The sequence below is a fragment of the Streptomyces sp. NPDC127117 genome, assembly GCF_042677325.1.
Classification (GTDB): domain Bacteria; phylum Actinomycetota; class Actinomycetes; order Streptomycetales; family Streptomycetaceae; genus Streptomyces.
In genome coordinates this window covers 1-55097 of the sequence record NZ_JBHXTM010000026.1, presented here as the reverse complement: position 1 = coordinate 55097, position 55097 = coordinate 1, and the positions used below count along the sequence as shown (strand labels likewise).

The 55097-nt window shown below is 71.7% G+C and carries 52 protein-coding genes and 2 pseudogenes; 24 read left to right on the top strand and 30 right to left on the bottom strand.

Annotated features, from left to right (window positions below; genetic code table 11):
• Nucleotides 1–55: 55 nt before the first annotated feature.
• Together ACFVH0_RS22980 and cobC are read left to right on the top strand one after the other, a co-directional pair.
• A pseudogene (locus ACFVH0_RS22980) lies at nt 56–457 on the top strand (cobalamin biosynthesis protein); the annotation flags it as partial.
• A gap of 190 nt (nt 458–647) precedes the next feature.
• Nucleotides 648–1742 carry an Rv2231c family pyridoxal phosphate-dependent protein CobC gene (gene cobC, locus ACFVH0_RS22975; RefSeq protein WP_385822808.1) on the top strand — a complete coding sequence of 365 codons (1095 nt, stop codon included), beginning with the start codon at nt 648–650 and terminating at the stop codon, nt 1740–1742.
• 277 nt (nt 1743–2019) lie between these two features.
• On the opposite strand, the gene ACFVH0_RS22970 is transcribed toward cobC, so the two are convergent.
• Together ACFVH0_RS22970 and ACFVH0_RS22965 are read right to left on the bottom strand one after the other, a co-directional pair.
• Entirely contained in the window at nt 2020–3123 is a 1104-nt protein-coding gene (locus tag ACFVH0_RS22970; protein ID WP_385822806.1) for an SCO1860 family LAETG-anchored protein, read from the bottom strand.
• A 324-nt stretch (nt 3124–3447) separates the two neighbouring features.
• Complete coding sequence (locus ACFVH0_RS22965) at nt 3448–4548, bottom strand: amidohydrolase family protein (RefSeq protein WP_385822804.1); 1101 nt, start codon at nt 4546–4548, stop codon at nt 3448–3450.
• A gap of 110 nt (nt 4549–4658) precedes the next feature.
• Between ACFVH0_RS22965 and ACFVH0_RS22960 the strand changes: the two genes are divergently transcribed.
• The 6 genes from ACFVH0_RS22960 (at nt 4659) to ACFVH0_RS22935 (ending at nt 10585) form a co-directional block, all read left to right on the top strand.
• Nucleotides 4659–5765, top strand: coding sequence for a pyridoxal-phosphate-dependent aminotransferase family protein (locus ACFVH0_RS22960; RefSeq protein WP_385822802.1), 1107 nt, complete (start codon nt 4659–4661; stop codon nt 5763–5765).
• A gap of 337 nt (nt 5766–6102) precedes the next feature.
• Complete coding sequence (gene ectA / locus ACFVH0_RS22955; protein ID WP_385822800.1) at nt 6103–6633, top strand: diaminobutyrate acetyltransferase; 531 nt, start codon at nt 6103–6105, stop codon at nt 6631–6633.
• Nucleotides 6634–6785: 152 nt separating this feature from the next.
• Complete coding sequence (ectB, locus tag ACFVH0_RS22950; protein WP_385822798.1) at nt 6786–8054, top strand: diaminobutyrate--2-oxoglutarate transaminase; 1269 nt, start codon at nt 6786–6788, stop codon at nt 8052–8054.
• Between the two features lie 111 nt (nt 8055–8165).
• Complete coding sequence (locus tag ACFVH0_RS22945) at nt 8166–8564, top strand: ectoine synthase (protein WP_360540424.1); 399 nt, start codon at nt 8166–8168, stop codon at nt 8562–8564.
• A gap of 3 nt (nt 8565–8567) precedes the next feature.
• The gene (gene thpD / locus ACFVH0_RS22940; protein ID WP_385822796.1) at nt 8568–9461 is read left to right on the top strand and encodes an ectoine hydroxylase; all 894 of its coding nucleotides are present in this window, start codon (nt 8568–8570) and stop codon (nt 9459–9461) included.
• 98 nt (nt 9462–9559) lie between these two features.
• Nucleotides 9560–10585 carry a VOC family protein gene (locus ACFVH0_RS22935; protein WP_385822794.1) on the top strand — a complete coding sequence of 342 codons (1026 nt, stop codon included), beginning with the start codon at nt 9560–9562 and terminating at the stop codon, nt 10583–10585.
• 340 nt (nt 10586–10925) lie between these two features.
• Here ACFVH0_RS22935 and ACFVH0_RS22930 read toward each other — a convergent pair whose 3' ends face one another.
• Nucleotides 10926–12002: an alkene reductase gene (locus tag ACFVH0_RS22930; RefSeq protein WP_385822792.1), complete on the bottom strand. Its 1077-nt coding sequence runs from the start codon at nt 12000–12002 to the stop codon at nt 10926–10928.
• Nucleotides 12003–12153: 151 nt separating this feature from the next.
• Here ACFVH0_RS22930 and ACFVH0_RS22925 point away from each other — a divergent pair, with 151 nt between their 5' ends.
• Nucleotides 12154–12657 carry a MarR family winged helix-turn-helix transcriptional regulator gene (locus tag ACFVH0_RS22925; protein WP_385822790.1) on the top strand — a complete coding sequence of 168 codons (504 nt, stop codon included), beginning with the start codon at nt 12154–12156 and terminating at the stop codon, nt 12655–12657.
• A gap of 19 nt (nt 12658–12676) precedes the next feature.
• Here ACFVH0_RS22925 and ACFVH0_RS22920 read toward each other — a convergent pair whose 3' ends face one another.
• The 6 genes from ACFVH0_RS22920 to ACFVH0_RS22895 form a co-directional block, all read right to left on the bottom strand.
• Nucleotides 12677–13738, bottom strand: coding sequence for an aminotransferase class V-fold PLP-dependent enzyme (locus ACFVH0_RS22920; protein ID WP_385822788.1), 1062 nt, complete (start codon nt 13736–13738; stop codon nt 12677–12679).
• 120 nt (nt 13739–13858) lie between these two features.
• Entirely contained in the window at nt 13859–14578 is a 720-nt protein-coding gene (locus ACFVH0_RS22915; protein ID WP_385822786.1) for a DsbA family oxidoreductase, read from the bottom strand.
• 102 nt (nt 14579–14680) lie between these two features.
• Nucleotides 14681–15199: a hypothetical protein gene (locus ACFVH0_RS22910; protein ID WP_385822784.1), complete on the bottom strand. Its 519-nt coding sequence runs from the start codon at nt 15197–15199 to the stop codon at nt 14681–14683.
• The gene (locus tag ACFVH0_RS22905; RefSeq protein ID WP_385822782.1) at nt 15196–15333 is read right to left on the bottom strand and encodes a hypothetical protein; all 138 of its coding nucleotides are present in this window, start codon (nt 15331–15333) and stop codon (nt 15196–15198) included. The genes ACFVH0_RS22910 and ACFVH0_RS22905 overlap by 4 nt, the downstream gene beginning before the upstream one ends.
• A gap of 77 nt (nt 15334–15410) precedes the next feature.
• A complete protein-coding gene (locus ACFVH0_RS22900; protein ID WP_385822780.1) occupies nt 15411–16022 on the bottom strand; it encodes a DUF1349 domain-containing protein in 612 nt (203 codons plus the stop codon).
• Entirely contained in the window at nt 16019–17539 is a 1521-nt protein-coding gene (locus tag ACFVH0_RS22895) for an aldehyde dehydrogenase (NADP(+)) (RefSeq protein WP_385822779.1), read from the bottom strand. The genes ACFVH0_RS22900 and ACFVH0_RS22895 overlap by 4 nt, the downstream gene beginning before the upstream one ends.
• Nucleotides 17540–17754: 215 nt before the next feature.
• On the opposite strand from ACFVH0_RS22895, the gene ACFVH0_RS22890 reads away from it, so the two are divergent.
• The 3 genes from ACFVH0_RS22890 (at nt 17755) to ACFVH0_RS22880 (ending at nt 21527) form a co-directional block, all read left to right on the top strand.
• Nucleotides 17755–18525 (top strand): IclR family transcriptional regulator, encoded by a 771-nt coding sequence (locus ACFVH0_RS22890; RefSeq protein ID WP_385822777.1) that lies wholly within the window; start codon nt 17755–17757, stop codon nt 18523–18525.
• 141 nt (nt 18526–18666) lie between these two features.
• A complete protein-coding gene (locus tag ACFVH0_RS22885) occupies nt 18667–20118 on the top strand; it encodes a peptidoglycan D,D-transpeptidase FtsI family protein (RefSeq protein WP_385822775.1) in 1452 nt (483 codons plus the stop codon).
• Between the two features lie 152 nt (nt 20119–20270).
• A complete protein-coding gene (locus ACFVH0_RS22880; protein ID WP_385822773.1) occupies nt 20271–21527 on the top strand; it encodes an MFS transporter in 1257 nt (418 codons plus the stop codon).
• On the opposite strand, the gene ACFVH0_RS22875 is transcribed toward ACFVH0_RS22880, so the two are convergent.
• Nucleotides 21510–22688 carry a hypothetical protein gene (locus tag ACFVH0_RS22875; protein ID WP_385822771.1) on the bottom strand — a complete coding sequence of 393 codons (1179 nt, stop codon included), beginning with the start codon at nt 22686–22688 and terminating at the stop codon, nt 21510–21512. The two genes, ACFVH0_RS22880 and ACFVH0_RS22875, sit on opposite strands and share 18 nt — an antisense overlap.
• Nucleotides 22685–23644, bottom strand: coding sequence for a 5-dehydro-4-deoxyglucarate dehydratase (locus tag ACFVH0_RS22870; protein WP_385822769.1), 960 nt, complete (start codon nt 23642–23644; stop codon nt 22685–22687). The genes ACFVH0_RS22875 and ACFVH0_RS22870 overlap by 4 nt, the downstream gene beginning before the upstream one ends.
• Before the next feature lie 247 nt (nt 23645–23891).
• Between ACFVH0_RS22870 and ACFVH0_RS22865 the strand changes: the two genes are divergently transcribed.
• The 3 genes from ACFVH0_RS22865 (at nt 23892) to ACFVH0_RS22855 (ending at nt 26278) form a co-directional block, all read left to right on the top strand.
• A complete protein-coding gene (locus ACFVH0_RS22865; protein ID WP_385822767.1) occupies nt 23892–24701 on the top strand; it encodes an NAD-dependent epimerase/dehydratase family protein in 810 nt (269 codons plus the stop codon).
• A gap of 64 nt (nt 24702–24765) precedes the next feature.
• The gene (locus ACFVH0_RS22860) at nt 24766–24984 is read left to right on the top strand and encodes a hypothetical protein (protein ID WP_358941920.1); all 219 of its coding nucleotides are present in this window, start codon (nt 24766–24768) and stop codon (nt 24982–24984) included.
• Between the two features lie 76 nt (nt 24985–25060).
• Nucleotides 25061–26278 carry a TerD family protein gene (locus tag ACFVH0_RS22855; protein ID WP_385822766.1) on the top strand — a complete coding sequence of 406 codons (1218 nt, stop codon included), beginning with the start codon at nt 25061–25063 and terminating at the stop codon, nt 26276–26278.
• A 112-nt stretch (nt 26279–26390) separates the two neighbouring features.
• Here ACFVH0_RS22855 and ACFVH0_RS22850 read toward each other — a convergent pair whose 3' ends face one another.
• The 4 genes from ACFVH0_RS22850 to ACFVH0_RS22835 form a co-directional block, all read right to left on the bottom strand.
• Nucleotides 26391–26621, bottom strand: coding sequence for a hypothetical protein (locus ACFVH0_RS22850; protein WP_037711258.1), 231 nt, complete (start codon nt 26619–26621; stop codon nt 26391–26393).
• 78 nt (nt 26622–26699) lie between these two features.
• Complete coding sequence (locus tag ACFVH0_RS22845; protein WP_385822764.1) at nt 26700–28280, bottom strand: TROVE domain-containing protein; 1581 nt, start codon at nt 28278–28280, stop codon at nt 26700–26702.
• A gap of 495 nt (nt 28281–28775) precedes the next feature.
• Nucleotides 28776–30254: an alkaline phosphatase PhoX gene (locus ACFVH0_RS22840; protein WP_385822762.1), complete on the bottom strand. Its 1479-nt coding sequence runs from the start codon at nt 30252–30254 to the stop codon at nt 28776–28778.
• 191 nt (nt 30255–30445) lie between these two features.
• Nucleotides 30446–31909: a hypothetical protein gene (locus tag ACFVH0_RS22835; protein WP_385822760.1), complete on the bottom strand. Its 1464-nt coding sequence runs from the start codon at nt 31907–31909 to the stop codon at nt 30446–30448.
• A gap of 262 nt (nt 31910–32171) precedes the next feature.
• Here ACFVH0_RS22835 and ACFVH0_RS22830 point away from each other — a divergent pair, with 262 nt between their 5' ends.
• Nucleotides 32172–34028 (top strand): endonuclease/exonuclease/phosphatase family protein, encoded by a 1857-nt coding sequence (locus ACFVH0_RS22830; RefSeq protein ID WP_385822758.1) that lies wholly within the window; start codon nt 32172–32174, stop codon nt 34026–34028.
• 15 nt (nt 34029–34043) lie between these two features.
• On the opposite strand, the gene ACFVH0_RS22825 is transcribed toward ACFVH0_RS22830, so the two are convergent.
• Nucleotides 34044–34766 carry an antibiotic biosynthesis monooxygenase gene (locus ACFVH0_RS22825; protein ID WP_385822756.1) on the bottom strand — a complete coding sequence of 241 codons (723 nt, stop codon included), beginning with the start codon at nt 34764–34766 and terminating at the stop codon, nt 34044–34046.
• A gap of 137 nt (nt 34767–34903) precedes the next feature.
• Here ACFVH0_RS22825 and ACFVH0_RS22820 point away from each other — a divergent pair, with 137 nt between their 5' ends.
• Nucleotides 34904–36037 carry a lipid II:glycine glycyltransferase FemX gene (locus ACFVH0_RS22820; RefSeq protein WP_385822754.1) on the top strand — a complete coding sequence of 378 codons (1134 nt, stop codon included), beginning with the start codon at nt 34904–34906 and terminating at the stop codon, nt 36035–36037.
• A 68-nt stretch (nt 36038–36105) separates the two neighbouring features.
• Nucleotides 36106–36549, top strand: a complete 444-nt coding sequence (locus tag ACFVH0_RS22815) for a GNAT family N-acetyltransferase (protein ID WP_385822752.1) — start codon at nt 36106–36108, stop codon at nt 36547–36549.
• A 10-nt stretch (nt 36550–36559) separates the two neighbouring features.
• Here the strand turns inward: ACFVH0_RS22815 and ACFVH0_RS22810 are convergent, their stop codons facing one another.
• Entirely contained in the window at nt 36560–37240 is a 681-nt protein-coding gene (locus tag ACFVH0_RS22810; RefSeq protein ID WP_385822750.1) for a DUF4232 domain-containing protein, read from the bottom strand.
• Nucleotides 37241–37388: 148 nt separating this feature from the next.
• Between ACFVH0_RS22810 and dapA the strand changes: the two are divergent.
• Nucleotides 37389–38264 (top strand): annotated as a pseudogene (gene dapA / locus ACFVH0_RS22805) (4-hydroxy-tetrahydrodipicolinate synthase); the annotation flags it as partial.
• Nucleotides 38265–38345: 81 nt separating this feature from the next.
• Here dapA and dapD read toward each other — a convergent pair.
• Together dapD and ACFVH0_RS22795 are read right to left on the bottom strand one after the other, a co-directional pair.
• A complete protein-coding gene (dapD, locus tag ACFVH0_RS22800; protein WP_385822748.1) occupies nt 38346–39335 on the bottom strand; it encodes a 2,3,4,5-tetrahydropyridine-2,6-dicarboxylate N-succinyltransferase in 990 nt (329 codons plus the stop codon).
• A gap of 89 nt (nt 39336–39424) precedes the next feature.
• Nucleotides 39425–40672, bottom strand: a complete 1248-nt coding sequence (locus ACFVH0_RS22795; protein ID WP_385822746.1) for an MFS transporter — start codon at nt 40670–40672, stop codon at nt 39425–39427.
• A 108-nt stretch (nt 40673–40780) separates the two neighbouring features.
• Here ACFVH0_RS22795 and ACFVH0_RS22790 point away from each other — a divergent pair, with 108 nt between their 5' ends.
• Entirely contained in the window at nt 40781–41668 is an 888-nt protein-coding gene (locus ACFVH0_RS22790; protein ID WP_385822743.1) for a winged helix-turn-helix transcriptional regulator, read from the top strand.
• Between the two features lie 99 nt (nt 41669–41767).
• On the opposite strand, the gene ACFVH0_RS22785 is transcribed toward ACFVH0_RS22790, so the two are convergent.
• Together ACFVH0_RS22785 and ACFVH0_RS22780 are read right to left on the bottom strand one after the other, a co-directional pair.
• Nucleotides 41768–42304, bottom strand: a complete 537-nt coding sequence (locus tag ACFVH0_RS22785; RefSeq protein ID WP_385822741.1) for a TetR/AcrR family transcriptional regulator — start codon at nt 42302–42304, stop codon at nt 41768–41770.
• Entirely contained in the window at nt 42304–42624 is a 321-nt protein-coding gene (locus ACFVH0_RS22780; RefSeq protein ID WP_124718537.1) for a multidrug efflux SMR transporter, read from the bottom strand. Before ACFVH0_RS22780 ends, ACFVH0_RS22785 begins: the two co-directional genes overlap by 1 nt.
• Before the next feature lie 187 nt (nt 42625–42811).
• Here ACFVH0_RS22780 and ACFVH0_RS22775 point away from each other — a divergent pair, with 187 nt between their 5' ends.
• The gene (locus tag ACFVH0_RS22775) at nt 42812–43858 is read left to right on the top strand and encodes a hypothetical protein (protein ID WP_385822739.1); all 1047 of its coding nucleotides are present in this window, start codon (nt 42812–42814) and stop codon (nt 43856–43858) included.
• Nucleotides 43859–43982: 124 nt separating this feature from the next.
• Here the strand turns inward: ACFVH0_RS22775 and ACFVH0_RS22770 are convergent, their stop codons facing one another.
• The 9 genes from ACFVH0_RS22770 to ACFVH0_RS22730 form a co-directional block, all read right to left on the bottom strand.
• Entirely contained in the window at nt 43983–45377 is a 1395-nt protein-coding gene (locus ACFVH0_RS22770) for a DUF3616 domain-containing protein (protein WP_385822737.1), read from the bottom strand.
• A gap of 156 nt (nt 45378–45533) precedes the next feature.
• Nucleotides 45534–45872, bottom strand: coding sequence for a metal-sulfur cluster assembly factor (locus tag ACFVH0_RS22765; protein WP_093539690.1), 339 nt, complete (start codon nt 45870–45872; stop codon nt 45534–45536).
• Entirely contained in the window at nt 45869–46324 is a 456-nt protein-coding gene (gene sufU / locus ACFVH0_RS22760) for a Fe-S cluster assembly sulfur transfer protein SufU (protein WP_072483050.1), read from the bottom strand. The genes ACFVH0_RS22765 and sufU overlap by 4 nt, the downstream gene beginning before the upstream one ends.
• Nucleotides 46325–46349: 25 nt before the next feature.
• Nucleotides 46350–47606 (bottom strand): cysteine desulfurase, encoded by a 1257-nt coding sequence (locus ACFVH0_RS22755; RefSeq protein ID WP_259929408.1) that lies wholly within the window; start codon nt 47604–47606, stop codon nt 46350–46352.
• Nucleotides 47603–48367: a Fe-S cluster assembly ATPase SufC gene (gene sufC, locus ACFVH0_RS22750; RefSeq protein WP_124718331.1), complete on the bottom strand. Its 765-nt coding sequence runs from the start codon at nt 48365–48367 to the stop codon at nt 47603–47605. Before sufC ends, ACFVH0_RS22755 begins: the two co-directional genes overlap by 4 nt.
• 7 nt (nt 48368–48374) lie before the next feature.
• Nucleotides 48375–48692: a bifunctional 3-phenylpropionate/cinnamic acid dioxygenase ferredoxin subunit gene (locus tag ACFVH0_RS22745; protein WP_148834126.1), complete on the bottom strand. Its 318-nt coding sequence runs from the start codon at nt 48690–48692 to the stop codon at nt 48375–48377.
• Entirely contained in the window at nt 48692–49873 is a 1182-nt protein-coding gene (sufD, locus tag ACFVH0_RS22740; protein ID WP_385822735.1) for a Fe-S cluster assembly protein SufD, read from the bottom strand. The genes ACFVH0_RS22745 and sufD overlap by 1 nt, the downstream gene beginning before the upstream one ends.
• A gap of 59 nt (nt 49874–49932) precedes the next feature.
• Nucleotides 49933–51354, bottom strand: a complete 1422-nt coding sequence (gene sufB, locus ACFVH0_RS22735; protein WP_385822733.1) for a Fe-S cluster assembly protein SufB — start codon at nt 51352–51354, stop codon at nt 49933–49935.
• The gene (locus ACFVH0_RS22730; protein WP_385822731.1) at nt 51351–52091 is read right to left on the bottom strand and encodes a helix-turn-helix transcriptional regulator; all 741 of its coding nucleotides are present in this window, start codon (nt 52089–52091) and stop codon (nt 51351–51353) included. The genes sufB and ACFVH0_RS22730 overlap by 4 nt, the downstream gene beginning before the upstream one ends.
• Nucleotides 52092–52227: 136 nt before the next feature.
• Here ACFVH0_RS22730 and ACFVH0_RS22725 point away from each other — a divergent pair, with 136 nt between their 5' ends.
• From ACFVH0_RS22725 to ACFVH0_RS22715, 3 genes are all read left to right on the top strand, one after another.
• Entirely contained in the window at nt 52228–53154 is a 927-nt protein-coding gene (locus ACFVH0_RS22725) for an ABC transporter ATP-binding protein (protein WP_385822729.1), read from the top strand.
• Nucleotides 53151–53918, top strand: coding sequence for an ABC transporter permease (locus ACFVH0_RS22720; protein WP_385822727.1), 768 nt, complete (start codon nt 53151–53153; stop codon nt 53916–53918). The genes ACFVH0_RS22725 and ACFVH0_RS22720 overlap by 4 nt, the downstream gene beginning before the upstream one ends.
• A gap of 99 nt (nt 53919–54017) precedes the next feature.
• Nucleotides 54018–55031 (top strand): heme A synthase, encoded by a 1014-nt coding sequence (locus ACFVH0_RS22715; RefSeq protein WP_385822725.1) that lies wholly within the window; start codon nt 54018–54020, stop codon nt 55029–55031.
• Nucleotides 55032–55097: the final 66 nt, after the last annotated feature.

The window sequence follows — 55097 nt, the reverse complement described above, 5'->3', positions numbered from 1 at the left end:
GGTGCGCGCATCTCAGCGCGCTCCCGTCCCCGCGCTCCTCGTGAAAGGCCGCTCCATGTCCGAAGCCGACACGCCCGCCGCGTCGCTCGCCGTCGGGGTCGGCGCGTCCAGGGGCGCACCGGTCGACGAGATCCTCGGGCTGGTCCGGGACACCCTGCGCGAGGCTGGACTCCCGCCGCTGAGCGTCGCGGAGCTGGTGACCGTGGACGCCAAGGCGGACGAGCCGGGCATCGTCGCCGCCGCCGAGGCGCTCGGCGTACCGCTGCGGACGTACCCGGCCGGGGAGTTGGCCCGGATCGAGGTGCCCAATCCGTCCGGCGCGCCGCTCGCCGCGGTCGGAGCGGCGTCGGTCGCGGAGGCCGCCGCGCTCGCGACGGGCGGTGAGCTGCTGGTGCCCAAGCGGAAGTCGGCCCCGACGGGGCGGGCGCCGATGGTGACCTGCGCGGTGGCGCGCCGCGGTCCGCCCTGACGGCAGTCCGAGACGGCCGCGGCAGCGGTCGTACCTCCCCGTCCCGACCGTTGCGTGAAGCCCGGTGCCGGGCGCATAGTCGTTCTGCCGTACTCAGAGGATCGACCGGGACGGCCGCGGCAGCCGGCCTTCCGTCCCCACGACGACGGCCATCACCACCATCACCCCCACGGCGGTCATGCACACTCCCACGGAAAGTCCCGACGCGACAGGCGCGGGCGCGCACGATCTGCGGCACCACGGTGACGCGGAAGTACGGGGACGGGACCGGGATCTGACCGATCTCGCCGTCAACGTACGGGCCGGTACTCCCCCGGCCTGGCTGAGGGAGCGGATAGCCGGGTCGCTGGGCTCGCTGGCCGCTTATCCGGACGGCCGGCCGGCCCGGGCGGCGGTCGCGGACCGGCACGGGCTGCCGGTGGAGAGGGTGCTGCTGACGGCGGGTGCGGCGGAGGCGTTCGTACTGATCGCGCGGGCGCTGCCGGTCCGCCGCCCGGTCGTGATCCATCCGCAGTTCACCGAGCCGGAGGCGGCGCTGCGCGCGGCCGGACACAAGGTGGACCGGGTGCTGCTGCGGGCCGGTGACGGATTCCGGCTGGACCCGTCGGCGGTACCCGATGACGCGGATCTGGTGGTGGTCGGCAATCCGACCAACCCCACGTCGGTGCTGCATCCGGCGGCGCTGGTGGAGCGACTGGCCCGGCCCGGCCGGACGCTGGTGGTCGACGAGGCGTTCATGGACGCGGTGCCCGGCGAGCGCGAGACCCTGTGCGGACGTACGGACGTCCCGGGGCTCGTCGTACTGCGGAGCCTCACCAAGACCTGGGGGCTCGCGGGGCTGCGGATCGGCTATGTGCTGGCCGACCCGGGGACCGTCCGCGCGCTGGAGGAGACGCAGCCGCTGTGGCCGGTGTCGGCCCCGGCGCTGACCGCCGCCGAGGCCTGCATGGAGCCGCGGGCGCTGGCCGAGGCGGCCGCCGCCGCGGAGCGGATCGCGGTGGACCGGGCCCATCTGGTGGCGGGGCTCAGGGAGTTCACCGAGGTGCGGGTGGCGGGGCCGGCCGAGGCGCCGTTCGTCCTGGTGCGGCTGGAGCGGGCGGCCGAGGTGCGGGAGCGGTTGCGGCTGCTGGGGTTCGCGGCGCGGCGAGGAGATACGTTTCCCGGGCTCGGTCCCGAGTGGCTGCGGCTGGCCGTGCGCGACCGCGCCACGACCAACCGCTTCCTCCAGGCGTTCGACCAGGCACTGCAGACACTGGGCACGGCCGTTCGCTGACGGCCCGCCGCTGGGACGGGGGTCGTTCGCCTGCGGCCCGCCGCTGGGCGGGCACCGTGCGCCGGCGGTCCACCACTGGGCGGGGGTCGTGCGCCGACGGTCCACCGCTGGGACGGGGGTCGTGCGCCGACGGCCCACCACTGGGCGGGCACCGTGCGCCGGCGGTCTGCCGTTGCCCGCGCTCCGTCGCACGTGGCCGCGGGGAGCGGCGTGCCATCACACGTACGCCGCTCCCCGCTCCCCGCTCCCTGCTGCCCGCATCGGGGCTCCGGAGGGGTCAGCCCTGGGCGCGCCGCCTGGCCACGACCACCGCCCCGGCGCCCGCCGCCAGCAGTACGGCCGCACCGCCCGCGATGTACGGGGTGGCGGAGCTGCCGCCCGTCTCCGCGAGGTTCGAATCGACGGCCGGTTCGTTGCCGGTGCCGGTCTGGGGCTTCACACCGCCGTCGCTGTTGCCGCCGCTTGCGCTGTTGCCGCCGTCACCGGACCCACCGCTGGTCGAACCGCCGCCGGTGGAACCACCGTTGCCGGAACCGCCGTCGCTCGAACCACCATTGCTCGAACCACCGTTGCTGGACCCGCCGTCGGTGGAACCACCATTGCCGGAACCGCCATTGCTGGATCCTCCGTTGCTTGTGCCGCCGTTGTCGCCGCCGCCCGGCCCGGTCGACTTCGGCGTCTCGCAGGTCGCCTCGGCGAGCGTGATCTCGCCGCGCACATCGGCGACGTTCAGCTTGAGCGGGTTGACGGAGACCTTCAGCTGCAACGCGGTCGCCGCGGCGGTGCGCGAGGTGGTGTGCGTCTTCGAGAGGTCCAGGGTCACCTCGCCGACGGCCGGCACCTTGACCTGCGTGGTGCCGCCCGCGGTGAGGTCGATGCGCTTGCCGAGGACCGATACGTGCCCCAGTACGTTCGACTCGGCGACCGGCTTCCGGCCCACCTCGCAGACCGCCCTGGACGTGACCTTCTCCACCTCGATCAGCGAGAGCACCGGCAGTCCGGGCACATGGACCCGGGCCTTGGCCACATTGCTGTAGCCCTCGGCCCGGTGCTTGTCGGCGGTCGCGTTCGCGGTGGCCACATCGGCGGCGAGCACGCTGACCGGCCGGCCGCCGTCCACGCCGTCGAGCCGCACGCTGAGCGCGGTCTCCTTGGCGTCGGCGGGTGCCTTCACCTCGTTGAGCGTGGCCCTGAGCGGCACGTCGACCGTCTTGTTCAGGAGCGAGACGTCGAGTGCGGTACGGAGCACGACCGCGCTCGCCTTGCCGCCACCCGTGGTCGTGGTGGTCGCGGCGGCGGCCTGCGCCGGGGCGGCGACCAGCAGCGCGACGGGAGCGGCGGCGACCGCCAGGGCGGCCAGGCGGAAGGTGTTGCTGTTCAAAGTGGTGGAACCCCCACAAGAGACATGGAGCCACCGGTGCCCTCCAATGGGGGACATCGAGAGCTCCGGTGGCCTCGACCCCGAAAGCTTTACGCACGGAGGGTGAACTGGCGGACACCTGACGTGAGTTCACCCCAAAGGGGGGTTTCCGTGTCTGTATTCGAATATCTCGGTACGTTCGTTCCTCCGGGTCACCCGATCCGCTGAGCGCGCACCGTGGCGGAGCCGACCGCGCCGGGGTGCGCGCGGAAGTGTTTCAACGACGGGGCAGGCATTCGGTGACTGCCCGTCAACACGGCGCACCCCGGTCACGGGCCGCCGGACTCAGCCGATCACCCGTCCGTTCAGGACCACCCGCCGCGGCGCCGCGAGCACCCGTACGTCCGCCCGCGGGTCCTCGTCGTACACCACCAGGTCCGCCGGGGCGCCCTCCTCCAGCACCGGCCGCCCCAGCCACTGCCGCGCGCCCCACGTCGTCGCGGACAGCGCGTCCAGGGCCGGGATGCCCGCCTTCACCAGCTCGGCGACCTCGTCCGCCACCAGCCCGTGGGCGAGCACCCCGCCCGCGTCGGTGCCGACGAAGACCGGCACCCCGGCGTCGTAGGCCGAGCGCACCGTGTCGTAGCGCCGCTCGTGCAGCCGCCGCATATGGGCCGACCAGCGGGGGAACTTGGCGTCGCCGCCCGCCGCGAGCGAGGGGAACGTGGCGATGTTGACCAGGGTGGGGACGATCGCGACCCCGCGCTCGGCGAACAGCGGAATCGTGTCCTCGGTGAGCCCGGTGGCGTGCTCGACGCAGTCGATGCCGGCCTCGACGAGATCGCGCAGCGAATCCTCGGCGAAGCAGTGCGCGGTGACCCGGGCGCCGAGCCGGTGCGCCTCGGCGATGGCCGCTTCGACCGCCTCGCGCGGCCAGCAGGCGGTCAGATCGCCCACCTCCCGGTCGATCCAGTCGCCGACCAGCTTCACCCAGCCGTCGCCGCGTCGCGCCTCCTGCGCGACGTACGCGACCAGCTCGTCCGGCTCGATCTCATGGGCGTAGTTGCGGGTGTACCTGCGGGGCCTGGCAATGTGCCGGCCGGCCCGGATGATCTTCGGCAGGTCCTCGCGGTCGTCGATCCACCGGGTGTCGGCCGGCGACCCCGCGTCCCGCAGCAGCAGCGCACCCGCCTCCCGGTCGGCAAGGGCCTGCTTCTCGCTGGTCGCCGCGTCCACGGCGCCGTGGTGGTCGAGCCCGACGTGGCAGTGGGCGTCCACCAGACCCGGCAGCACCCAGCCGGTGACGGTCACCGCCCCGTCCGCATCGGACGGCCTTCCGTACGAGATCCGCCCGCCGACCACCCAGAGCTCGTCCCGGACGTCGTCGGGGCCGACGAGCACCCGTCCCTTCACGTGCAGCACCTGCGATGCCTTGTGATCACTCATGGGCAGCACTGTACGAGGCGGCGTGCGGGCCCCTGGGTACGCTTCGACGGAAGCACCGCCCGTACGCGACACCGCGCACCGACCCGATCCGACCCGAAGAGAGCACCACCGTGACGCACCCCTTCCTCGACCTCGCCCCGCTCACCGCCGCGCACTTCGCGGCCATCGAGAAGCGGGTGGCCGGCCTCCTCGCCACCGAGCAGGACGTCGTCATCATGCAGGGCGAGGCGCTGCTCCCCCTCGAAGGCTGCATCCGGGGCGGCGCCCGGCCCGGCTCGACCGCGCTGAACGTCGTCACCGGCCCGTACGGGCAGACCTTCGGCAACTGGCTGCGGGACTGCGGTGCCAACGTCGTCGACCTGGCGGTTCCCTTCCACACGGCGGTCACCGCCGACCAGGTCGCGCGGGCGCTGGCCGAGCACCCGGAGATCGACTTCGTCTCCCTGGTCCACGCGGAGGCGGCGACCGGCAACACCAATCCGGTCGCCGAGATCGGCGAGGTGGCCCGTTCGCACGGGGCGCTGTTCATGCTGGACGCCGTCGCATCGGTGGGTGCCGAGCCGCTGCTGCCGGACGTGTGGGGCGTCGACCTCTGTGTGATCGGCGCGCAGAAGGCGATGGGCGGCCCGGCCGGGGTGTCCGCGGTGTCGGTGAGCGAACGCGCCTGGCAGCGGATCGCCGCCAACCCCGAGGCTCCGCGCCGCTCCTACCTCTCGCTGCTGGACTGGAAGGAGCGCTGGATCGACGGCGGCCGCAAGGCCCTGCTGCACGCGCCGGCCCAGCTGGAGATGCTGGCGCTGGAGGCCTGTGTGGAGCGGATCGAGACCGAGGGTCTGGACGCGCTGATGGCCCGTCACGCCGCGGCCGCCGCGGCGACGCGGGCCGGCGCGGTGGCGCTCGGCGGCGGCCTCTCGCCGTACGTCCACGAGGCCGGGGAGGCGGCGCCGGTCGCGACGACGCTGCGCGCCCCGGAGGGGGTCGACGCCGCCGAGCTGGTCGCGCGGGCGCTCGCGGCCGACCCCTCGCTGCCGCTGATCGCGGGCGGGGGCGCGCTGTCCAAGGAGATGATCCGGGTCAATCACTACGGTGTGGATGCGACACGGGGCGCGGTGCTGTCCTCGCTCGCGGCTCTGGGGGCGGCGCTGGCCGATACCGGCCGGCAGGTCGACTTCGAAGCTGCCCGCAAGGCCGTTTCGGAAACCTGGCCGAGCGAATAAATCCCGGCCGGGCGCCAATATTTCCCGAATGCGGGGAGCTGCTTTATTCAGAGCAGCTCCCCGCATTCTTCTGCCCGCTTTCCAGAAGCCTAAACACCCGAGTTTCCAGAGTGCCGAGCGGGCCCGAGCCACACAATTCCGTTACGTCGCCCGAGAGTTACAACCATGTGACCGACTCCACACTGCGACCGTTATGCCGGATAAATAGCCAACAAAACAGCAGAAATCGCAGCCCGGTCGCGCCGGGGCACGCGCCCGCGTGATAACACAGCGGACCTTCCCGCCCAACCCCTCACCTCGATGCAATTTGGAAATTTGCTGGGTAAATTCAATTTGCATGACCGCCGCACCAGCAGATTTTGCAAGTGCCCAAAACGAATTCATCACCATCGACACCCCACGAGTGGAGGACGGGGCCGCGATCTGGCGCATCGCCCGCGACTCCGAGGTCCTGGACCTCAACTCCTCGTACAGCTACCTGCTGTGGTGCCGTGACTTCACGGCGACCTCCGTGGTCGCCCGGGGCGAGAGTGGCGAACCCGTCGCCTTCGTGACGGGGTACCTCCGGCCGGACCGTCCCGGGACGCTCGTCGTCTGGCAGGTGGCCGTCGACCACGCCCACCGCGGGGCGGGGCTCGCCGGAAAGCTGCTGGACGCGCTGACCTCCCGGGTCGCCGCCGAACAGGGCCTGGCCTCGGTCGAGACGACCATCACCCCGGACAACACCGCGTCGGACCGGCTGTTCACCTCCTACGCGCAGCGCCACGACGTGGCCCTGGAGCGCGAGGTGCTCTTCGACGGCGGGCTGTTCCCCGAGGGCGACCACCTGCCCGAAGTCCTGTACCGCATCGGCCCGTTCCACGCCTGAGCCCGCCCGGCCACGCCACACCCGTACGTGCCGGCCCGGACCGACGGCCACCGCCACACCCGTACGTCCCGGCCCGGACCGACGGGCCACCGCCACGCCCGAGCCCTCCCGCACCGCCGACCCTCACCCCCCTCTCGAGCAGGAGACCCCCTGTGACCATCACCCCGCCCGCGCTGAGTGTCTTCGAGACCCTGGAGTCGGAGGTACGGAGCTACTGCCGCGGCTGGCCCGCCGTGTTCGACCGTGCGCAGGGCGCCCGGCTGACCGACGAGGACGGACACAGCTACCTCGACTTCTTCGCCGGCGCGGGATCGCTCAACTACGGCCACAACAACCCGGTGCTGAAACGCGCGCTGATCGACTACATCGAGCGCGACGGCATCACCCACGGCCTGGACATGGCCACCACGGCCAAGCGCACCTTCCTGGAGTCCTTCCAGAACAACGTGCTGCGCCCGCGCGACCTCCCGTACAAGGTGATGTTCCCGGGCCCGACCGGCACCAACGCGGTCGAGGCGGCGCTGAAGCTGGCCCGCAAGGTGAAGGGGCGCGAGTCCATCGTGTCGTTCACCAACGCCTTCCACGGCATGTCGCTCGGCTCGCTCGCCGTCACCGGCAACGCCTTCAAGCGGGCCGGCGCCGGCATCCCGCTCGTGCACGGCACCCCGATGCCGTTCGACAACTACCTCGACGGCCAGGTGCCCGACTTCCTCTGGTTCGAACGGCTCCTGGAGGACCAGGGCTCCGGGCTCAACAAGCCCGCCGCCGTGATCGTCGAGACCGTCCAGGGCGAGGGCGGCATCAACGTGGCGCGCCCCGAGTGGCTGCGGGCGCTGGCCGATCTGTGCCACCGTCGCGACATGCTCCTGATCGTCGACGACATCCAGATGGGCTGCGGACGCACGGGCTCGTTCTTCTCGTTCGAGGAGGCCGGCATCGTCCCCGACATCGTGACCCTGTCGAAGTCCATCAGCGGCTACGGACTGCCCATGTCCCTCTGCCTGTTCAACCCGGAGCTGGACATCTGGGGGCCGGGCGAGCACAACGGCACCTTCCGCGGCAACAACCCGGCGTTCGTCACGGCCGCCGCCGCGCTGGACGCGTACTGGGCGGACGGCCAGATGGAGAAGCAGACCCTGGTCCGGGGCGAGCAGGTCGAGCAGGCGCTGCTCTCGATCTGCGACGAGCACACCGCGCTCGGCGCGCGGTACCGGGGCCGGGGCCTGGTCTGGGGCCTGGAGTTCACGGACGAGGCACGCGCCGCCGCGATCTGCGCCCGCGCCTTCGAACTGGGGCTGCTGGTGGAGACCTCCGGCCCGCGCAGCGAGGTCGTGAAGCTGCTGCCGCCGCTGATCGCCACCCCCGACGAGCTGGACGAGGGCCTGCGCACGCTGGCCCGCGCGGTCCGCGACACCGTCTGACCACCCGGCCCGCTCCCGAGGCGGGCCCGACGAGAAACCGCACAGCGGAAGTCACCGCGGTGGAGGACACCACGGCGGAGGACACCGCAGAGAGAAAGGCACCGACCCACCGTGATCGTCCGATCGTTCAGTGACATCGAGAACACCGACCGGCATGTGAAGGCCGCTTCCGGCACCTGGGAGAGCAAGCGCATCGTGCTCGCCCGGGAGAAGGTGGGCTTCTCGCTCCACGAGACCACGATGTACGCGGGCACCGAGACGTCGATGTGGTACGCGAACCACATCGAGGCCGTCCTGTGCGTCGAGGGCGAGGCCGAGCTCACGGACGACGAGACCGGCGAGAAGCACTGGATCACCCCGGGCACGATGTACCTGCTGGACGGCCACGAGCGCCACACCATGCGCCCGAAGACCGACTTCCGCTGCGTCTGCGTCTTCAACCCGCCGGTCACCGGGCGGGAGGAACACGACGAGAGCGGCGTCTACCCGCTGCTGACCGAGGAGGGCTGAACCATGACCACCGATGTACGCACCGACCTGTACCCCACGCGCGGCACGGCCGAGATGACCACCCCCCGCCAGGACCCGGTGATCTGGTCGCCGCCCGGAGCCCCCGGCCCGGTGGCCGTGCAGGACCTCCAGGGCTTCGAGCGCGATGGCTTCCTCACCGTCGACCAGCTCATCACCCCCGACGAGGTCTCCGTCTACCACGCCGAACTGGACCGGCTGATCGCCGATCCGGCGGTGCGGGCCGACGAGCGCTCGATCATAGAGCCGAAGTCGCAGAAGGTGCGGTCGGTCTTCGAGGTCCACCGGATCAGCGAGGTCTTCGCCCGGCTGGTCGCCGACGAACGGGTGGTGGGCCGGGCCCGGCAGATCCTCGGTTCGGACGTGTACGTCCACCAGTCCCGGATCAACGTCAAGCCGGGCTTCGGCGCCTCGGGGTTCTACTGGCACTCGGACTTCGAGACCTGGCACGCCGAGGACGGGCTGCCGAACATGCGGGCGGTGTCCGTGTCGATCGCGCTGACCGAGAACCACGACACCAACGGCGGGCTGATGATCATGCCCGGTTCGCACAAGTCGTTCCTCGGCTGCGCGGGCGAGACGCCCAGGGACAACTACAAGAAGTCGCTGAAGATGCAGGACGCCGGAACCCCGTCCGACGAGGCCCTGACGAAGATGGCCGACCGGCACGGCATCAAGCTCTTCACGGGCAAGGCGGGTTCGGCGACCTGGTTCGACTGCAACTGCATGCACGGCTCGGGCGACAACATCACCCCGTACCCGCGCAGCAATGTCTTCATCGTCTTCAACAGCGTGGCGAACGCCGCCGAGGAGCCGTTCGCGGCACCGGCGCGGCGACCGGAGTTCATCGGGGCGAGGGACTTCACCCCGGTGCGCTGAGGTGACCCGCCGGCGGGGCCGGCGGAGCGGCGTCCTCCCGCCCCGCCGGCCCCGAAATCGTTGGACCGGCACGGCGGCCGACGGCGAAGGTATGGCCCATGACCTCACTCGTACGCCACATCACCGTCGACTGCTCCGACCCCTACGGGCTCGCCCGCTTCTGGTCCGGGGTGCTCGACGCCCCGGTCTCCGGCCAGGACGCCCCCGGTGACCCCGAGGTGCTCCTCGAATCCCCCGGTGCCGCGCTGCTCTTCATCCGGGTGCCGGAGTCCAAGGGCGGCAAGAACCGCATCCACCTGGACATCCAGCCGCAGGACCGGACCCGGGACGAGGAGGTCGAGCGGCTGCTCGGCCTGGGCGCCACCCTCGTCGCCGACCACCGCAGGCCGGACGGGCGGGGCTGGGCGACGCTCGCCGACCCCGAGGGAAACGAGTTCTGCGTCGAGTGCGGTGCGGCGGAGCGGGCGGCCCTGACCGGGGCCCGGCTGCCGGTCACGGCGGACGATGTGACCACCGCGGTACGTCTCGCGATCGCCGCGCTCCGGGAGTGCCCGGAGGACGACTGGCAGGCCCCGGCGGGGACGCTGGAGTGGACCTGCTGGGAGACCGCCGAGCATCTGAGCGACGACCTGTTCTCCTACGCGGCCCAACTGGGCCCGCGGCAACCGCCGCTGGACGCGTACGTCCCGTACCGCTGGAGCGCCGACCGCGAGGGCGGTCCGATGAACGCGGTCTTCGCGGACCGGTCGTCCGGAACCGCCGGCCTCTTCCGGACGTTGGAGGCGTGCGGCGCGCTGCTCGCCTCGATGGTGCGGACGGCCCCGCCCGGACTCCGCGCGTACCACTCCTACGGGGCGTCCGACCCGGAGGGCTTCGCCGCGATGGGGGTCGTGGAGACCCTGCTGCACGCCCACGACATCGCCGCGGGCCTGGGGGGCGGCTGGACCCCGCCCGCCGGCCTCTGCGACCGGGCGCTGGCCCGGCTGTTCCCGGACGCCCCGAAGGACGCCGACCGGTGGGCCGTACTGCTGTGGGCGACCGGCCGCGCCGAGCTGCCCGGCCACCCGCGCGTCACCTCGTGGAAGTGGCGCAGCGCCCCGCTGGACGAGTCCGGCCGGGAGTAGGCCCGGGGCCGGGCCCGGCGGCGGGCGGGGGCCGGGGTGTTGCGAGAACCGGTGCCGTGAGCCATCAGCAGATCCCGGACAAGCCGGCCGCCCGGGCCTCGTCCGGGCTCCGGCTGCCCGGCCCGGACCACCAGGTGCCGGCCGTCGAGGCGCGGGATCCGCACCCCCGCACGGTGCGGATCCCCGGCCGGGCGAGGGCTCTGGCAGATGTCCGGCCTCATGAGCCTGCAGGAGGACGTGCGGAGGCTCTTCGACGGCGGGGCCCAGGATCTTTTCCGCTTGGATCGGGCCGGATCAGGCACCGGGGCACGCGAGCCCGGCATGAGCCGAACGAGAGGCCCTAGATCTGGGCATCGTCCAGTGCCGGGTAGTCGACGTACCCTTTCGCGCCCCCGCCGAAGAACGTCGACGGGTCCGGGGTGTTGAACGGGCCGCCGGCCTTCAGCCGGGCCGGCAGGTCCGGGTTGGCGATGAACAGGGCGCCGTACGCGATGATGTCGGCGAGCCCGTCGTCGACCACCGAGTGGTCGTCCGGCCCGGTCGGTCCGTCCGTCAGCGCGCTGAGGACGAAGGTGCCGGAGAACTGCTTGCGCAGCGCGAGGGTCAGCTCGCGGATCTGCACCGCCTCCAGGACGTGCAGGTAGGCGAGGCCGAGCGGCTCCAACTCCCGTACCAGCGCGGTGTAGACGGCCTCCGGTGCGGGCTCGTCGATGTCGTTGTACGGGTTCCCCGGCGAGATCCGCAGTCCGGTCCGCTCCGCGCCGATCTCGGCGGCGACGGCCTTGACCACCTCGACGGCGAACCGGATGCGGGCCTCGTCCGAGCCGCCCCACTCGTCGTCACGCAGGTTGGTGTTGGGGGCGAGGAACTGGTGGATGAGGTAGCCGTTGGCGCCGTGCAGCTCGACCCCGTCGAAGCCGGCGTCGATCGCGTTGCGGGCGGCCGCCGCGAAGTCGGCGACGGTCTGCCGGACCTCGTCGCCGGTCAGTTCGCGCGGGGTGGTGAAGTCCTCCATGCCAGTGCCGGTGAAGAGTCCGCCGGCGGGCCGGACCGGGGAGGCACTGACCGGGATCAGCCCGTCCGGCAGCAGGTCCGGGTGGCCGATCCGGCCGGCGTGCATCAGCTGGGCGAAGATCCGGCCGCCCGCCGCGTGCACCGCGTCGGTGACCTTGCGCCAGGAAGCGACCTGCTCCGCGCTGTGCAGCCCGGGGGTGGACGGGTAGCCCTGGCCGACCACCGACGGCTGGACGCCCTCCGTGATGATGAGGCCCGCCGAGGCGCGCTGGGTGTAGTACTCGGTGACGAGATCCGTGGCGGTGCCGCCCTCACCGGCCCGGCTGCGGGTCATCGGAGCCATCGCGATGCGGTTGGCGAGCCGGGTGCCGGAAAGGTCGATCGGGTCGAATGCGGTGGTCATGAGGACTCCCGGATTATTTATGTGGTCGGCCAATTATCTGCTCCGGCGTCACTGTAACCCATTACTTGGCCGACCAATGTAAAGTGGGCGGAAAGTCGCCGGAGCCCGGTATCGGAGCCGGGGCCGAAGCGTCGCCCCGAGGAGTCACCCCATGAAGGCCGAACCCGCCCAGCCCGCAGACCCCGCCTGTCCCGGACTGCCGAGCGCGGCCCTCGGCGGCCCCGTCAGCCACGCCCTGGCCCGGGTCGCCCGGCTGCACCGGATCGCCGCGGGCAAGCTGCTCAAGGGGCTCGGGCTCTACCCGGGCCAGGAGTTCCTGATGATGTGCCTGTGGGATGCCGGTGCGGTGCGTCAGGCCGAGCTGATCAAGGCCGTCGACCTCGACCCCTCCACCGTCACCAAGATGCTCCAGCGCCTCGAACAGACCGGACATGTGCGCCGCCGCCCCGACCCGGACGACCGCCGGGCCGTCCTGGTCGAGGCCACCGACGACAGCTGTGCGCTGCACTCCGACGTCCAGCGGGCCTGGACGGACCTGGAGGACCACACCCTCGCCGGTCTCGAACCCGCCGAACGCGAGGAGCTGACCCGGCTGCTCGCCAAGGTCGAGGCGAACCTCTGCCGGGAGGCCGGGGACTGCCCCGGCCCCCGCTGATCCCCTCCGGCGGGCACGGTCAGCGGGAGAGCACGTCCAGGGCCCGGTCCACATCGGCCTGCGTGTTGTACAGGTGGAAGGCGGCGCGCAGACTTCCCGCCCGGTTCGAGACCACCACTCCGGCCCGCGCGAGCGCCGGCTCCCGCTCGCCCAGTCCGGGCACGGCGACGATCGCCGACTCCCCCGGCACCGCCTCGTGCCCGAGCCCGGCCAGCCCGGCCCGCATCCGGGCGGCGAGCCCGGTGGCATGGGTGTGGACGGCGTCCACACCCACCTCGTTCAGCAGCGCGAGGGACTGCTCGGCGCCGTGGTACGAGAGGAAGGCCGGCGGTTCGTCGTAGCGGCGCGCGGTCCCGGAGAGCTGACCGACCGGGCCGTACGTGCTGTTCCAGGGGTCGGCGGCGGCGTACATGCCGGCGAAGAGCGGCGGCAGCGCCTGCTGCGCCTCGTCGGTGACGGTGAGGAACGAGGCACCGCGCGGGCAGAGCAGGAACTTGAAGCCGCCGGTGACGGTGTAGTCGTACTCCCCGGCGTCCAGCGGCAGCCAGCCGGCCGACTGGGTGGCGTCGAGCAGCGTCCGGGCACCGTGGGCGCCGGCCGCCGCCCGCACCGCCTTCAGGTCGGCGATCCGGCCGTTGGACGACTGCACGGAGGAGAGGGCGACGAGCGCGGTGTCCGGCCCCACCGCGTCGGCCAGCCGGTCCAGCGGGGCGTACCGCATCCTGAGGTCGCCGCGGACCGCGAAGGGGCTGACGACGGAGCTGAACTCGCCTTCGGGCGCCAGGACTTCGGCCCCCGGCGGCAGTGCGGCGGCGATCAGCCCGACGTGCACGGAGACGGAACTGCCGACGGCGACCCGGTCGGCGTCGACCCCGGAGAGCCGGGCGAAGCCGGACCGGGCCGCCTCCACCGCCTCGAAGTCGCCGGAATCGGCCCGGCTGCCCGAGCCGATCGCCTCCGCGAGCGCCCGTACGGCCGCCACGGTCCGCCGGGGCAGCAGCCCGCAGGTGGAGGTGTTGAGGTAGGTCGTTTCCGGTGCGAACTCGGCATCCACCGCACTGCTGAGCGAAGTAGTCTCCATGCGCCCAGCCTGGGGCCCCCTCACCTCCCGGTCAATCACGAAAAGTTGAGGGGAACACCCGAGCACCGCTTGTGCGTGGCGCCGGGACAGCACCGGTTGTACGTGGCCCGGGGGCGGACCTCAGACGTTGCCGCCGGCCTGCGGGACCTCGCAGGCGCCGTCGGCGTCGCACGCGGCGGCGTCGCCGCCGATCGCGGTGAGCGGGCGGTCCTTCCACGCCTGCTCCAGCGCCTGGGCGAAGACCTCGGCGGGCTGGCCGCCGGAGATGCCGTAGCGCCGGTCGAGCACGAAGAACGGCACCGCGTTGGCGCCCAGCTCGGACGCCTCCCGCTCGTCGGCCCGCACCTCGGCCGCGTACGCCTCCGGGTCGGCGAGTACGGCGCGCGCCTCGTCGGCGTCGAGCCCGGCCTCGACGGCCAGCTCGACCAGTACGCCGGTGTCGTAGACGGACCGCTCCTCGGCGAAGTTCGCCCGGTAGGCGAGGCTCAGCAGCTCGTCCTGCCGGCCGCGGGCCTTGGCCAGGTGGAGCAGCCGGTGGATGTCGAAGGTGTTGCCGTGGTCACGGCCCTCGGTGAGGTAGCCGAGCCCCTCGGCCTGTGCGTTGGCCGCGACATTCGCCTCCATGGCCTGCGCCTCTTCGCGGGTGCGCCCGTACTTCTGCGCCAGCATGTCGATGACCTGCGCGGTGTCCCCCTTGGCGCGGCCGGGGTCGAGCTCGAAGGACCGGTGCACGACCTCGACCTGGTCGCGGTGGGCGAATCCCGCCAGGCCCTTCTCGAAGCGGGCCTTCCCGATGTAGCACCAGGGGCAGGCGATGTCGCTCCAGATCTCGACGCGCATGTCTCTTCTTCTCTCCGTGTCCTCGTACGTACCGCTCGGGTGCGGAGCCACCCTCCGCTCCCGTGCACAACGCGGGAGCGGACATCCTCATTCCCCGCCCGCTCAGCCGTCCTGGTCGTCGAGCTCGACGACCGGCCGGTCGGTGACCACGGCGACCAGGATCATCGGCGCGTCTCCGTCGCACTGGTTGAGGGAGACCCCGATCCAGCGGCCGTCCACCGGCCCCCACACCCGCAGGTCCCCGAGGCAGTCCGTGTCGCACAGCGCCCGGTACAGCGGCGGCATGGGCTCACCCGCGAGCTTGCGGAAGATCGGCACCCGCATGCCCACCGGCCGGTGGGCGCCCCAACGCCGGTCCAGCTCGCCCACGAGAACGGCGAGATGACCCGCGGCGGCCTCCTCGGCCGCGTCCCACTCGGGTCCGTACACGCCCACGAGGTCGTCGCTCTCCCAGAGCGGCACGATCCGGAAGCCCTCGCCCGAGGTCGCGCTCCACTCCCCGGTGTCCGGCTCCCCCTCGCCGACCGTGGGCCCCGCGGCCGGCACGGGCCCGGCGAGCAGCGCCTCGATGTCGGACACGGCGCGGCCGGTCCCGAACGTCTCCCCCATCCGGGCGGTCACAGCGCCGCCGCCCCGGCCGGTGCGGTCGGTCCGCCGAAGGAGGCACGGCGGGCGCCGGGGGTGAGCGGCCGGCCGAGGTTCCGTACCCCGGCCGGGGCGACCGCCCGACGGTCGAACCATGACGTCCCGGGCATCACTCGCCCCTCCTCCTGTCGTACGCCACCGCGGAACCCCCGCCGCGGGCCGGAGCGGTAAATAGGTCCGGGCAGGATCAGCTGCCGTCCCGCAGGTCCGCGAGGCCCGTCGTGCGGAACTCGATCCGGTCGAAGGACGCCTCGCAGCCCTCGCCGGTCGGCGACTGGACCAGGAAGCCGACCGACGCCCCGGCCGCTTGCTCCGGGTCGCCGAGGGCGAAGACGCGGACGAAGGTCCACTTCTCGCCGTCGGCGGAGGCGTGGAAGGCGAACGCGTCGCCCGTGCGGCTGAGGCGCAGCCAGCAGGTGTCGGCGTCCACGGTGAAGGAGTTGACGTCGTCGGAGCGGCCCCGGGTGACGACCGTGCAGACGGTGGGGTGGTCCGGGGAGAGCTCCAGGCAGAGCTTGGCCCACTCCCGTTCCCCGACGTGCAGGTAGAGCACCCCGGCGTCGAAGGCGGCCGCGAAGCCGACCCGCACCCGGGCGATCAGCTGGAAGTCGCCCGGGGGTGCGGGACCGAGCAGGCGGGGGGCGTCGCTCTCGGGGTCGAGACGGGCGCCGCCCGGCGGTACGAACCGGTCCTGGCGGGCGCCCGCCCTGCCGGTCAGTACGCCGCCCTCGTACGTCCAGTCGCCCCCGGGGCCGAACGGGACGATGCCGAAGGGGAGTTCGGGAAGGTCCGGGGTCATGCGCGGCGTCCGTCCACCCGTCGGGGAAGGCCCAGGGGGTTCTCCTCCCTGAGCTCCGGCGGGAGCAGGGCCTCGGGGGTGGTCTGGTAGGTGACCGGGCGCAGCCAGCGTTCGACCGCGGTGGCGCCGACCGAGGTGGAGGTGGAGGTGGTGGCCGGGTAGGGGCCGCCGTGGTGCTGGGCGGGGGCGACGGCGACGCCGGTGGGCCAGCCGTTGACGAGGACCCGGCCGGCCAGCGGGGTGAGGGCCGCGAGGAGTCCGGGGGCGTCGGCGTCGGTGCCGTCCGTGGCGGTCTGGAGGGTGGCGGTGAGGTTGCCGGGGAGCCGGGAGAGCACGGCGGTGATCTCGTCGTCGGAGGCGTAGCGGGCGACTACGGTGACGGGGCCGAAGCACTCCTCCAGCAGCTCGTCGTGCGGGCCCTCGGCGGTGAGCAGCTGCGCCGGTACGGTGAGGAATCCGGCCGAGACGGTGTGGTCGCCGCCCGCGCCGGGGGTGACCGGGGCCTGGACGCCGGGGAGTCCGGCCCGGGTCCGTACGCCCGTGACGAAGGCGTCGCGCATCCGGTGGTCGAGCAGGACCGCGGCCTCGCTGTCGCTGACCGCGGCGGTCAGGGACTCCAGCAGCCGGTCGCCGGCCTCACCGGCCGGGGCCAGGACGAAGCCGGGCTTGGTGCAGAACTGGCCCGCGCCCATGGTCATCGAGCCCGCGAGCCCGGCGCCGATCTCCTCGGCACGCTCGGCGGCGGCCGCCCCGGTGACGACGACGGGGTTGAGGGAGCCCAGCTCGCCGTGGAACGGGATGGGGCGGGGGCGGGCCGCCGCCGCGTCGAACAGGGCGCGGCCGCCGCGTACCGAGCCGGTGAACCCGGCGGCGGCGACCAGCGGGTGCCGGATCAGCTCGACGCCGGCGTCGAAGCCGTGCACCAGGATCAGTACGTCCTCGGGCAGGCCGGCCTTGGCCGCCGCCCTGCGCAGCACGGAGGCGCAGAGTTCGGAGGTGGCGGGGTGGTCGGGGTGCGCCTTGACGACGACGGGGCAGCCGGCCGCCAGCGCGCTCGCGGTGTCGCCGCCGGGGACGGAGAAGGCGAGCGGGAAGTTGCTGGCCGCGTAGACGGCGACGACGCCGAGCGGGACCTTGTAGCGGCGCAGGTCGGGCCAGGGCGGGGTCCGGGTGGCGTCCGCGTGGTCGATGTGGATGTCGAGGTAGGCGCCCTCGTCGACCACCTCCGCGAAGGCCCTCAACTGGGCGGCGGTGCGGGCGAGTTCACCGGTCAGCCGGGCCGGACCGAGTGCGGTCTCGGCGTCGGCGGCCTCGATGACGTGCTCCCCGGCCTCGACGAGCAGGTCGGCCGCGATGCGCAGGAAGGCGGCGCGCACGGTGCGGTCGGCGAGCGATTCACGTACCGCGTGGGCGGCCCGGACCGCACGGTCGACCTCCTCCGCTGTAGCCTCCACCGCAACCTGCTCGCGCGGGTTCCCGGTGCGGGGGTCGACGCTCCAGACTGGTGCTGCTGCCACCGTGATTCCTTCCGCTCCACTGCCGCACATCAGAAGTTGTTCGGTATTCTGAACAGAGTTTGTGATCGTGAATATGAGGCGACTCTATTTCCGTGCGTTCGATGTTGGCAAGAAGCCGCCGGGTTCCGGAAGTGGCCCGGTCCAGGCATTCGTCGGGTGTCATCGGGTGCGAGAAGTCTCAGGGTTTCGCTGGTGGGCTGGAAGGGCGTGGGGCGATGTCGGTTGCCGAACCTGGTGGGGCACAGGTCAAGTCCGCCGTGCGGACGGTGGAACTGCTCGAATACTTCGCGGGGCGGCCGGGCATGCACTCGCTCGCCGCGGTGCAGGAAGCCGTCGGCTATCCCAAGTCCAGCCTGTACATGCTGCTGCGCACGCTGGTGGAGCTGGGCTGGGTGGAGACCGACGCGACGGGCACTCGGTACGGGATCGGCGTACGGGCCCTGCTGGTGGGCACCTCGTACATCGACGGCGACGAGGTCGTCGCGGCGGCCCGCCCCACCCTGGACCGGCTCTCCGACGACACCACGGAGACCATCCACCTGGCCCGTCTCGACGGGACGAACGTGGTGTACCTCGCCACCCGGCAGTCCCAGCACTATCTGCGTCCCTTCACCCGCGTCGGCCGCAGGCTGCCCGCCCACTCCACCTCGCTCGGCAAGGCACTGCTGGCCACCCACAGCGACGAGCAGGTCCGCAAGCTGCTCCCCGAGACGCTGCCCGCGCTGACCGAGCACACCATCACCGACCGCGAGAAGCTCATCGAGGAGCTGCACCTCATCCGCGAGCAGGGGTACGCGGTGGACCGCGAGGAGAACACCCTCGGACTGCGCTGCTTCGGCGTAGCCGTCCCGTACCGCACCCCCGCCCGCGACGCCATCAGCTGCTCGGTGCCGGTCGCCCGGCTCACGCCCGCCCACGAGCAGATGGTGAAGGACGCGCTGTTCGACGCCCGGGACCGGCTGACGCTCGCCACCCGCAGGCTCTGACACCACTGTCCGGGCGGCGGGCCCGGCGGCGGCGCCCGCGAGGACCGCACCCGGGACCGCGCCCGGCCCCGTCATGAGAAACCGGTGAGAATCACCGCATTCGGGAACGGTGCGCGGTGCCCCGCTCGTCGTCCGGGCGGGATGAACAGAACGATCAGGCGAACCTCGGTCTTCTGTCTGCTGCTGGTTCTCGCCCTGCTGGGGCGGGCGACCTGGGTGCAGGCGTACCAGGCAAAGGCGCTCGCAGACAACGAACACAACCGGCGGAACACCATCGCGCAGTACGCGCAGCCGCTCGGCGACATCATCGTGGCCGGAAACCCGGTCACCGGATCGAAGAGGACGGTGGGCAGCGACCTCGCGTACAAACGTACCTATACACAGGGCGAGCTCTACTCGGCCGTCACCGGCTACAGCTCGCAGGCGTACGGCGCCACCCAGCTCGAAGGGATCTACAGCCATGTGCTGGACGGCACCGACGACCGGCTGAAGAGCCCGCTGGACGCGGTGACGCGCAAGCAGGCGGCGCCGGGCAACATCCTGACTACGATCGACCCGGCCGTGCAGAAGGCCGCGTACGAGGCGCTCGGCGACGACAAGGGGGCGGCGGTCGCGATCGACCCGAAGACCGGCCGGATCCTGGGCATGGTCTCCACCCCCTCGTACGACCCGTCGAAGATCAGCGGGACGACGGACGGCGAGGCCTGGCAGCAGCTGCTCGACGACGAGGACAAGCCGATGGTCAACCGCGCGCTGCGCCAGCCGCTGGCCCCCGGTTCGACGTTCAAGCTGGTGGTGGCGGCCGCGGCGCTGGAGGACGGGCTGTACGGCTCCGTCGACGAGCGTACGGACAGCCCCAATCCGTACCCGCTGCCCGACACCAGCAGGTTCCTGGAGAACGAGAACCCCTCGGCGCCCTGCGAGAACGCCACGCTGCGCACCGCGCTCCAGTATTCCTGCAACAACGTCTTCGGGAAGATCGCCGTCGACCTCGGCCAGGACAAGGTCAGGGCGATGGCGGAGAAGTTCGGCTTCAACACCGACAAGCTCGATGTGCCGGTACGGGCGAGCCGGAGCGTATACCCGACCGGCATGGACCGGCCGCAGACGGCGCTGTCGGGCATCGGCCAGTTCGAGGTGACCGCGACGCCGCTGCAGATCGCGATGGTGTCGGCGGCCCTCGCCAATGACGGCGAACTGGCGGCGCCGCACATGGTGTCCTCGGTGACCGACTCCAAGGGCAACTCGCTCCAGGACTTCGCGGACGGGGACACCGAGCGGGTCGTCTCGAAGTCCACCGCGGAGCAGCTGCGGAGCGCCATGGTGACCGTCGTCGAACAGGGCACCGGCACCAACGCCCGGATCGCCGGGGCCGAGGTGGGCGGGAAGACGGGCACCGCGCAGAACGGCGTGGGCAACAGCAAGAGCCCGTACGCCTGGTTCACCTCGTACGCGAAGGACGCCGCCGGCGGCAAGGAGGTCGCGGTCGCCGTGATCGTCGAGGACTCGGGCGCGGCGCGCTCCGAGGTCAGCGGCAACGGCCTGGCGGCGCCGATCGCCCAGAAGATGATGAAGGCGGCACTGGCGGACTGACGTCCGTCCGCCGGACCGTCCGGCATCCGTCCTAGACCCGGCGGGGGACGCCCTCCCCCGCCGGGTGCGCGATAGGGCATCCTCCCGATGCCGCCGGGCCCCCTCGGCCAGCAGCCTTGACGCATGACGAAAGCGCTGGTCGGGAGGGTGTGGTGGGTGCTGTGGGTGCGGTGACCGGGTCGGCGACGGTGCGGGTGCTGCGGGACCGTACGGCGGGGCTGTTCCTGACCGCGGTCGTCGTCTCGGGTTTCGGGACCTCCGCGATGTGGCTCGCGGCCGGGGTCTGGGTCAAGTCCCTGACCGGGTCGGACAGTCTGGCGGCGCTCGCCGTGTTCGCCATGTGGCTGCCGGTGCTGGTCGGGCCGGCGCTCGGGACGATCGCCGACCGGATCCCGGGCAAGCGGCTGCTCGTCGGGGCGAATCTCGTGATGGCGGGGCTGCTGGCGTCGCTGACGACGGTCGATTCGGCGGGCCGGATCTGGCTCCTGTTCGCCGTGCTCGTCCTGTACGGGGCGAGTTTCGTGCTGATGGAGGCGGCCGAGGCGACGCTGGTCGCCGGGGCCGTGGACAAGCGGCTGCTGGGTGATTTCAACGGGCTGCGGATGATGGCCGGCGAGGGCATGAAGCTGCTGGCACCGCTGGCCGGCGCCGGGCTGTACGCGCGGTTCGGTGGCGGGGCGGTGGCGTTGCTGGACGCGGCGTCGTTCGTGCTGGCGGCCGGGGTCTACGCGCTGCTGCCGGCTCCGCGGCCGCATCCGGCCGGAGCGGCCCGGACCGGCCGGCGGGGCGAACTCACCGCGGGCGTACGGCAGGTGTGGGGTTCACCGGTGCTACGGCCGCTGGTGCTCGCGGGGTCGGTGACGATGCTGTGCGCGGGGCTCAACGGGGCCGCGATCTATGCCGTGGTGGACGACGGGCTGGGGCACTCCCCCACGTACGCGGGTGTGCTGTACGCGGTGCAGGGCGCCGGGTCCGTCGTGGTCGGGCTGCTGGCCGGTCCGCTGCTGCGGCGGCTGCCGGAGCGGGTGTTCACGGCGGCCGGGATCGCGCTGTTCGCGGTGGCCGTGGGGGTGCGGGCGCTGCCGTACGACGCGGTGGCGCTGGCGGCGAGCGCGGCCGTCGGGATCGGGCTGCCGTGTGTGCTGATCGCCGCGATGACGGCGGTGCAGCGGGAGACCCCGGCATCCGTGCTGGGCCGCACCGCCGCGACCGCCAACACGCTGATGATGGTGCCGAACGCGGTGGCGCTGGCGCTCGGCGCGGGCCTGATCGCGCTGGTGGACATCAGGGTGCTGCTGCCGCTGGTCGGCGCGGCCGCGCTGCTGACCGCACTCCTGCTGGTGAAGGGCCGGCGGGGAAGGCTGACGGACTCCCCCACCGGCCCGGCTCCTTCATCGGCCGAGGCGTGAGAGCGCTTCGCCGACGGCCCGGAGGTCGGGGGCCGAGGCCAGCCCCGCGTGGTACAGCCGCAGTTGGTCCGCGCCGAGCGATGCGGCGTGCGCGGCGTCCCGCTCCAGCGTGGCGGGGCTGCCGCCCATCCCCGTGACCACGCCGAAGTTGGCCGCGAGCACCCCGCCGCGCCCGGCGAACGGGCCGAGCACGGCCTCGCGCGCCGCGTCGCCGCCGGTGCAGGGCAGCACCACACCGTCCGCCACGGAGAGGATGTGTTCCGGGTCGACGCCGACGTTCGCACCGGTGCGGTGGGGCTCTGGGTCGGCGTGCAGCAGCACCTGGAACCCCGGCTCCGCCGCGGCCCGCACGGCGGCGACCGCGGACTCCTGGAACGTACGGGCGACCGTGCCGCGCCATCGGAGGGTGGCGTCGGTGAGGTCGGCGCCGAGCAGCTTCTCGATGCCCGCCCGGCCGGTCTCCGGGGAGCCTGCACCGGCCCAGACCGGTTCCAGCGCACCGCGTACCGCCGCGGCCAGCCTGTCGGGGTCCAGTCCCTGTCCGGCGTAGCCGGTCCGGCAGCCGGGGCAGAAGCAGAGCGACATCAGATACTGCGCCGCGTCCCCCAGCCCGACGCCCGCTGTCTTGTCGTGGGCGTGCAGATGGGCGAAGCCGTACCAGCCGCAGGACTCCAGCTCGGTGCCGAGCGCGCCGGTACGGACCGCCGCCTCCGCCGCCAGGGCGGTCAGGTACTCGCGGACCTCGGCCCCGGCGATGCACGGCGCCCAGGGGTAGCGGTCGCCGTAGGCGTTGACCACGCAGGTGTCCGGGTGTTCGGCGCCCAGCCGGGAGTTGTGCGCCAGGACGACCCAGGTGTGGACCTCCAGACCGGCTCCGGCGAGGGCCTCGGCGGCTTCGGCGAACGGGTCGTCGGAGGCCACCCAGGACTGCTCGTGGGGGCGGAGCGGACGCCCCGCCCACCGAGCGGCGTCCGGCGGGTAGAGCACCGCGGCGTGCTCGGCGGTGACGATGCGGTGCCCGGGGTGGCGGGGGGTCAGCGCCCGGGTGGAGTGGTAGGCGGCGGCGAGCGTCACCTGCTGGACGCCCAGGTCCGCGACGCGGGCGGCCGCGTCCGGGTCGCCGACGACATCCCAGGGATAGAGGAAGGCCGAGGTCTTCACCCGCGCCGCTCCTGCCCGTACTTCTCCAGCAGGGCCCGGCCGCGCGCGACGATCGCGGTGAGTTCCTCGATGTGAGCGGCGGGCGGCTCGGTGAGCGGGGTGCGGACCTCGCCGACGTCCAGGCCGCCGAGCCGGACCCCGGCCTTGACGAGCGAGACGGCGTAGCCGCGGCCCTTGGCGCGCAGCTCGACGAGCGGCCGGTAGAAGTGGTCGAGGAGCGCACCCGTCAGTTCGTCGTCGCCGGAGTCCAGCGCCCGGTAGAAGGCCAGCGCGATGTCGGGCGCGAAGGCGAAGACGGCGGAGGAGTAGAGGGTGACGCCGATGCCCCGGTAGGCCGGGCCGGTCAGTTCGGCGGTGGGCAGTCCGTTGAAGTACAGGAAGTCCCGGCCCGGCAGCTCGGTACGGACGGCGCTGACGATGCGCTGCATCAGGTCGAGGTCGCCATAGCCGTCCTTGAGGCCGATGATGCCGGGCGTGGTGGCCAGTGCGACGACGGTGGCGGGGGTGAAGACGGCGTTGTCGCGCTGGTAGACGATCGTCTCCAGCGAGGTGGCCGCGGCGAGCGCGGTGTAGTGGCCGAGCAGCCCCTCCTGGTCGGCGACGACGAGGTACGGGGGCATGGCGAGGAGCCCGTCCGCGCCCGCCTCCTCGGCGAGCTTCGCGTACTGGACCGCGAGCGCCGTGCCGTATCCGGCCCCCGCGACCACGGGTACCTCTCCGGCGGTCTCCTCGACGGCCGCGGCGACGACGCGGCGGAACTCCTGGGGCGTGAGCGCGTGGAACTCACCGGTGCCGCAGCAGGCGAAGACCGCCGCCGCACCGGCGTCGATGCCGGTGCGCACATGTGCGCGGAAGGCATCGAGGTCGACGTCGCCGTCCGGTCCGTACGCGGTGACGGGGAAGAAGAGCGGCCCGGCGACACGGCCGAGTCGGGCGGCAAGAGGGGCTGAGGTCACTGGCGCTCCCTGAGCGGTTCAGGCGTGCACAATTCTGATCGACGTCCATATTCATGAACGCCCACACGCTAAGCCAGCCGCCAGGCGCAGGTCAAGGAGGGGGAACGGCCGAGGTGACCGACCCCGAGGGCGAACCGGGTGGCTCCGCGCGAGCAGCACCCCGCCCCGCCCGCACACTTGACTCCGCACTCCAGGGCTTCTTAGCTTGTCCACACATATGAATGCCGTCCATGGAGGAGATCCGCGTATGCCCGCTCCCCGCACCGTCCTGCTCACCGGCGCCGCCGGCGGTCTCGGCACCCTGATGCGCGGGCTCCTGCCCGCGTACGGCTACGAGCTCCGGCTCCTGGACGTCGTCCCCGTCGAGGGCGAGCCGGACGCGGTCTCCGCCGATCTCGGCGACCGGGAGGCGCTGCGCGAGGCCGTGCGGGGCGTCGACGCGATCGTCCATCTCGCGGGCATCTCCCTGGAAGCCGGCTTCGACAAGATCCTCAGGGCGAACATCGAGGGCACCTACAACCTCTACGAGGCCGCCCGCGAGGAAGGCGTGCGGCGCATCGTGTTCGCCTCCTCCAACCACGTCCTCGGCTACACTCCCCGCCCGCTCCCCGGCGACCCGCTGATCCCCGTCGGCGCCCCGCGCCGCCCCGACACCTTCTACGGCCTGTCCAAGTCGTTCGGGGAGGATCTCGCCCAGCTGTACTGGGACCGGCACGGCATGGAGACCGTCTCGGTGCGCATCGGCTCCTGCTTCCCCGAGCCGACCTCGGTACGGATGCTCTCGGTCTGGATGAGCCCCGCGGACGGCGCCCGGCTCTTCCACGCCGCGCTCACCGCCGAGGACGTGCGGCACACCGTCGTGCACGGCTCCTCCGACAACACCCGGCTGTGGTGGGATCTGACGACGGCCCGCTCACTGGGATACGAGCCGCAGGACGACTCCGAGCCGCACGCGGCCCGGCTCATCGCCGAGCAGGGCGAACTGGACCCCGACAACCCCGACCACGCCCACCTCGGCGGTCACTTCTGCACCAACCCGCCGATCTGGCCGCGCTGACCACGGCCCGGGGCCACCGAAAACCGCGCGACAGCGCACCGTACGGCGGGCAGGATGCGGAGCCATGCCGAGACCTTCCGGATTCCTGTACGAGCAGCACGGCGACGCGAGCGTCACCATCACCCACCACGGCCGCCCCGCGGGCACCCTGCGCGGCGGCCGGGCGGAGAAGTTCCTGGCCGAGGCGGAGTCGGGGGACGCACAGCTGGTGATGGCCCGCTGGACGGGGGCGTACAAGCACGGCAACGAGCGCACCGCCCGCAACCACCCGCGCAACCGCTGACGGGCCCGGCGAAGCCGGCCGGCAGCGCCGGAAAAGGTAAGGGAACGGCAAAGCGAGGTCGTTCGTTACCCCGAGCATGACCGCTATGACCCCCGGCTCGAACATCCCTCTCTCCGCCGCCCGCGTGGCAGTGGACGTCTCCGCACCCGTGCGGCTCGACGTTTCGGGCCTGCTGCTCACCGCAGACGGCAAGGTGCGCTCCGACGACGACTTCATCTTCTACAACCAGCCCAACGGCCCCGGTGTGACCTACCGCTCCGGCGGCGGCACCGCACCGGACGCGATCGTGGTGGACACCACCGCGGTCCCGCCGGGCATCGAGAAGATCGTCGTCACCGCGAGCCCGGACGCGGCGGGCCAGACCTTCCAGGGCATCGAGCCCACCGCGACCGTGCGCAACGCCGACGACGGCAGCGCGCTCGCCACGTTCACCCCGCCCCGGCTGGGCGCCGAGACGGCGCTCGTGGTCATCGAGGTCTATCTCCGCAACGGCGCCTGGAAGGCCCGCGCGGTCGGCCAGGGCTATGCCAACGGGCTGGCCGGCATCGCCACGGACTTCGGCGTCTCGGTCGAGGAGGAGCCCGCCGCCGCCCCGGCGCCCGCGCCGGTGGCGCCCCCGATGCCCGCCGCCGCCCCGGTCGACCCCCGCATCGCCGCGCCCCCGGCCCCCGCCGCACCGCCGGCCCCGCCCGCCCCCGCGCCCACGTCGGCGTCCGGCAAGATCAATCTCGACAAGGGGCGGGTCAGCCTCCAGAAGAACCAGACGGTCTCCCTGGTCAAGGGCGGCCGGCCGCTGCTCTCCCAGGTCAAGATGGGCCTCGGCTGGGAGCCGGCGTTCCGGGGCAAGGACATCGACCTCGATGCCTCCGTGATCGCCTACGGCCCCAACCGCAACCACCTGGACAGCTGTTACTTCGGCAAGCTCTCCATCCTGAACGGCGCGATCAAGCACTCCGGCGACAACCTCACGGGCGAGGGCGCGGGTGACGACGAGGTGATCGTCGTGGACCTGGGCCGGATCCCGGCGGAGGCGACCGGTCTGGTCTTCACGGTCAACTCGTTCACCGGCCAGAAGTTCACCGAGGTCGCCAAGGCCTACTGCCGGCTGATCGACGCGGCCACCGGCGAGGAGCTGGTCCGCTTCGACCTGACCGGCGCCGAGCCGCAGACCGGCGTGATGATGGCCAAGCTGATCAAGCAGTTCTCCGGCGAGTGGGAGATGACGGCGATGGGCGACTTCGTGAAGTCGCGCACCGTCCGCGGCATGGTGAAGCCCGCCGCCCAGGCGCTGTAGCGCGGCAGCGGGCTCCGGATACGGATTCAGGGGCACCTGTCGGGTGCAGGTGCCCCTGAATCCGGAGAGCGTGACGGGGACGCGGGCGCTGCGCGCGTGCTCGCCGCCTCTCTCAGAGCTTGGTCAGCTTGGAGTACGGGCTCAGGATCCTCCCCTGTCGCCCCGAGAAGTCGATGAGCACCGCGTCGTTGTCGCCCTCGACGGCGAGGACGCGGCCGAGTCCGAACTGATCGTGCGACACCCTGTCGCCCACATCGAACAATTCGACCGGTGGGGCCGCCTGGGCCGGGCGGTTGAAGGGACTGGAAGGCAGGTGGCGCCGGGATCCGGCTGACTGTTTCATTACCTTGAGTATGCGCCCTGGGAACGCCCGACGCCATGCCCGTTCACCTCAGGGGGCGCACTGATACCGGATTCGTGATCAGCGGATCCAGGGCCAGTCCGCGTCACGGCCCGCTTCCAGCAACGGCACCAGGCGGAACGCCGCGTCCGAAAGCCCCCCGAAGGTGTGGCGCATCCCGCCCCCCGAGGGGGCGTGTCCCACCCGGTACCCGGCCAGGTTCCAGGTGTAGACGGGCACGGTGGCGGGCACCGCCGCGACGGCGTCCGCGGCGTACGAGAACGACGCCTGCTCGTCGGTGACGATCAGCACCCGGTCGTGGCCCCGGTAGTGCCGGCGCACCGCCTCCTCGGTGTTGGTGCCGCCGAGGTTGCCGAAGCGCTCCAGCACCTTCAGCACGGACTCGCTGCGGCGAAATGCCACCGGTGAGCTGTTCGTACCGAACTGCACCAGATCCGCGTCGGCCGCCCGGAGGGCCAGCGCCGAGCCGAAGATCGCGGCCGCGTCGGCCCGGTTGAGCTGCGAGCGGTCCGAGAGCGGCGACCACATCGAGCCCGAGCGGTCGACCAGAACCAGCGTCCGCCCCGGCAGGGCGGGCACATTGTCCAGCGAGTGGCCGAGCGCCCTCTCCAGCGGGTGGGCCCAGCGCAGCGAGGGCGCGTGCTGATAGGCGGCGAGGTAGCGGAACGGAAACTGCTGGGACGCGGCGACCGCGGCCGGGTCGCAGATCCGCTCCGCCACCCGCGCGGCGACCTCGTCCGAGACGCCCGCCTCGTCGAAGTTGCGCAGGTTGCGGATGAGGGCCATCGCGCCCATCGACGGAACCACCGCTTCCCAGGCGGTGGCGTCCATCGGCCCCTGGAGCCAGCCGGCCAGGGCCTCCCAGGTCATGCCCGCGGCGGCCAGCCGGTCCGCCCCGTCGGCGCTCTCGACCACGGCCCGCCGCTCCCCTGCGGGCAGCTCCATCAGCGCGCGGTGTGCGTTCAGGACCCGGTCCGAGACCGGCACCACGGCCGCCTCGGGGTGGTGGCGGCGGTCGAGGGCGTACCGGAACAGCTCACCCTGCCACGGCTTCTGCGGGTCGGGCGCGGCGTGCACCAGGTTCAGGATGTCGCCGAAACGGTAGCCCTTGGACGCGGTGTCGTACTTCAGCAGCGACCTGCCGTTGTAGAGCCGGCGCACGGCATCGGCGATGCCGCGCTTGACCGGCTTGGGCACGGCCCGGCCGTAGCGCGAGGTCCAGTACCCGAGGAGTTCCCCGGGCTCGTCGGCGCGCAGCAGAACGGAGTCGACCACCTGGCGGTTGGACGGTCCGTCCTCGGCGCCCGCGTCCAGCCGAGCCTTCACGTACTCGGCGGCGCCGACGATCGAGGCGGTACGCATCCGGCCGTCGCGGCGCAGCCAGTGGAGCAGGCCTGCGGTCCACTCGGGGTCGGTGACGGCGAGCGCCCGCACCAGTTCGGCGAAGCGCTCGTCGCGCTGCTCGCCGTCCTCGTAATAGGTCTGCTGCGAGACGAAGTTGGCGACCGCGAGCAGGAAGAGCTCGGAGCGCTCGTCGCGCAGGAATCCCCGGCCGCCCTGATGGGTCGGCACGGTGTGCCCGGTCGTCCTCACGGGCGAGGTGGCACGGGGCCTGGTGGTGCGGGTGTTGAAGCGTGCCATGTGAATTCCCCCGAATTCAGTGGGAGAAGGCACGGCGGAAAAGGGTGCCCGAGATCAGGAGTCGGCGACGGGCTCACTGATGCTCTACCCGGTTGAGCTACCGGCCGTGGCCGGACGGGATTCGAACCCGCAACCCTCAGTCCAATGGAAGTAGCCGTCGCCTGCGCACCGGGCACCCCCGGCATCCGTGCCTCCCGAGATCAGAGTCGGCGGCGGCGGTTTCATGAGAGGAAGTAGCCGCAGCCTGCGCACCGGGAGGTGCGTCGCAGTCATGCTGATGAAGTTGTGGCGCCCAGAGTTCGGGGTCGGCTGAACCGACGAAGGTGCTCTGCCGACTGAGCTACACCGGAACGGGATCCGGTGACGGGACTCGAACCCGCGACATCCCCATTAAGAGTGGAAGTAGGTCCTGCCTGCGCACCTGGGCACGGACAGGACTCTAGAGGGATGCCCGACCGGCGCGCGAGGCAATTACGCGCGCCGGTCGAAAGGCCGTCAGTGACGGTTCGGCTGGCGCTTCCACGGGCCGGTGATCGCGAGCATGATGCCCGGCGTCTGGATGTTGGCGTACAGCGTCCTGCCGTCGGGCGAGAACGTGACCCCGGTGAACTCGCTGTACTCCGGGTCCTCCTCGCTGCCGATGTTCAGCTCGTTGCGCGCGATGGGGTAGGTGCGGCCGCTCTCGGTCGCGCCGAAGAGGTGCTGGATGCCCTCTCCGTCCTCGGAGATGACCAGGCCGCCGTACGGGGAGACGGTGATGTTGTCCGGGCCGTCGAAGGCGCCGTCCTTCGACGGGTCGGCGTTCACGCCGAGGAGCACCTTGAGGGTCAGCGTGCGGCGCTTGGGGTCGTAGAACCAGACCTGGCCGTCGTGCTGGACGGGGCTCTCGGAGCGGGCGAACGAGGAGACGATGTAGGCGCCGCCGTCGCCCCACCACATGCCTTCGAGCTTGCGGGCACGGGTGACCTCACCCTCGGCGAACTGCTTGCGCACCGAGACGGACTTGGCGTCGCGGTCGGGGACGTCGACCCAGTCCACGCCGTACACCGTGCCGATCTTCGTGGCGCGGGAGAGGTCGTCGACGAACTTGCCGCTGTTGTCGAAGCACTTGGTGGCCTGGAGGACACCGGCGTCGTCGGCGAGCGTGCGCAGCTTGCCGCGGCCGTGCCGGAAGCCGTGCGGCGGAACCCAGCGGTAGAGGAGTCCGTTGGGGCCCGAGGCGTCCTCGGTCAGGTAGGCGTGGCCCTGCTTGGGGTCGATGACGACGGCCTCGTGGGCGTACCGGCCGAACGCCTTGATCGGGCGCGGGGCACGGTTGGCGCGCTTGTCGTACGGGTCGACCTCGAAGACGTAGCCGTGGTCCTTGAGCAGGCCGTTCTTGCCGGCCTTGTCCTCGGTCTCCTCGCAGGTGAGCCAGGTGCCCCACGGGGTGGCGCCACCGGCGCAGTTGGTGGATGTGCCGGCGATGCCGACCCACTCGGCGGTACGGCCGTCGCGGCGGGTCTCCACCACGGTGCAGCCGCCGGCCGCGACCGGGTCGTAGACGAGGCCGTCGGTGAGCGGCACCGGGTGCTCCCAGTCCTTCCGGACGCCGCTGAGCTCGTGGTTGTTGACGAGCAGGGTGACGCCGCGCGGGCCCTCGAAGGTGGCCGTGCCGTCGTGGTTGGAGGGGGTGAACTCGCCGCTCTCCAGCTTGGTGACCCCGCAGTGGGTGATGACCCGGTACGAGAATCCGGCGGGGAGCGCGAGCAGACCCTCGGGGTCGGCTATCAGCGGCCCGTAGCCGGGCTCACGGCCGTGACCGTGACCGTGGTCGTGGTCATGACCGTGGCCGTCGTGGTCGTGGCCGTGCTTCGAGTCCCCGGCGGCCAGGGCGCCCGGCGCGGTGGCCAGTGCCGCGACGGTACCGGTCAGCGCGATGCCGGCACCGGTGAGGGCGGACTGTTTGGTGAATTCCCTGCGCGTGAAGGGCATCACGTACTCCTGGGGCAGCTGGGCGGGTTGTTGGCGCGCCCACATTCGCGCCTCCGCGCCAACACCAGTTGAACTGCGGGCGACGTCGGGGGGCATCCTTCCTGTGCAGTTGGCCGGAAGGAATGTCCCGAAGTCGCCGTTCACCGCGGACCGGCCCGCCCTCGCCGCCCGCCCCGTACCCGGCCGGGCGGTCAGGCTCCCTGGCGCGAACGGGCCTTGAACGCCGCCTTGCGGGCCTCCTTGGCCTTCTTCTTGTCGCTGTGCAGCCGCCCCATCGCTTCGAGGACGTCGGCGGTCGCCGGGTGCGCCACCCGCCAGGCCTCGTCGAAGAAGCCGCTGTGCTGGCCGGCCAGGCCCTCGACCAGGCCCTGGAGTTCGTCCAGATCGCCGTCGGTCTCCAGCTGGGCCGCGATCGTGTCGATGGCCAGCCAGAAGATCATCGACTCCGGCGGCGCGGGGACATCGGCGGCGCCCAGCTCCGCGAGCCAGACCCGGGCGAGGCCGCCCAGCTCGGGGTCGTCCAGCACCGCGCGCACCGCGGGCTCCGCCTCCGCGCCGACCAGGGCGAGCGCCTGCTGGCAGTGGAGCCTGCGCAGTGGTGCCTGCCGGTCCGTGCCCCGGGACGCGGCCAGGAGTTCGGCCGCCGCGCCGTCCGCACCGCCGCGCCGGGCGAGCCACAGCTCGACCTCGCTGCGGGCCGCCGCCTCGGGGTAGTACGCGATCCCGCCGAGCAGCGCGTCGGCACCCTTGTCCGCGAAGTCGCCGATCGCCGGGGCGTCCACCCCGGCCTCCAGCATCCGGCTCCGCAGTCCGTAGAGGCCGAGGGGGGTCAGCTTCACCATGCCGTACCGGGTGACGTCCTCGTCGTCGGCGGGCGGGGTGGCGTCCTCGCCCTCCTCGGCCAGCAACGCCTCGTCCACCGGGCGGTATTCGACGATCCCGATGGGTTCGAGGACCCGGAACTGGTCGTCCAGCCGCATCATCGCCTCGGACACCTGCTCAAGGATGTCGTCGGTGGGTTCGCCCATGTCGTCGGGGACGATCACCGACGCGGCGAGGGCGGGCAGCGGCACGGGGACCGGGTCCGTGCCGCCGCGGCCGTCGCCGACGGTGAGCAGGTACAGGTTGCCGAGTACCCCGTCGAGGAATTCCGCCTCGACCTCCGGATCCCAGTCCAGGGACTCGAAGTCGATCGAGCCGTCCTCGCCGACGAGATCGGCGAGGTCGTCGAAGACGGGCGCGGTGGCGTCGGCATGGACGGCCTCCAGGCCGTCGAGCCAGATCGACAGGACGTCCTTCGGTGAACCGCCGGTGACCAGCTCCAGGTTCGCACCCGCGCGGGCGGTCCCCTCCGCGTCCGGTCCGGCGTCCTGCCCGGGGTCCTCGATGTCGACGAGCCCCGCGTCGACCGCGAGCCGCCAGGCCTCGCTGGCCTCCGCGGCCCCGTCCTCGTCCGCCGCCAGGCCGATGTGCTCGGCCGCCGCGGGCAGTTGGGCGTCGACGAGCTCGCCGCCGGCGCCGACCCGGGTCTCCGGGCCGGCCCAGCGGGCGAGCCGGACGGCGCGGGCGAGCAGCGGCGCGGCGAGCGCGTCCCGTGCCAGCTCGGCCTCGGTGCGCAGCCGTACGGGCGGCAGGGTGGGGGGCTCTGCGGACATCAGGTGGTTCTCCTCGGGGGCGTACCGGGCGTACGGGGCGGACGTACCGGACGTGCGTACCGGGTGTACCGGACGTACGGGCCGGGAATGCTGGGCGTACGGTTCGGGCGGCCCAAGCGTAGACGCATTTCGCCCCATGCCGCCCGGTTCATGAAACGGACAGCGGCAGTCCACCCGGCAGACCTTGACAACCCCCTTGCGCACACAAGAGATTGACGCGCGTAGATCTCCGTTCCGACCCTCGATACCCCCGGAGCCCGTGATGCCTGCCGCATCGTCCAGAACCACCGCCGTCTCCGCCGTAGTCACCGCCGCGCTCGCCGCCGGTCTGCTCACCGGCGCCGCGACCACCACCGCTTCCGCCTCCACCACCGCCCTGCCCGTGGACGGCCAGGTCCGGATCCACGACATCCAGGGCTCCACCCGGATATCCCCGCTCGTCGGCAAGCAGGTCGGCGACGTGGCGGGCATCGTCACGGGTGTGCGGACGTACGGCTCGAAGGGCTTCTGGTTCCAGGACCCGAACGCCGACGCCGACCCCGCCACCAGCGAGGGCATCTTCGTCTACACCGGCTCCGCGCCCACCGTCGCGGTCGGTGACGCGGTCACCGTCTCCGGCACGGTCACCGAGTACGTCCCGGGCGGCCTCGACTCCGGCAACCAGTCGCTGACCCAGATCAGCAAGCCCACCGTCACCGTGGTCTCCTCCGGCAACGCCCTGCCCGCGCCGGTGCGGGTCTCGGAGCGCTCGGTGCCCTCCAGGTACACCCCTGAGGGTGACCCCGCCGCGGGCGGCTCCATCAACGCGCTGCCCCTCGCGCCGTCCCGCTACGCCCTCGACTACTACGAGTCCGTCGAAGGGATGAACATCAGCGTCGGCACCTCGCGGGTGGTCGGCGCCACCGACGCGCACGCCGAGCTGTGGGTGACGGTGAAGCCGCGCGAGAACGACGCCCGCCGCGGCGGCACCGTCTACGGCTCGTACCGCTCCCAGAACACCGGACGGCTCCAGATCCAGTCCCTGGTGCCGCTCGCCCAGCAGCCGTTCCCGAAGGCGAACGTGGGCGATGTGCTCTCCGGCACGACCGAGGGCCCGCTCGACTTCAACCAGTACGGCGGCTACACGCTGACCGCCCGCACCATGGGCACGGTCACCGACAAGGGCCTGCGGCGGGAGACCACCCGCAAGCAGCGCGGCGGCGAGCTGGCCGTGGCGACGTACAACGTCGAGAACCTCGACCCGAGCGACCCGCAGGAGAAGTTCGACGCGCTCGCCGCGGCGGTCGTCGACAACCTCGCCTCGCCCGACATCGTGGCGCTGGAGGAGATCCAGGACAACAACGGCGCGAAGAGCGACGGCACGGTCGCCGCCGATGTGACGGTGAAGAAGTTCACCGACGCGATCGTGGCGGCGGGCGGCCCGGCGTACGACTGGCGCTCCATCGACCCGGAGGACAAGAAGGACGGCGGCGAGCCCGGCGGCAACATCCGTCAGGTCTTCCTCTTCAACCCGGAGCGGGTCTCGTTCACCGACCGGGCCGGCGGCGACGCGACGACGGCGACCGATGTCGCCCGGGAGCGGGGCCGCGCCGCCCTCACCCTCTCGCCCGGCCGGATCGACCCGACGAACCCGGCGTGGGAGAACAGCCGCAAGCCGCTCGCCGGGGAGTTCAGCTTCCGCGGCCGTACGGTCTTCGTCGTCGCCAACCACTTCGCGTCCAAGGGCGGCGACGAGTCCATCTTCTCGGAGCACCAGCCGCCGTCGCGCTCCTCCGAGGTCCAGCGGCACGCGCAGGCCCAGACGGTCAACACCTTCGTCAAGAAGCTGCTGAGCGTCCAGAAGAACGCGGACGTGCTGGTCGTCGGTGACATCAACGACTTCGAGTTCTCCGGCACGGCCGAGGCCCTGACCGCCGGGCGGGTGCTCTACCCGGCGATCAAGTCCCTGCCGCGCTCGGAGCGTTACAGCTACGTCTACCAGGGCAACAGCCAGGTTCTCGACCAGATCCTGACCAGCCCGTCGATCGACGGCTTCCACTACGACAGCGTGCACATCAACGCCGAGTTCGCCGATCAGAACAGCGACCACGACCCGCAGGTCCTGCGCTTCCGCCCGTAGCGGTACCCCGCACCCTCAGCGGTGCTGCGCGCCCGCGCTCGGCCGGATGCTGAGCGCGGGCGTGTACCGGTGCACTCCGCCGCCGGTCACCCCCGGGTAGGACCGCACCCGTTCCCACTGCGGTGTGGCCGACCCGATCCCGGCACCGGGCGCGGCCAGTGCGGCGACATGGGCCCCGGCACTCTCCCATTCGGCGTAGTTGAGCACGCGCGTCCCGTCGGTGCTCACGTGGAAGTGCGCGGAGATCCCGCCGGGAGGAAGCGCCGGGTCGGTGCCCAGCGCCTCGAACACGGTGTCCACCCAGTCCCGTTGCCGCGCCTTGTCCGCACCGTCGAACTCGACGTCGACGATCACGACGCAGCCGGGTTCCCGTCCGTCGCCCTCCGGCTGGAACGCGGAACGGTAGAGCTCCATGGTGTGCAGCCCGAGCCGCCGGATGCCCGGCACGGCGGCGTCGATGTCCGCGTTGCGCTCGTCCCTGCCGTTCCGGAAGAAGTCCTGGTACGCCTGCTCACCACTCCACTGGCTGTAGTGGAACAGGGTCTTCCCGTCCTCACCGGCATGGACGGTGTACGAAAGAAGTCCCGGATGCGGCCAGTCCCGGCTGTCCCACGCTTCTCGCACGGCCTCGACCGTCCGCCGCATGCGCTCCGGGGTGGAGACGTCCCAGGTGCTCGCCTTGACGAGTCCGACATCGTTACGGGCAAGATCGGGTCGGGATTCGAATCGCACGCTCATGACGGGTCCTCCCTGGCGGGCGCACCGGGGCGGCGCGCCATTGCCGACCACCCTGGTACGTCAAGTCCGCTTGAGGTCAACAGCACGCCCCGTCGGCACCGCCGGACCCACCGGCAGCACAACGAACGGAGTACCGCATGGCACCGCACCTCAGGACGATCGGCCGCGAGGAGCATCTGGCGTTCGTCGCGAGCCGTCCGGCCGTGAGCCATATGCAAGTTCCGTCGTGGGGCGATGTGAAGCCCGACTGGCGTGCGGAGAGCATCGGCTGGTTCGACCGGGACGGCGCCGGCCGGGAGCGGATCGTCGGGGCCGGGCTGGTGCTGTACCGGCCGATCCCCCGGGTGAAGCGCTATCTGGCCTATCTGCCGGAGGGCCCGGTCATCGACTGGCACGACGGCGGTCTCCGTGAGTGGCTGGATCCGATGCTGGCGCATCTGAAGGCCCAGGGCGCGTTCTCGGTGCGGATGGGTCCGCCGGTCGTCGCCCGGCGCTGGGACGCCGGGACGGTGAAGGACGCCATCGCCGACCCGGCCGCCGGACGGCTGCGCGACGTGGAGCCGGACTCGCGGGAGCCGGGGGCCGACGAGGTCGTGGAGCGGCTGCACGGGCTGGGCTGGCGGCGCGGCGAGGCGGAGAGCGAGGACGGTTTCAGCGCGGGGCAGCCCCGGTACGTCTTCCAGGTGCCGTTCGCCGGGCTGTCGCTGGAGGAGGTCCGGGGCAATCTGAACCAGCAGTGGCGGCGCAACATCAAGAAGGCGGAGAAGGCGGGCGTCAAGGTGGTCGAGGGTGACTACGAGGACCTCCCGGCCTTCTACGAGCTGTACCGCGAGACGGCCGAGCGCGACCGGTTCATCCCGCGTCCGCTCGGCTACTTCCAGCGGATGTGGTCCGCGCTGCGGGCCGAGGACCCCGGCCGGATGCGGCTGTACCTCGCCCAGCACGAGGGCGAGACGCTCTCCGCCGCGACGATGCTGACCGTCGGGAACCACGTCTGGTACTCCTACGGCGCCTCGACCGGCCGCAGGCGCGAGGTCCAGCCCAGCAACGCCGTCCAGTGGCAGATGATGAGCGACGCGCACGAACGGGGCGCCGCCGTCTACGACCTTCGCGGCATCACCGACACCCTGGACGAGAGCAGTCATCTGGTGGGCCTGCTGCGCTTCAAGGTCGGCACCGGCGGCCGGGCCGCCGAGTACATCGGCGAGTGGGACTACCCGATCAACAAGGTGCTCCACAAGGCCTTCGGCCTCTACATGGCGCGCCGCTGACCGCACCGCCCCCGCCGGGCCGCGGGCCGGGCGCCGGGCGGTCCGGAGCCCGTGCCAGACTCCGGAGCATGAACCTCCGCACCGCCACCCGCGCCGACCTGCCCGCCGTCCTCGCCCTCCTCGCCGACGAGGAGCGGGTCGTCGACCCGTCGTCGGTCGTGGTCGACGAGGCGTACGAGAGGGCTTTCGCGGCCATCGGGAGCGACCCGCGCAACGAGATGCTGGTGCTGGTGGACGGCGACACCGTGCTGGGCTGCGCGCAGGCCACGTACATACCGGGGCTCGGCAGGAACGGCGAGGAGCGGGCGCTGATCGAGGCGGTACGGATCAGGGCCGACCGGCGGGGCGGCGGGCTGGGGCGGGAGCTGATGAGGCAGGCGGTGGAGCGGGCCCGGCTGCGGGGGTGCGGGCTGGTGCAGCTGACCAGCAGCAAGCGGCGTACGGAAGCGCACCGGTTCTACGAGTCGCTGGGCTTCGCCCGCAGCCACGAGGGCTTCAAGCTCGCTCTCTGACCCCGCGCCGCTACGGGGTGGCCCGCCAGGCGGTCATGTTGAGCTCGTCGAGCAGCCGTACGTCGTTGCCCTTGAGCGGGAAGGTGCGCCCCTCCAGGCCGGGCGCGGGCGCGATCTCCAGGGCGTCGCCCTCGATGAGGTCACCGCCGGTCGGGGTGGAGACCCAGGCCAGGAGCGAGCGCACGCTCTCCCCCGGCTTCAGCACGACCTCCTTCGGCCCGGGGTCGCTGCCCATGTAGGAGGAGCCCGGGTTCACCGGGACGGGCAGCGGATCGCCGGCCTCGTCCAGGGCCCGGACGGACGGGTAGCCGGTGACCCGGTAGGGCTTGCTGCCGCAGTTGGTGAGGCTGAGCCCGACGGCCCGGTGGCCGAGCGCCGCCTCCACCTCGCCCATGTCGACGACGACGCCGGAGGACGGGCATCCGGCCGGGACGGTCGGTGTGGGGGCGGGCCCCTGCGCGGCCGGCGGCCGTTCGGGGAGCGGGACGGAGGCGCTGGGGAACGGCGTCGGCAGCTTGTCGGCGTGCACCCGGTACGGATCACTGGGCGTCGGCTCCGGCTCGCCCTCGCCCGCCGGCACGAGGAACCCGGCGCATCCGGAGAGCGTCAGGCCCAGCACCCCGGCCAGCAGTCCGGCCGCCAGTGGCCCCCGTCTCCCGGTCCCCGCCCCCGCCAGTCCTCGTATGCTCACGCACCCACCCCGATCTCGGCCTGCCGCATAGGCGTTCGATCATGCCAGACCCCGTGGGCCGGCCTCCCCGACTGTTCAGTGCTTCTTGCCGCTCACCTCAAGCAGATCTAAGTGGACCTTCACGGTCCGGTCGGCCGACACTTCGGGGATGACCGCACCGGTGACACCCTTCGGCCGCACGCTCTGCGCCATGATCACGCCGTTCACCGACGCCGGTGAGCTGGACCCGGACGCCGCCGGGAAGCATGCCGCCGCCCTGGTCGCCGACGGCTGCGACGGTCTGGTGCTCAGCGGCACCACCGGCGAGTCCCCGACCACCACCGACGCCGAGAAGTCCGGGCTGCTGCGGGCGGTCCGGACGGCGGTCGGTGACGGTGTGCCGATCGTCGCCGGAGTCGGCAGCGCGGACACCCGGCACACGATCGACCTCGCCCGGCAGGCCGAACAGGCGGGCGCGGACGGCCTGTTGGTGGTGACGCCGTACTACAGCCGACCACCGCAGCCCGCCGTCGAGGCGCACTTCAGGCGCGTGGCCGACGCGACCGGCCTCCCGGTGATGCTGTACGACATCCCCGGCCGCACCGGCACCCGCATCGAGCCGGAGACCCTGCTGCGGCTCGCGGAGCACCCGCGCATCGTGGCCGTGAAGGACTGCGCGTACGACCTGCTGGGCTCCACGAAGGTGATCGGCGCGACCTCGCTGGCGTACTACTCGGGCTGCGAGGAGCTGAATCTGCCGTTGTACGCGGTGGGCGCTGCGGGCTATGTCAGCACGGTCGCCAATGTGGCGCCCCGTGCGCTGCGGGCGGTCCTGGACGCGTTCGACGCCGGGGACACCGCGGAGGCCGCCCGGCTCAACCGGCTCCTCGTCCCGCTGGCGGAGCTGATGATGGCGTCCGGGCTGCCCGGCACCGTCACGGCGAAGGCCCTGCTCGGCGCGGGCCCGGTCCGCGAACCGCTGCAGCCCGCCGGACGCGGGGCGACCGACGGGCTGCGGCGGGCGTACGAGGAACTCCTCGCCGCCACCGACCAGGGGCCTCTCGTTCGGATCCTGCCGGGGTCGCGTGCCCCGGTGCCTGATCCGGCCCGATCCGAACGAAAGACCCTAGTTGTGGCTGTGCAGGACGTCGTTGAGGCCGTCCCAGACCGCGTTGTTCGGGCGGGCCTCGACGGCGCCGGAGACCGAGTTGCGGCGGAAGAGGATGTTCGAGGCGCCGGAGAGCTCGCGGGCCTTGACGATCTGGCCGTCGGGCAGTGTGATCCGGGTGCCGGCCGTGACGTAGAGCCCGGCCTCGACGACGCACTCGTCGCCGAGCGCGATCCCGACGCCGGCCTCGGCGCCGATCAGGCAGCGCTCGCCGATCTCGATGCGCTCCTTGCCGCCGCCGGAAAGGGTGCCCATGGTGGAGGCGCCGCCGCCGATGTCGGAGCCGTCGCCGACGACGACGCCCGCGGAGATACGGCCCTCGACCATCGACGTGCCCAGGGTGCCCGCGTTGAAGTTGACGAAGCCCTCGTGCATGACGGTCGTACCGGCGGCGAGGTGCGCGCCGAGCCTGACCCGGTCGGCGTCGGCGATCCGGACGCCCTTCGGCGCGACGTAGTCCGTCATCCGGGGGAACTTGTCGACCGAGGTGACCTGGAGGTGCAGGCCCTCGGCGCGGGCGTTCAGCCGCACCTTCTCCACGTCGTCGACGGCGACCGGGCCGAGCGAGGTCCAGGCGACGTTGGTGAGGAGGCCGAAGAGCCCGTCCAGGTTCTGGCCGTGCGGCCGGACGAGGCGGTGCGAGAGGAGGTGCAGGCGCAGGTACGCGTCGTGCGCGTCCAGCGGCTTGTCGTCGAGCGAGGCGATGACCGTACGTACGGCGACGGTCTCGACACCGCGGCGGGCGTCCACACCGATGGCCTTGGCGGCACCCGCGCCGAGGAGGTTGACGGCCTGGTCGGGGGTGAGCCGTTCGGTTCCGGCCGGGCCCGGCTCGGCGGTGAGCTCGGGGGCGGGGAACCAGGTGTCGAGAACGGAACCGTCGCCGGCGATGGTGGCGAGGCCGGCGGCGACGGCGCCGGTGGTGCGAGCAGGAGTCGTGTCGGTCATGACACGAAACCTAACCGGCGAGGCACCACCGGGGCCAACCGGTCTCGCCGGATGGTCGCGGCCGGCCCCGGGAGCCCGGACCCGCCAGGTCAGCCGGGCTGCGCCTGCCGCCCGGGCACCGGTACGGCGGCCTCGCGCACCGGCCCCGGCGCCGCCCCGGGCCCCCGCAGCCGCCGCGCCGCGAGCACCGCCGCTCCCGCGACGCAGGCCAGCACCGCGCAGACGGGCCAGAGCAGTCCGGGCGCGTGGGCGTAGAGCGCACCGCCGAGCGGCGGCGCCAGCACCTGGCCGCTGATGGAGGCGCCCGCGTACAGGCTCTGGAAGCGGCCCTGCGCACGGTCGGGGGCCTGGTCGGCGACGTAGGCCGTCGCGGTGGTCTTGTAGAGGATCTCGCCCGCGGTCAGTGACGCCATCATCGTGACGGCGAACAGCGCCCCGGCGCCGGGGATCAGCACCGCGTAGCCCAGCCCCACCAGCAGCAGTCCGGTGCCGACGATGCTCAGCGGCGCCCGGCGGCGCAGTACGTGTGCGGCGGGGATTTCCAGCAGCAGGATGAGCCCGCCGTTGACGGCCAGCAGCCAGCCGTAGAACCGGGTGCCGTGGCCGTGCTCGGCGAGGAAGACGGGCAGGGTGGAGTACTGCTGCCGGTAGACGAGGTCGACGCAGAGGATCGCGGCGAGCAGGACCAGCACGGCGGGCCTGGCCCGCAGCTCCCGCCGGAGCCCGGGTGCGCCGGGGTCGCGGCGGGCCGGCCGGGTGTGCGCGGTGCCGTGTGCCGGGAGCACCGCCGCCGCGTACCCGGCGAAGAGCAGGGTTCCCAGGCCGTCGGCGACGAACAGCCAGTCGTACGAGAAGTGCGCGGCGATCAGCCCGCCGAGCGGCGGGCCCACGGCGAACCCGGCGTTGCCCGCGGCCCGCACCAGGGCGAAGCTCTGGCGCCGGCCGCCCTCGGGGACGGAAACCGCGACGAGCGCGGCGTTGGCGGCGCGCACGACGCCCGCCGCGTACTGCGCGAGCGGCAGCACCCCGTACATCGCGGCGACCGGAAGGACCGGGAGGGCCGCGAGCGCCGCCCCGCCGACCAGCGCGCCGGTCAGCAGCATCCGGCGGTGGCCGTAGTGGTCGCCGAACCAGCCGCCGGTGAAGTTCCCCGCGACCAGGCCGATGCCGCCGATGCCCGCGAGGACTCCGGCCTGCGGGACGCCCAGCCCCCGCGGGCCGGTCAGATAGACGAAGAGGTAGATGAAGGTGAAGCTGACGACCGCGTTGAGAAACGAGCCGAAGGCCAGCAGCCGCACCGTGCGCGGCACGTCCCGCACGAACCCAGAAAAGCTCATCCCCAGCACCCTCCCCAGTGAGTTTTCTTTGGGAACGGACTATGGCATCGTGGTTTCCTGCTGGTCAATCCGGTAAGCGGCGGATACTCGGGACGAACGGAGGAGTCCATGCCCCAGCGCACCAGCCTGGCCGACGCCGACTGCGCGATCGCCCAGGCGCTCGACGTCGTGGGCGACTGGTGGACCCTGCTGATCGTGCGGGACACGGCACGCGGGGTGCACCGATTCGACGCGCTCCAGCAGGAGCTGGGCGTGTCCCGCAAGGTGCTGACCGAGCGGCTGCGGCTGCTGGTCGACGCGGGGGTGCTCTCCCGGGAGCCCTACCAGGACCGGCCGCCCCGGTACGAGTACCGGCTCACCACGCGCGGACGCGCACTGCTGCCCGTGCTGATCGCGCTCCAGGACTGGGGCGACACCTGGGTACTGGGGGAAGGGGAGACGATGGCGACGGCCGCGGAGGCCTCGAAGGAGGCGGCCCGGGTGCACGCGCTGGTGGGCACCCGCCTGCCCGAGCTGCGGCTGCTGGATCACGACGGCGCGCCGCGCGACCCGGTCGCCGGCACCCCCTGCACCGTCCTGTACTTCTTCCCCGGCGCCTACGCCCGCCGGGACGCCTACCCGCCGGACTGGGCCGAGATCCCGGGCGCGAGCGGCTGCACGCTCGAATCCTGCACCTACCGGGACCAGTCGGCCGAGTTCACCGCGGCGGGCGCGACCGTGCACGGGGTCTCCACCCAGCGCCCGGACGAGCAGCGGGCCTTCGCGGACGCGGAGCGGCTGCGCTTCCCGCTGCTGTCCGACGCGGAGCTGGAGCTGACGGCGGCGCTGCGCCTGCCCACCTTCCGCGCGGGCGGGACCAGTCGGCTGAAGCGGCTGACACTGGTGGTGGACCGCGACCGGACGGTCCGCGAGGCGTTGTATCCGATCACCGACATCGAGGCGAGCGTCCGGGCCGCTCTTGCGGCGGTACGGAGTGGGGGCCCGTCCGGCGATTGAGGGGCGCGCGGGGCAGAGCCCTCACCCGACGTCCGCGGGCGGAGCCGTCACCCGACGTCCGCGGGCGGAGCCCTCACCCGGTGCCCACGGACAGAGCCGTCACCCGGCGATCCGCCGCAGCATCTCCCGCGCGTCCGCCTCGTCGTACTCGCCGCCGGTGAGCAGCACCTGGAGACAGATCCCGTCCATCATCGCGATCAGCGCCCGCGCGGTGGCCGGATCGGTGCGCCGGGACAGCAGTTCGGCGGTGCTGTCGGTCCACTCGGCGGCGACGGGCCGCAACGCGGGCCTGCGGAGCGCGGCGAGATACAGCTCGTACTCCAGCTCGGCCCGTCCGCGCCCGCCGGCGAAGTGCTCCCCCAGCAGCCGGGCCAGCTCCCCGGCGAGATCGGCCGCCGGGTCGGCCAGCGCCCCGCTCTCGCGCATGACCCCGGCGAAGTTCTCGTTGGACCGGCGCAGCGCCGCGATCAGCAGCTCGTCCAGCGAGGCGAAGTGATACGTCGTCGAGCCGAGCGGCACATCGGCCTCGGCCGCGACGGAGCGGTGGCTCAGCCCCGCGATGCCCTTGGTGCCGACCACCCTGATCGCGGCGTCGATGATGCGGTCGCGCCGCTCGGGGTCGTAGCGGCGCTTCATCAGTGGGCCCCGCCCAGATTCAGCACCACCACTCCGGCGATGACCAGCGCTATGCCCGCCAGCTTGACCGGGCTGCCGGACTCGCCCATGAAGAGGATGCCGATGGCGGCGACCGCGGCCGTGCCGATCCCGGCCCAGATCGCGTAGGCGGTGCCCACCGACAGCGTCTTCAGCGTCTGGGCGAGCAGCCCGAAGGCCACGAGGTATCCCGCGACGGTGATCAGCGAGGGCCAGAGCCGGGTGAAGCCCTCGCTGTACTTCATGGCCGTCGTGCCGGCCACCTCCGCCGCGATCGCCGCGGCCAGCAGTCCGTATCCCATGTGTACGAGTGTACGCATCGCCGCCCGTGCGACGGTACGGGCGGCGCCCGCCGACCGGGGCGCTACGGTGTCCCGACCAGCACACCGGACAACGACACATGACGGAGCAGCAGTGGCGCAGGACGCAGGGTGGGGCGGCGGAGCACCGTACGGAGGGCCCCCGGGACCGCCGGGCTGGGGCGGCTGGATGCCACCGCCGAAGCCCGGGGTGATACCGCTGGCGCCCCTGAAGCTCGGGGACATGTTCGGCGGCGCCTTCAGCACGCTGGGGCGCTACTGGAAGCAGCTGTTCGGCATCGGCGCCGCCGTGTACGGCGGGGCGGTGGTGATCATGGCCGCCACGGCCCTGATCGGGTACTCCGCGGTCAGCGGCCATCTGCACCGGGTCATCTCGCTCAGCGCCGAGGAGGACCCGGCGCCCTCCGACATGGTGCCGATGGTGGTCGCCTTCGGTGTCGTCTGGCTGGTCGCCATGATCACCTTCGCGGTCGCCACGGCGATGATGTACGCCACCGTCCCCACGATCCTGCAGGAAGCGGTGCTGGGCAGGCCGACCACCTTCTCGTTCGTCTGGCGCCGGGCCTGGGCCCGCGTGCCGGCGGTGTTCGGAACGGTGGTCCTGACCTACCTGATCGCGGTGATCCCGATGGTGCTCATGCTGGTCGGCTTCTTCGCACTGATCATCGGCGCCATCACTCTGTCGCACGGCGACGGGATCGTACTGTGGACCGCGCTCGGCTTCCTGGGCGCCCTGGCCACCGCCCCCCTCGCGATCTGGCTCTGGGTGAAGTTCTCTCTGGCCCCCTCGGCCGTGGTGTTCGAGGGGCAGTCCCCGGTGGCCGCCCTGCGCCGCTCCTCGCAGCTGGTGCGCGGCGACTGGTGGCGGATCCTCGGGATCTCCCTGCTGGCCTTCGCGCTGGCCGCCGCGGCGAGCTACATGATCCAGGTCCCGTTCTCGTTCCTCAGCATGTTCTCCGGCGTCATCGGCGGAGCGACCCTGGACGAGGACCCGAACCCGGCCGCGATCGCCTTCGCCATGAGCGGCTACCTGGTGGTCATGGCGCTCGGGCAGCTGGTCGGCCAGTTCATCTCGGCGACCTTCCCGCAGCTGGTGACCGGACTGCTCTACGTCGACCGCCGCATGCGCGTGGAGAACCTGGGCCCGGTCCTCGCCGAGGCGGCGGCCGTACCCCCGCGGAACGACCCCCGGTACGGCCCGCAGTACGGCCTCTGACGGCCGGCTCCGGCCGACGGGCCGACGGTGCGCTCGACCTCGACGGGCATGTCCGCCGGTCTTCCCGGCGGACATGCCCGTTCGCGTCGTCCGGCCCCGTCGGATCTCGGGTCCGTCCGGCCGGTCAGCCCCCGACGGTGAACCAGACGGCCCGGGACTTCTTCCATTCGGCGTTGTCGAGGTCCTTCGCCTCCGTGCCGTCCCCGTACAGATCGGCCGATCCGGAATCCGTGATCAGCTGGGCCCGGGCACCCGGCACCGTCAGGTCAGGAACGTCCACGACGGCCTCCCAGCCGCCCGGGTCGGCGGTCGGCAGATCGGCCCGCTTGACCGGCGCGTGCGAGGCGACCCCGTCCCAGGCGTAGAGGGCGTACGGGTCGGAGTTGTCGTCGGCCGCCCAGGAACCGGCCACGATCAGGTACTGGTCGGCGGCGTTCTTGCGGATGTCCCGGATGCTGAGCCCGCCGAGGTCCAGCTCGATCGGCGCGCCCATGACCGCCTTCGCCCCGCTGCCGGCCACCCGGTCGAAGTTGGTGACGGGCACGATCAGCGCCTTGCCGCCGGACTTCGGCGGGACGAGCGGGGCCCGGAATCCGAGGTACGCGGTGGTCGTCGAGCCGGGCGCGAACTCCAGGCCCTCGATGTTGAACCCGTCGATCTGCTTGGGCACTTCACCGTCGTCCGTACCCGCGGCGAAGCCCAGCCTGTCGCCGTTCGCCTCGTCCCACGCGACGAGATCGTCACGGAGCTTGCGGTACTTGCCGCCCACCGTCAGCTGGGTGGCGGCGCCCGAGCCGGTCACCGTCGTGGTGAAGACGGTGTTGCGGTCGGACTTGTACTCACCGTCCTTGTTGTTGCCGAGCGAACCGGTCCAGTAGATGGTGTTGCCGACCCGGGCCGCGCCCTCGATGTCGACCTCCTTGTCCGCGCCGAGCTTCGAGCCGACGTCCCAGCTCTTCACGGGCGCACCGGACGCGGAACGGTCGTACAGGCGCAGCGTGTTGGACTCGTCGTCGGCCACGACCACATAGCCGCCACCGACATCGACGGCGGCCGAGGCGTCCGAGGAGCCGGTGAGGTAGCGGGTGTCGGCGGCGTTCTGCACGGCGGCTGAGGCGGCGTAGTGCAGCTTCTTGGTAGCGGTCTTGCCGCCGAGCCCGGTGACCTTGATCGTGAGGTCGGTGTAGCCGCGTCCGTGCGCGGCCACGGAGAGCTGCCGGGTGGCGCCCGTGCCGGTGACGGTCACGTCCCCGGTCCCGGCTACGGACGACTTGGAGCTGGCGGACGCCGCCACGCCGAGCGCGCTCGCATCGGCCCCGCTCTGCGCGACGGTGACGGTCACCACCGGGTCACCGGTCGCGCCGACGGCACCGGAGAGGTACGAGGCCGAGAAGGCGATCGTCGGCGTTCCGTAACTCGCGGCGTGCGCGGGGGTGTTGATCCCCAGGGCGGCCAGCAGGAGAACACCGCCCGCGGCGGCGGCCGTCCTTCGGCCGGGGAGCGAAGACTGATGCAGCACGGCATGCCTCTCGTCGGCGTGGGTGTCGCGGGTAGGTTCCGCTACCCGTGCCAACGAGGGACACACATCATGAGTACGGCAGACGAAACAACGACGACGAACGGCCCCCGGCGCGGAGCCGGGGGCCGTTCGTCGTCAGCAGTGGGCTCGGACGTCTCAGACGTTGAAGCCCAGGGCGCGAAGCTGCTCGCGCCCGTCGTCCGTGATCTTGTCCGGGCCCCACGGCGGCATCCAGACCCAGTTGATCCTCAGCTCGTTGACGATGCCGTCGGTCGCGGACTTCGCCTGGTCCTCGATGACGTCGGTCAGCGGGCAGGCCGCGGACGTCAGCGTCATGTCGAGGGTGGCGATGTTGGCGTCGTCGATGTGGATGCCGTAGATCAGGCCCAGGTTCACCACGTCGATGCCCAGCTCGGGGTCGACCACGTCGTACAGCGCCTCGCGGACCTCCTCCTCGGAGGCCGGCTTGGTGGTCAGGGTCTCGTTGTCGCTCATGCCGTCTTCCCTTCGGACAGCGCTTTCGCCGTCGCGTCCTTCCACGCCATCCAGCTCAGCAGCGCGCACTTCACCCGGGCCGGGTACTTCGAGACGCCGGCGAACGCGACCGCGTCCTCCAGCACCTCCTCCATCGCGTCGTCCGGCTCCAGCTGGCCCTTCGACTGCATCAGCTCCAGGAAGGTCTCCTGGATCTTCTGCGCCTGGCCCAGTTCCTTGCCGACCAGGAGGTCGTTCAGCACGGAGGCGCTGGCCTGGCTGATGGAGCAGCCCTGACCCTCGTACGACACATCGGCGATGGTCTCGCCGTCGTACTTCACCCGGAGAGTGATCTCGTCGCCGCACGTCGGGTTGACGTGATGCACCTCTGCGTCGCCGTCCCGCAGGCCACGCCCGTGGGGGTGCTTGTAGTGGTCCAGGATCACTTCCTGGTACATGGAATCAAGCTTCACCAGTCAACCCTCAGCCGCTCGCCCATTATCCGAAAAAGTTCCGTACGTGCTCCAGACCGTCCACCAGGGCATCGACCTCGGCGGGCGTGGAGTACAGATAGAACGACGCTCGCGTGGTCGCAGGAATTCCGTACCGCAGGCAGACCGGCCGTGCGCAGTGGTGTCCGACCCGGACCGCGATGCCCTGCTCGTCGAGCACCTGGCCCACGTCGTGCGGGTGGATGTCGCCGAGCGTGAAGGAGATCGTGGCGCCGCGGTCCTCGGCCGTGGCCGGACCGATGATCCGGAGGTCCGGGACCTCCAGGAGCCGCTTCACCGCGTACTCGGTGATCGCGTGCTCGTGGCGGTAGATCTTCTCCATGCCGATCGCCGAGAGGTAGTCCACGGCCGCGCCGAGGCCGACGGCCTGGGCGATCGGGGGCGTACCGGCCTCGAACTTGTGCGGCGCGGGGGCGTACGTCGAGGAGTGCATCGACACGGTCTCGATCATCTCGCCGCCGCCGAGGAACGGCGGCAGGTCCTCCAGGAGCTCCTGCCGTCCCCAGAGCACGCCGATGCCGGTCGGGCCGACCATCTTGTGACCGGTGAAGGCCACGAAGTCGGCCTGCAGCGCCTGCACGTCGAGCACCATGTGCGGGGCGGCCTGCGAGGCGTCGATGCAGACCAGCGCGCCGACCTGCTGGGCCCGGCGGATGATCTTCTCGACCGGGTTGATCGTGCCCATGATGTTGGAGACCAGGGTGAAGGAGACGATCTTCGTCTTCTCCGTGATGATCTCGTCGATGTTGGACAGGTCGAGGCGGCCGTCGTCGGTGATGCCGAACCACTTCAGCTTCGCGCCCGTGCGCTGCGAGAGCAGCTGCCACGGCACGATGTTGGAGTGGTGCTCCATCTCCGTGGTGACGATCTCGGTGTCGTGGTCCACCCGGTAGGGCTCGTCGGCCCAGCCGAGCATGTTGGCCACGAGGTTGAGCGACTCGGAGGCGTTCTTGGTGAAGATCACCTCGTCGCGGCTGGGTGCGTTGATGAACGCGGCGACCTTGTCACGGGCGCCTTCGTACAGCGCCGTGGCCTCCTCCGCGATCGTGTACACACCGCGGTGCACATTGGCGTTGTGCCGCTCGTAGTACTCGTTGAGGGCGTCGAGCACCTGGCGCGGCTTCTGCGAGGTCGCAGCGCTGTCCAGGTAAACGATCTTCTTCCCGTCGTGGACCGTACGATCCAGCAGGGGGAAGTCCTTGCGGATCGCCTCGGTGTCGAGGAGGCCCGGCAGCTGTGTCACGCGGAAGCGCCACCCTTCACATATGCCTCGTAGCCCTCGTTCTCCAGCTTGTCGGCGAGCTCGGCGCCGCCGGACTCGGCAATGCGGCCGTTGGCGAAGACGTGCACGAAGTCGGGCTTGATGTAGCGGAGGATCCGCGTGTAGTGCGTGATCAGCAGGGTGCCGACCTCGCCGGTCTCACGGACCCGGTTGACGCCCTCGGAGACGATGCGCAGGGCGTCGACGTCCAGGCCGGAGTCGGTCTCGTCGAGGATCGCGACCTTCGGCTTGAGGAGCTCCAGCTGGAGGATCTCGTGGCGCTTCTTCTCACCGCCGGAGAAGCCCTCGTTGACGTTGCGCTCGGCGAACGCCGGGTCCATCTGGAGGCCGGCCATCGTCTCCTTGACCTCCTTCACCCAGGTGCGCAGCTTGGGCGCCTCGCCGCGGACGGCGGTGGCGGAGGTGCGGAGGAAGTTGGAGACCGAGACACCGGGGATCTCGACCGGGTACTGCATCGCGAGGAACAGACCGGCGCGGGCGCGCTCGTCGACGGTCATCTCCAGGACGTCCTCGCCGTCCAGGGTCACCGAACCGCTGGTGATCGTGTACTTGGGGTGACCCGCGAGGGAGTACGCGAGGGTGGACTTGCCGGACCCGTTGGGGCCCATGATGGCGTGGGTCTCGCCCTGCTTCACAGTCAGGTCGACGCCCTTGAGGATCTCCTTCGTGGCGTTGTCGGCCTCGACGGAGACGTGCAGGTCGCGGATTTCAAGCGTTGCCATGGGTGACTCAGGACTCCTGGGTGACGGAGACGAGCACATCGTCCCCTTCGATCTTGACGGGGTATACGGGGACGGGGCGCGTCGCGGGAAGGCCGGACGGCTTGCCGGTACGCAGGTCGAAGCTGGAGCCGTGCAGCCAGCACTCGATCGAGCAGTCCTCGACCTCTCCCTCGGACAGTGAGACGTTCGCGTGCGAGCAGATGTCGTTGATCGCGAACACCTCGCCCTCGGTACGGACGACGGACACCGGGACGCCGTCGAGCTCCACCCGCTTCGGGGTGTCGTCCTCCAGCTCACTCAGCGCACAGGCTTTGACGAAGGCCATCAGACGGAAGCCTTCAGCTCGGCCTCGATCTTTTCGAGCAGCCGCGCCTCGACGTCCGGCAGGCCGATCTGCTGGACGAGCTCGGCGAAGAAGCCGCGCACGACGAGCCGACGGGCCTCCTCGGCGTCGATGCCCCGGGACATCAGGTAGAAGAGCTGCTCGTCGTCGAAGCGGCCGGTCGCCGAGGCGTGGCCGGCACCGACGATCTCGCCGGTCTCGATCTCCAGGTTCGGCACGGAGTCGACCCGCGCGCCGTCCGTGAGGACGAGGTTGCGGTTCATCTCGTAGGTGTCGGTGCCCTCGGCCGCGGCCTGGATGAGGACGTCACCGATCCACACGGCGTGTGCGCCTTCGCCCTGGAGCGCGCCCTTGTAGGCGGCGTTGGACTTGCAGTGCGGGGTGTTGTGGTCGACCAGGAGGCGGTGCTCCTGGTGCTGGCCCTTGTCGGTGAAGTACAGACCGAAGAGCTCGGCCTCGCCGCCGGTGCCCGCGTAGTTGACGCGCGGGTGGAGGCGGACGAGGTCGCCGCCGAAGGTGACGACGATCGACTTGAACGAGGCGTCCCGGCCGACCAGCGCGTTGTGCTGGCCGACGTGGACCGCGGTCTCGTCCCAGTCCTGCACGGAGACGACGGTGAGCTTCGCGCCGTCACCGAGGATGTAGTCCACGTTGGCGGCGAGCACCGCGTCACCGGTGTGGTCGATGACGACCACGGCCTCGGCGAAGGCTCCGAGCTCGACGACCTGGTGGCCGTAGGCCACGCCGCCCTCGCCGTGCACCGCGATGCGGATCGGCTCGGTGAGCACGGCCTCCTTGGCGACCGTGACGACGGACGCCTGCTCGAAGGAGGAGTACGCCTGGGCGGCGACGCGGTCCACCGGGGTGCCGGCCCTGCCGAGCCGGGAGTCGTCACGGCCGACGGTCTCGACGGTGACGCCCTCGGGGGCCTCGATCGCGACCTTCACACCGCCGCCGGTGGCGACGGCCGTGCCGTTGTGCAGCCCGCGCAGCCGCTCCAGCGGCGTGAACCGCCACTCCTCCTCACGGCCGTGCGGGACCGGGAAGTCCGCGACGTCGAAGGACGGGGGCGCGCTCATGCGCGTGGCGACGGTCGACTCGGCGGCCACCGCGATGGATCCGGTGGTGGTGGAGCCCGCCGGGATGTTCTGAGCCTCAGCCATGGCTGTCGTAGTGCTCGCTTTCTCTGTCAGTGGTCGGGGAATCCGGTCGTCAGGCTGCGCTAGCCGACCGAACCCTCCATCTGCAGCTCGATCAGCCGGTTGAGCTCAAGCGCGTACTCCATCGGCAGTTCCTTCGCGATCGGCTCGACGAAGCCGCGCACGATCATGGCCATCGCCTCGAACTCCGTCAGACCGCGGCTCATCAGGTAGAAGAGCTGGTCCTCGGAGACCTTGGAGACGGTCGCCTCATGCCCCATCGACACGTCGTCCTCGCGGACGTCGACGTACGGGTAGGTGTCGGAGCGCGAGATCGTGTCGACCAGCAGCGCGTCGCAGAGCACGTTGGACTTCGCGCCCGGCGCACCCTCGCCGATCTCGATCAGACCGCGGTAGGAGGTACGGCCGCCGCCTCGCGCCACCGACTTGGAGACGATGTTGGAGGAGGTGTTCGGCGCCATGTGGACCATCTTGGCGCCGGCGTCCTGGTGCTGGCCCTCGCCCGCGAAGGCGATGGACAGGGTCTCGCCCTTGGCGTGCTCGCCCATCAGGTAGACGGCCGGGTACTTCATGGTGACCTTGGAGCCGATGTTGCCGTCGACCCACTCCATGGTCGCGCCCTCGTAGGCCACGGCGCGCTTGGTGACCAGGTTGTAGACGTTGTTCGACCAGTTCTGGATCGTCGTGTAGCGGCAGCGGCCGCCCTTCTTCACGATGATCTCGACGACCGCAGAGTGCAGCGAGTCGGAGGAGTAGATCGGGGCGGTGCAGCCCTCGACGTAGTGGACGTAGGCGTCCTCGTCGACGATGATCAGCGTCCGCTCGAACTGGCCCATGTTCTCCGTGTTGATACGGAAGTAGGCCTGGAGCGGGATGTCGACGTGGACACCCTTGGGCACGTAGATGAACGAGCCGCCCGACCACACGGCCGAGTTCAGCGAGGCGAACTTGTTGTCGCCGACCGGGATGACGGTGCCGAAGTACTCCTTGAAGAGCTCCGGGTGCTCCTTCAGCGCGGTGTCGGTGTCGAGGAAGATGACGCCCTGCTCCTCCAGGTCCTCACGGATCTGGTGGTAGACGACCTCGGACTCGTACTGCGCGGCGACACCGGCGACCAGGCGCTGCTTCTCCGCCTCCGGGATGCCGAGCTTGTCGTAGGTGTTCTTGATGTCCTCGGGCAGGTCCTCCCAGGACTCTGCCTGCTTCTCGGTGGACCGCACGAAGTACTTGATGTTGTCGAAGTCGATGCCCGACAGGTCGGAGCCCCAGTTCGGCATGGGCTTCTTGTCGAAGAGCCGCAGGCCCTTGAGGCGCAGCTTCAGCATCCACTCGGGCTCGTTCTTCTTCGCCGAGATGTCGCGGACGACCTCCTCGGAGAGCCCGCGCTTGGCGGCGGAACCCGCCGCGTCGGAGTCGGCCCAGCCGAATTCGTACGTGCCCAGACCCTCGAGCTCAGGGTGGGCAGTCTCCGTGGGGAGCGTCATGCGGGGTTCCTCCCGGCCGTGCTTGCAGATGCTGAATTGGTGGTCTGTGGTGCTGAGTGGCCGCTGCGCGGAATGTACGTCGTGCACACACCGTCGCCGTGGGCGATGGTGGCCAGACGCTGCACATGCGTCCCGAGGAGGCTGGAGAAGAACTCCGTCTCCGCCTCGCACAGCTGCGGGTACTGCTCGGCGACATGGGCGACCGGGCAGTGGTGCTGGCACAGCTGCTCGCCCTGCTGCGGACCGGGCGCGCTACGCGCCGTAGCAGCGTACCCGTCGGCGGACAAGGCCTTGGCCAGCGCCTCGGTGCGCGCCTCGGGGTCCGCGGCCTCGACCGCCGTGCGGTACGCCTCGGACTGGGCCTCGATCCTGGCGCGGGCGAAAGCGGCGACCGCTTCCTCGCCCGCGGTCTCGGCGATCCAGCCCAGGGCGTCCGCCGCGAGCTTGTCGTAGGACTGGTCGAAGGCGTCCCGGCCGCAGTCGGTGAGGGCGAACACCTTGGCCGGGCGGCCACGGGTCCGGGCCCCGTAGACCCGCTGTTCACGGGCCTCCACGACGCGGTCGGAGACGAGGGCGTCGAGATGGCGGCGGACCGCGGCCTGGGTGAGGCCGAGGCGCTTCGCCAGATCGGCGACGGTGGACGGGCCGTGGTCCAGGATGGAGCGCGCGACCCGGTTGCGCGTCGAGCGCTCTCCGGTCGCGAGTTCCTCCTGCGGAGCCTCGCCAACGTATTTCACAACGCCATTGTTGCGTAATTCATCCGGCCCTGACAACCACGGCTCGAAACGATCTATGGTGCCATTCATCACTTAGGGTTACCTAATTCGGCCCCGGGACAAGGGCTCTGTCCGCTCCTGCCTAGACTTACCGGCCATGAAGAGCGAGTCCGTCGTACAGGTCCGCGGCCTGGTGAAGCGGTACGGCCCCAAGACCGCTGTGGACGGCCTCGACCTGTGTGTACGCACCGGCGCCGTCACCGCCGTCCTCGGCCCCAACGGCGCCGGCAAGACCACCACCGTCGAGACCTGCGAGGGCTACCGCCGCCCCGACGCCGGGACCGTGCGGGTCCTCGGCCTCGACCCGGTCGCCGACGCCGCCGAGCTCCGCCCCCGGATCGGCGTGATGCTCCAGTCGGGCGGTGTCTACTCCGGGGCGCGCGCCGACGAGATGCTCCGCCACATGGCGAAGCTGCACGCCCACCCGCTGGACGTGGACGCCCTGATCGAGCGCCTCGGCCTCGGCAGCTGCGGCCGTACGTCCTACCGGCGGCTCTCCGGCGGCCAGCAGCAGCGGCTCGCCCTGGCGATGGCCGTCGTGGGCCGTCCCGAACTGGTCTTCCTGGACGAGCCGACCGCCGGCCTGGACCCGCAGGCCCGCCGCTCCACCTGGGAACTGGTGCGCGAGCTGCGCACCGACGGGGTGTCGGTCGTCCTCACCACGCACTTCATGGACGAGGCCGAGGAGCTCGCCGACGACGTCGCCGTCATCGACGCGGGCAAGGTCATCGCCCAGGGCAGCCCCGAGACGCTCTGCCGCGGCGGCGCCGAGAACACCCTGCGCTTCACCGGCCGGCCCGGTCTCGACATCGGGTCGCTGCTGAAGGCGCTGCCGGACGGCTCCGAGGCGGCCGAGATCGTCCCCGGCGCGTACCGCATCTCCGGAGACGTCAACCCGGAGCTGCTGGCCACCGTCACCTCCTGGTGCGCCCAGCACGGAGTGATGCCGTCCGGCATCTCCGTGGAGCGGCACACCCTGGAGGACGTCTTCCTGGAACTGACCGGCAAGGAGCTGCGCGCATGAGTGCCGGTACGTACACCCCCCGGGCGGGCGCCGCCCCGCTGGGCCGCATGATCGCCGCGCAGACCGCTCTGGAGACGCGGATGCTGCTGCGCAACGGCGAGCAGCTGCTGCTGACCGTGATCATCCCGACACTGCTGCTGGTGCTGTTCAGCGCGGTCGACATCGTGGACACCGGTGCGGGCGACTCCGTCGACTTCCTGGCGCCCGGCATCCTCGCGCTCGCCGTGATGTCCACGGCCTTCACGGGCCAGGCCATCGCCACCGGTTTCGAGCGGCGGTACGGGGTGCTCAAGCGGCTCGCGGCCTCGCCGCTGCCACGCTGGGCGCTGATGACCGCCAAGACCCTCGCGGTGCTGGTCACCGAGGTGCTCCAGGTGGCGCTGCTCACGGTGATCGCGTTCGCGCTCGGCTGGTCACCGCACGGCAGCCCGCCGGCCGTGCTGCTGCTGTTGGTGCTCGGCACGGCGGCCTTCTCCGGGCTCGGGCTGCTGATGGCCGGGACGCTCAAGGCGGAGGCGACGCTCGCCGCGGCCAATCTGGTCTTTCTGCTGCTGCTGGTCGGCGGCGGGGTCATCGTGCCGCTGGACAAGTTCCCGGACATGGTGCAGTCGGCGCTCGGGCTGCTGCCGATCGCGGCGCTGTCGGACGGTCTGCGGGACGTGCTCCAGCACGGTGCGGCGATGCCGTGGGGCGACCTCGGCATCCTGGCGGTGTGGGCGGTGCTCGGGCTGGGCGCGGCGGCGAGGTTCTTCCGCTGGGAGTGAGCCCGGCGGTCGCCCGCACGTGAGCGCGCGGACGCGCTCCGTCGACGTTTCGGGGTAACTCGTCCCCCTCGTGAAAGCTTGCACAAGCCGCCGCCTACGATGGTGCGCGTGCCCAAGCTGACCCGAGCCGAAGTCGCTCAAGCCGCGCGGAACCCGCTCCTGTACATCGCCGAGCGATGGACCCCCTCCCCCCGTACGGTCCGCCGTGCGGCCATGTCCGCCGTCGTCATGGCCGTGCTGATCGTCGTGACCGGTGGCGCGGTACGGCTGACCGGCTCCGGCCTCGGCTGCCCGACCTGGCCCAAGTGCACCGACGAGAGCCTCACGGCGACGAGCGAGATGGGCTTCCACGGCGTCATCGAGTTCGGCAACCGGATGCTGACGTACGTCCTGTGCGCGGCCGTCGGGTGGGCGATCATCGCCGCCCGGTCCGCCAAGCCCTGGCGGCGCAGCCTGACGAAGCTCGGCTGGGTGCAGTTCTGGGTGGTCATGGGCAACGCCGTGCTCGGCGGCATCGTGGTGCTGGTCGGCCTCAACCCGTACACCGTCGCGGCGCACTTCCTGCTCTCCACGGCGCTGCTCACCGTCGCGATGGTGACCTGGCAGCGGACCCGCGAGGGCGACGAGGCGCCCCGGCCGCTGGTCGGCAGGGCGGTCTCCCAGCTGACCTGGCTGCTCACGGTCGCCGCGGGGCTGCTGGTAGCGGTCGGCACGGTGGTCACGGGCGCCGGGCGGCACGCGGGCGACTCCAGCGATGTGCACCGCATCCCGATCGACTGGAAGATGATCGCGCAGCTGCACGCCGATCTGGCCTGGGTCGTGGTGGCGCTGACCGTCGCGCTCTGGTTCGTCCTGAAGGCCGTCGACGCACCGGTCGGCCCGCTGCACCGCGCCCGTGACCTCTTCCTGGTGCTGATGGCGCAGGGCGTGATCGGGTACGTGCAGTATTTCACCGACACCCCGGAGATCCTGGTCGGCCTGCACATGCTGGGCTCGTGCCTGGTGTGGATCGCGGTCGTGCGGGTGGTTCTGTCGCTGCGTGAGCGCCCCGTGGCCGTGGCCCCGGTGCCCGGCCCCGCCGCCGAGCGGCCGGAGCCCGCGGCGGCCGGCTGACCGCGGCGGCCACCTCTCCGTACGACGACGATCGCCGGACGGGTTCCTTCCCGGAACCGTCCGGCG

Excerpts from the sequence above, each read along its gene's own strand:
- ACFVH0_RS22780 (WP_124718537.1), bottom strand. The coding sequence starts at position 42,624 with ATGGGATACGGACTGCTGGCCGCGGCGATCGCGGCGGAGGTGGCCGGC.
- ACFVH0_RS22835 (WP_385822760.1), bottom strand. The coding sequence starts at position 31,909 with ATGTCCGCAGAGCCCCCCACCCTGCCGCCCGTACGGCTGCGCACCGAG.
- ACFVH0_RS22790 (WP_385822743.1), top strand. The coding sequence starts at position 40,781 with ATGCCCCAGCGCACCAGCCTGGCCGACGCCGACTGCGCGATCGCCCAG.
- sufD (WP_385822735.1), bottom strand. The coding sequence starts at position 49,873 with ATGGCTGAGGCTCAGAACATCCCGGCGGGCTCCACCACCACCGGATCC.
- ACFVH0_RS22830 (WP_385822758.1), top strand. The coding sequence starts at position 32,172 with ATGCCTGCCGCATCGTCCAGAACCACCGCCGTCTCCGCCGTAGTCACC.
- ACFVH0_RS22715 (WP_385822725.1), top strand. The coding sequence starts at position 54,018 with ATGGTGCGCGTGCCCAAGCTGACCCGAGCCGAAGTCGCTCAAGCCGCG.
- ACFVH0_RS22825 (WP_385822756.1), bottom strand. The coding sequence starts at position 34,766 with ATGAGCGTGCGATTCGAATCCCGACCCGATCTTGCCCGTAACGATGTC.
- ACFVH0_RS22855 (WP_385822766.1), top strand. The coding sequence starts at position 25,061 with ATGACCGCTATGACCCCCGGCTCGAACATCCCTCTCTCCGCCGCCCGC.
- ACFVH0_RS22900 (WP_385822780.1), bottom strand. The coding sequence starts at position 16,022 with ATGACCCCGGACCTTCCCGAACTCCCCTTCGGCATCGTCCCGTTCGGC.
- ACFVH0_RS22745 (WP_148834126.1), bottom strand. The coding sequence starts at position 48,692 with ATGGCCTTCGTCAAAGCCTGTGCGCTGAGTGAGCTGGAGGACGACACC.
- ectA (WP_385822800.1), top strand. The coding sequence starts at position 6,103 with ATGACCGCCGCACCAGCAGATTTTGCAAGTGCCCAAAACGAATTCATC.
- sufC (WP_124718331.1), bottom strand. The coding sequence starts at position 48,367 with ATGGCAACGCTTGAAATCCGCGACCTGCACGTCTCCGTCGAGGCCGAC.
- ACFVH0_RS22865 (WP_385822767.1), top strand. The coding sequence starts at position 23,892 with ATGCCCGCTCCCCGCACCGTCCTGCTCACCGGCGCCGCCGGCGGTCTC.
- ACFVH0_RS22885 (WP_385822775.1), top strand. The coding sequence starts at position 18,667 with ATGAACAGAACGATCAGGCGAACCTCGGTCTTCTGTCTGCTGCTGGTT.
- ACFVH0_RS22840 (WP_385822762.1), bottom strand. The coding sequence starts at position 30,254 with ATGCCCTTCACGCGCAGGGAATTCACCAAACAGTCCGCCCTCACCGGT.
- ACFVH0_RS22925 (WP_385822790.1), top strand. The coding sequence starts at position 12,154 with ATGAAGGCCGAACCCGCCCAGCCCGCAGACCCCGCCTGTCCCGGACTG.
- ACFVH0_RS22935 (WP_385822794.1), top strand. The coding sequence starts at position 9,560 with ATGACCTCACTCGTACGCCACATCACCGTCGACTGCTCCGACCCCTAC.
- ACFVH0_RS22890 (WP_385822777.1), top strand. The coding sequence starts at position 17,755 with ATGTCGGTTGCCGAACCTGGTGGGGCACAGGTCAAGTCCGCCGTGCGG.
- ACFVH0_RS22725 (WP_385822729.1), top strand. The coding sequence starts at position 52,228 with ATGAAGAGCGAGTCCGTCGTACAGGTCCGCGGCCTGGTGAAGCGGTAC.
- thpD (WP_385822796.1), top strand. The coding sequence starts at position 8,568 with ATGACCACCGATGTACGCACCGACCTGTACCCCACGCGCGGCACGGCC.
- ACFVH0_RS22845 (WP_385822764.1), bottom strand. The coding sequence starts at position 28,280 with ATGGCACGCTTCAACACCCGCACCACCAGGCCCCGTGCCACCTCGCCC.
- ACFVH0_RS22915 (WP_385822786.1), bottom strand. The coding sequence starts at position 14,578 with ATGCGCGTCGAGATCTGGAGCGACATCGCCTGCCCCTGGTGCTACATC.
- ACFVH0_RS22785 (WP_385822741.1), bottom strand. The coding sequence starts at position 42,304 with ATGAAGCGCCGCTACGACCCCGAGCGGCGCGACCGCATCATCGACGCC.
- ACFVH0_RS22815 (WP_385822752.1), top strand. The coding sequence starts at position 36,106 with ATGAACCTCCGCACCGCCACCCGCGCCGACCTGCCCGCCGTCCTCGCC.
- ACFVH0_RS22920 (WP_385822788.1), bottom strand. The coding sequence starts at position 13,738 with ATGGAGACTACTTCGCTCAGCAGTGCGGTGGATGCCGAGTTCGCACCG.
- ACFVH0_RS22795 (WP_385822746.1), bottom strand. The coding sequence starts at position 40,672 with ATGAGCTTTTCTGGGTTCGTGCGGGACGTGCCGCGCACGGTGCGGCTG.
- sufB (WP_385822733.1), bottom strand. The coding sequence starts at position 51,354 with ATGACGCTCCCCACGGAGACTGCCCACCCTGAGCTCGAGGGTCTGGGC.
- ACFVH0_RS22930 (WP_385822792.1), bottom strand. The coding sequence starts at position 12,002 with ATGACCACCGCATTCGACCCGATCGACCTTTCCGGCACCCGGCTCGCC.
- ACFVH0_RS22860 (WP_358941920.1), top strand. The coding sequence starts at position 24,766 with ATGCCGAGACCTTCCGGATTCCTGTACGAGCAGCACGGCGACGCGAGC.
- ACFVH0_RS22850 (WP_037711258.1), bottom strand. The coding sequence starts at position 26,621 with ATGAAACAGTCAGCCGGATCCCGGCGCCACCTGCCTTCCAGTCCCTTC.
- ACFVH0_RS22765 (WP_093539690.1), bottom strand. The coding sequence starts at position 45,872 with ATGAGCGACAACGAGACCCTGACCACCAAGCCGGCCTCCGAGGAGGAG.
- ACFVH0_RS22965 (WP_385822804.1), bottom strand. The coding sequence starts at position 4,548 with ATGAGTGATCACAAGGCATCGCAGGTGCTGCACGTGAAGGGACGGGTG.
- ACFVH0_RS22905 (WP_385822782.1), bottom strand. The coding sequence starts at position 15,333 with ATGCCCGGGACGTCATGGTTCGACCGTCGGGCGGTCGCCCCGGCCGGG.
- dapD (WP_385822748.1), bottom strand. The coding sequence starts at position 39,335 with ATGACCGACACGACTCCTGCTCGCACCACCGGCGCCGTCGCCGCCGGC.
- ACFVH0_RS22720 (WP_385822727.1), top strand. The coding sequence starts at position 53,151 with ATGAGTGCCGGTACGTACACCCCCCGGGCGGGCGCCGCCCCGCTGGGC.
- ACFVH0_RS22775 (WP_385822739.1), top strand. The coding sequence starts at position 42,812 with ATGCCACCGCCGAAGCCCGGGGTGATACCGCTGGCGCCCCTGAAGCTC.
- cobC (WP_385822808.1), top strand. The coding sequence starts at position 648 with ATGCACACTCCCACGGAAAGTCCCGACGCGACAGGCGCGGGCGCGCAC.
- ACFVH0_RS22820 (WP_385822754.1), top strand. The coding sequence starts at position 34,904 with ATGGCACCGCACCTCAGGACGATCGGCCGCGAGGAGCATCTGGCGTTC.